This window comes from Halomonas sp. HP20-15 (assembly GCF_033446685.1).
In the GTDB taxonomy this organism is placed as follows: domain Bacteria; phylum Pseudomonadota; class Gammaproteobacteria; order Pseudomonadales; family Halomonadaceae; genus Modicisalibacter.
This window is the reverse complement of sequence record NZ_JAWQLY010000004.1, coordinates 172,865-230,535: the sequence shown is the minus strand read 5'-3', so window position 1 is coordinate 230,535 and position 57,671 is coordinate 172,865. Positions and strand designations below refer to the sequence as shown.

The following is a 57,671-nucleotide window of genomic DNA, read 5'->3' as shown; positions in this document are numbered from 1 at the left end:
CGTCGACCAGCGAACCCGGCAGGAAGGCGCGGATGGAGGCCACGTCGACCGTGAAACCGCCCTTGACCTTGCCGTTGATCACGCCCTTGACGATCTCGTCCTTTTCGAAGGCGGCTTCCAGCTCTTTCCAGGCTTCGGCACGCTTGGCCTTCTCGCGGGACAGACGCGTCTCACCGAACCCGTCTTCGACGGCTTCGAGTGCAACCTTGACTTCGTCGCCAACACCGATGGTCAGTTCGCCGTTATCGTCACGGAACTGAGCCACGGGAATCTGGCCTTCGGATTTCAGGCCGGCGTTGACGGTAATCCAGTCACCTTCGATGTCCACCACGGTGGCCATGACGATGGCACCGGGTTCCATGTTGATGTCCTGGAGGGACTGTTCGAACAGTTCAGCAAAGCTTTCGCTCATGAGCATCCTACGTGATCAACGGTAATGGCGGTTGTCGCCTTCTCCACACCACCAGCGAGTGCGGGCCTACTTTACAAATCCCCGGGGATGTTGGCGCTGGTTCGACCTGATCCGGCTCTCAGTCGCATGTCGTCAGGTTGCCGGAGCACGTCATTACATCTTGCCGGGGGCGCCGGAAGCGTCGTCGCATCGGGGACTTCACTTCAGATCGAGGCGATCAGACTTCGATCCTCAAGCAGCCTCTGAATGTGATCTACCACATCCGGTATCGACAGCTCGGTGGTATCCAGCTCAACGGCATCGTCGGCCGGCTTGAGCGGAGCCACGGCACGCTGCATGTCGCGTGCGTCGCGAGACTGAATGTCTTTCAAAAGACTCGGTAGACTAGCATCCACGCCCGCTTCCTGCAACTGGAGGTGGCGCCGGCGGGCGCGCTCCTCGGCGGATGCGGTGAGGAATATCTTCAGCGGCGCGGTGGGAAATACCACCGTGCCCATGTCGCGTCCGTCGGCGACCAGACCGGGCGGCTTCTGGAAATCGCGCTGGCGCGCCAGCAGACCCTGGCGCACCGTCGGCAACGCCGCGACCTGGGAAGCGCATTCGCCCATCGTCTCGGTACGGATCGCCGCGCTCACGTCATCGCCCTCGAGCATGACCCGCGTCTCGCCGCCTTCGGCGATGAAGGCGACATCCAGCGATTCGGCCAGCCGCGCCAACGCCGGCTCGTCGTCGAGCGCCACGCCGTGCTTGAGCGCCGCCTGGGCGGTCAGGCGATAAAGCGCCCCGGAATCCAGCAGGTGCCAGCCCAAGCGTTCGGCGATCAGCCGGCTCACCGTGCCCTTGCCGGCCCCGCCGGGACCGTCGATGGCGAGCACCACGGCGGAAGCATTATCGCTCATGCGCCCTCCTCGTCCTGGCGCGCCCCGCCGGCCTGCTCCGCAAGCGACAGCCCGACCTTGCGCGCCAGCTCGACGAAGCCGGGAAACGAGGTCGCCACGTTGGCGCAGTCGTCGATCACGATCGCCTCGCGGGCACGCAGCGCGGCGACGCTGAACGCCATGGCGATACGATGATCGCCGAGGCTGTCGATGCGCCCGCCGCCGTAGCTGGGGCCGTCGTGGCCCTGGCCTTCAAGGCGGCCGACGATGTCGATGCCATCGGCGTAGAGGGTGACGTCGACGCCCAGCTCGGCGAGACCGTCGGCCATCGCCTGCAGCCGGTCGGATTCCTTGACCCGCAACTCCTCGGCGCCGCGCAGCCGCGTCGTACCCTCGGCGCTGGCCGCGGCGACGAACAGCGCCGGAAATTCGTCGATCGCCAGCGGCACTTGGTCGGCCGGGATCTCGATGCCCTTGAGCGGCGTGTAGCGTACGCGAATATCGGCCACCGGCTCGCCGCCCACTTCGTGCTGGTTGCTCAGCGTGAGGTCGGCGCCCATCGCCTTGAGGATATTGATCACGCCGATCCGCGTGGGATTGACGCCGACATGCTCGAGGGTCAGGTCGGCGTCCGGCGTGATCGCCGCCGCGACCAGAAAGAACGTCGCCGAGGAGATGTCCGAAGGCACGTCGATCGGTCCGGCGGTGAGCTTGCCGCCGCCGCTGAGCCAGGCGAGGTTGCCGTCGCGGGACACCGGATAACCGAAGCCGTTGAGCATACGTTCGGTGTGATCGCGGGTCGGCGCCGGCTCGCGCACCCGGGTCTCGCCCTGGGCGTACATGCCGGCCAGCAGCAGGCACGACTTGACCTGCGCGCTGGCCATCGGCATGTCGTAATCGATGCCCTTGAGTCGCTGGCCGCCCTTGATCCTGAGCGGCGGCCGGCCGCCCTCGGCGGTCTCGATCACCGCGCCCATCGCGCGCAGCGGATCGGCCACGCGACCCATCGGCCGCTTGGTCAGCGAGACGTCGCCGGTCAACTCGGTATCGAAGGCCTGCCCCGCCAGCAGCCCGGCGAACAGCCGCATGGCGGTACCGGCATTGCCCACGTAGAGCGGGCCGACCGGCGCCTTGAGGCCGTGCATGCCGACCCCGTGGATGGTCACGCGCCCCTGGTGCGGCCCTTCGATCGCCACGCCCATCTCGCGGAAGGCCTGCAGCGTGGCCAGGCTGTCCTCGCCCTCGAGGAAGCCCTGCACCTGGGTCACGCCCTCGGCCAGCGCACCGAGCATGATCGAACGGTGCGAGACCGACTTGTCGCCGGGCACGCGAATCGTCCCGCGAACGCTGCCGCCGGGCTCCACGCGGTAGCGAATGTTGCGTTGTTCCATCGCCTGATATCTCGTCTGGTTCAAAAGGGTGTCGAAATAGTGCCGAGCATGGCTGGCGCGGTCCAGCGTCGCCAGCATGGCATCGCCGTCGCCGCGCTCGACCGCCGCACGCAGACGCGCCACGCCGGCCTCGAAGTCGTCGAGCGCGGCGAGCACCGCGTCGCGATTGGCGGTGAACACGTCACGCCACATCACCGGGTCGCTGCCGGCGATCCGCGTGAAGTCGCGAAAGCCGCCGGCGGCGTAGCGGAATATCTCGAGGCGCTCGTCCTGGCGCGCCAAGGTGTCGACCAGCGAAAAGGCCAGCAGGTGCGGCAGATGACTGGTGCGTGCCAGCACCTGGTCGTGGCGCTCGACGGCCATTTCCAGCACCTCGGCGCCGCATGCCGCCCACATCGCGCGCACCCGCGCCACCGCCCGGGGGTCATTGTCGGGCTCGGGGGTGAGAATCACCTTGTGATGACGATAAAGCGTCGGATTGGAGGCCGCGACGCCGCTCTTCTCGGAACCGGCGATCGGGTGGCCGAGCACGAAGCGCGCCGGCAACGCACCGAATACCGCTTCGGCGGCGGTGCGAATCGCCAGCTTGGTGCTGCCGACGTCGGTGATCACCTGATCGCTGAGCACCGGGCGCAGCGTCGCCATCACCGCCTGCATGGCCATCACCGGCACCGCCAGCACGATCAGGCTGCTGCCCTCGACCCATGGCGCCAGCTCGGTGCCGCCGTCATCGATCACGCCCATGGCGATGCCGCGGGCGATCTCGCCGGGGTCGCGGTCGCAGGCGGCGATCTCGCCGCGATAGCCACCGGTCTTGAGCGCCGCGGCCAGCGAGCCGCCGATCAATCCCAGACCGACGATCAGGATGCGCGACTCGGCGATTCGCCGTGCGCCGTCGTGGCTTCGCTCCACCACTTAAAGCACCCCCTGCGGGTAGGAGCCCAGTACTTTCATCTCGGCGGCACGCAGGCGCACTTCATCGAGCAGCGCGGCGACCTCGGGTTGATCGACGTGGCCCTTGAAGTCGATGAAGAACACGTAGTTCCACACCCCGGTACGCGACGGCCGGGTCTCGAGGCGGGTCATGTCGATCTGGTGACGGTGGAAAGGCTCGAGCAGATCGTGCAGCGCCCCCGGCTGGTTGCGCATCGCCACCACCAGCGAGGTCTTGTCGGTGCCAGACATCGGCACGTCCTGGTGACCGATGATCAGAAAGCGCGTCGAGTTGTCGGGGCGGTCCTCGATCTTCTCGGCTATACGTTCCAGACCGTAGAGCTTGGCCGCCATGTCGCCGGCGATCGCCGCACTGTGCCATTCGCCCTTGACCAGCCGGGCGGCCTCGGCATTCGACGAGACCGGCACTCGCTCGGCGTGGGGATAATGAGCGTCGAGCCACTTGCGGCACTGGGCGAAGGATTGCGGATGGGAGTAGATGCGCGAGATCTTGTCCTGCCGGGTGGTGCCGGCAATCAGCAGGTGGTGGTGGATGCGCAGCACCACCTCGCCGCAGATGTGCATCGACGAGTCCATGAACGAATCCAGGGTGTGGTTGACCACCCCCTCGGTGGAGTTCTCGACCGGCACCACGCCGTAGTTGACGGCGCCGGCTTCGACTTCGCGGAAGACCTCGTCGATCGCCGCCATCGGCAGGCTGCGGGCGCTTTCGCCGAAATGCTTGAGCGCCGCCTGCTGGGTAAAGGTGCCTTCGGGCCCCAGATAGGCGACCTTGACCGGTTGCTCGAGCGCCAGGCAGGCGGACATGATCTCGCGGAACAGCCGCGCCATCTCCTCGGCGTCCAGCGGGCCGGGGTTGAGCGCCATGATACGCCTCAGCACCTGGGCTTCGCGCTCGGGGCGATAGAACACCGCCTGCGGGTCGCCGGCGGTCTTGACCTGGGCGACACGCTGAGCGCACTGGGCGCGCTCGCTGATCAGCTGCAGGATCTGGGTATCGATTTCGTCGATGCGCTCGCGCAGTTCATCGAGATTGATAGAGGTGTCGCTCATCAGTAGTCCTCGGTCAAGACAGCACTGGAAGCCAACGTTTTGCTTGCAGTTTGACTTCCAGCTTACAGCTTCAAACTTACAGCTAGGATTCAGCCGTGACGGCGTTCGAAGTCGCCCATGAACGCCACCAGCGCATCGACGGCCTGCTCGGTGACGGCATTGTAGAGGCTGGCGCGCATGCCGCCGACGCTACGGTGTCCCTTGAGGTTGAGCAGCCCCGCCGCCTCGGCTTCGTCGAGGAAAGTGTTGTTGAGCGCCTCGTCGGCGAGCACGAACGGCACGTTCATCAGCGAACGATTGACCGGCGCGATCGGATTGCTATAGAAGTCGCTGGCATCGATGGCACCATACAGGGTCGCCGCCTTGCGCCGGTTGATCGTCGCCATCGCCTCGATGCCGCCGACATCGTCCCTGAGCCACTCGAAGACCAGCCCGGCCAGGTACCAGGCGTAGGTCGGCGGCGTATTGATCATCGACGCGTTGTCGGCGTAGACCTTCCAGTCCAGCAGGGAGGGCGTGCGCGGCAGCGCCTGCCCGAGCAGATCGTCACGCACGATCACCAGGGTCAGGCCGGCCGGGCCGATATTCTTCTGCGCGCCAGCGTAGATCACCCCGTAGCGGCTGACGTCCAGCGGCGTTGAAAGAATCGACGAGGACATGTCGCAGACCAGCGGCACCGCCACGTCGGGCGTGTAGTCGTAGGCCAGACCGCCGATGGTCTCGTTATGGCAGTAATGCAGATAGGCCGCATCCGCGCTCAGCGCGATCGCATCATTACGCGGGACATCGACATAGCCGCTTGCCCGGCTGGTGGCGGCGAGATGCGAACCGGCCAGGTGGTCGGCCTCTTTGATCGCCTTGCCCGACCAGATGCCGGTGTCGAGATAGTTGGGCGTCCCGCCGCCACCCAGCAGGTTGAGCGGGACACAGGCGAACTGCATCGTCGCTCCGCCCTGCATGAACAACACCCGGTAGTTGTCGGGTATCTGCAGCAACGTGCGCAGGTTGGCCTCGGCGGCTCCGGCGATGGCCTCGAACTCGGGGCTGCGGTGGCTCATCTCCATGACCGACAGGCCGTGGCCCCGGTAGTCGAGCATCTCTTCGCGGGCGCGCTCGAGTACCGGGGTCGGCAACGCGGCCGGCCCGGCGCAGAAGTTGTAGCGGCGTGTCATCGGCGTCGTCTCTCGCAATTCTCTTTTAAAATTCAGCTATTGAAATACGGCTATTGAAGCACGGGTTTGTCAAAGTACGGATGCGGGTGACCGACGTACCGGCCATTGGCAAGCGACCGCCAATAAACGGCGGTCGCAGGATGGGCTCGGCTCGCTTTACTGCGAGTCTAGCGGCCCCGGCCCGTCGCCATCGTCAGCACCCTCGCTGCCCGTAGCAGTCTCACCGTCGACGACATCGCCCGACGAAGTGTCGCCCAGCGAGGCGTCGTCCGCCGCTTCGACCTGCTCTTCGGTGGGCTCGTCGACGCGCACGGTCTTGACCAGCGACTCGCCCTCGCCCAAACGGATCAGCATCACCCCCTGGGTGTTGCGCGAGGTCGCCGAGACCTCCTCGACGCGGGTCCGCACCAGCGTGCCGCGGTCGGTGATCAGCATCATCTCGTCGCAGGCGTGAACCTGGATCGCCGACACCAGATCGCCGTTGCGCGCGCTGGTCTGCATGGCGATCACCCCCTGGCCGCCGCGCCCACGCAGCGGGAAGGCCTCCAGCCGCGTGCGCTTGCCGTAGCCGCGCTGCGAGGCGGTCAGAATGTAGATCTGGTCGTCGGCGATGTCGACGCTGCCGGTCTCCGCTTCCATGGCTTCGACCTTGGTGGCTTCGTCGATATCGCCGTCGTCATCGCTCGCGTCGCTGTCGTCGATCTGCGTCGAGCGCGGGATGATCAGGCTGATAACCTCGGCATCGCCCTGCAGGCGCATGCCGCGCACGCCGCGCGCGGTGCGGCCCATGGCGCGGACGTTGCCCTCCTCGAAGCGGATCGCCTTGCCGTTGGACGACAGCAGCATGACGTGGTCCTCGCCATTGGTCACCGCGGCGCCGACCAGGCGGTCGCCTTCATCGAGATCGATGGCGATCAGCCCCACGCTGCGCGGCCGCGAGAACTGATCGAGCGTGGTGCGCTTGACGGTGCCGTTGGCAGTGGCGAAGAAGATGTAGCTGTCCTCGCGATATTCACGCACCGGCAACATGGCGTTGATCGACTCGTCGCCGTCCAGCGGCAGCAGGTTGACCAGCGGCTTGCCCCGCGAGCCGCGGCTGGCCGCGGGAATCTCGTAGACCTTGAGCCAGTAGACCTTGCCCTTGTTGGAGAACAGCAGCACGGTGTCGTGGGTCGAGGCCACCAGCAGGTGCTCGATGACATCCTCGTCCTTCATGCTGGTCGCCGACTTGCCGCGTCCGCCGCGGCGCTGGGCCTGGTAGTCGGTGATCGGCTGGGTCTTGGCGTAGCCCGAGCGCGAGATGGTGACCACCATGTCCTCTTCGTTGATCAGATCGGCGATGGTCAGGTCGAGGCGGCTGGTCTGGATGACCGTCTTGCGCGCGTCGCCGTACTGATCGCGCACCGCGATCAGTTCCTCGCGGATCACCTCGAGCAGGCGATCGGCGGAGGCCAGGATTTCGCTGAGCTCGGCGATCTTCTCGAGAATGCCCAGGTACTCGTTGAGCAGCTTCTCGGTCTCGAGCCCGGTCAACCGGTGCAGGCGCAGCTCGAGGATCGCCTGGGCCTGAGCCGGCGACAAGCGGTACTCGCGCTGATCCTCGGAAAGCCCCAGGCCTTCCTCGAGGCCCTCGGGCTTGCAGGACACCGCCCCGGCACGCTCGAGCATGTTGCTTACCTGACCCGGCTGCCAGGCCTTGTCGAGCAGCTTCTCCTTGGCTTCGGCGGCGCTCGGTGAGGCCTTGATCAGCTCGATCACCTCGTCGATGTTGGAGATCGCCACCGCCAGGCCTTCGAGGATGTGACCACGCTCGCGGGCCTTCTTGAGTTCATACAGCGTGCGCCGGGTAACCACCTCGCGACGGTGGCGGACGAAGGCCTCGAGCATCTGCTTGAGGTTGAGCGTCTTGGGCTGGCCGTCGTCCAGCGCCACCATGTTGATGCCGAACACGGTTTCGAGCTGAGTGTGGGCGAACAGGTTGTTGACCACGACCTCGCCGGACTCGCCGCGCTTGACCTCGACCACCACGCGCAGGCCATCCTTGTCGGATTCGTCGCGCAGCTCGGCGATGCCCTCGATGCGCTTGTCCTTGACCAGTTCGGCGATCTTTTCGATCAAGCGCGCCTTGTTGACCTGATACGGCAGCTCGGTGATGACGATATGATCGCGGCCGCTCTTCTCGTGATGCTCCACGGTGTACTGGGCGCGCACATAGATGCGCCCGCGGCCGGTGCGGTAGGCGTCGAGGATGCCGGCCTTGCCGTTGATGATCCCCGCGGTGGGGAAATCGGGGCCCGGGATGTATTCCATCAGATCGTCGATGGACAGCGTGTAGTCGTCGATCAGCGCCAGGCAGCCGTTGATCACCTCGACCATGTTGTGCGGCGGGATATTGGTCGCCATGCCCACCGCGATGCCCGAGCCGCCGTTGACCAGCAGGTTGGGCACGCGGGTCGGCAGTACGTCCGGGATGCGCTCGGTGCCGTCGTAGTTGTCGACCCAGTCGACGGTGTCCTTCTCGAGATCGGCCAGCAACTCATGGGAGAGCCGCGCCATGCGCACTTCGGTGTAACGCATCGCCGCCGCGCTGTCGCCGTCGATCGAGCCGAAGTTGCCCTGGCCGTCGACCAGCACGTAACGCATCGAGAAGTCCTGGGCCATGCGCACGATGGTGTCGTAGACCGCGCTATCGCCGTGCGGGTGATACTTACCGATCACGTCGCCGACCACGCGGGCGGACTTCTTGTAGGGCTTGTTCCAGTCGTTGCCCAGCTCGTGCATGGCATAGAGCACACGGCGGTGAACGGGCTTGAGCCCGTCACGCACGTCCGGCAGCGCGCGGCCGATGATCACGCTCATCGCGTAATCGAGGTACGACTGCTTGAGCTCGTCCTCGATATTGACTGGCAGAATCTCTCTGGCGATGTCACCCATGTGTCGTCAAATCCTTTGCACTGCGACTGATAAGCGCTGGCATAACAGCAAGCGATTAACCTTCGCTCCCGTCCGGCTGGCACCGATGAGGCGACGAGGCGAAGGCTGTGCGCCCCGCGGGGCGACACGATCGGGCGATTATACCATTGCGCGGCCCATTAAGGCAGCGCCGGGGATGTCGGCGCGTTGACGCCGTGGGTCACGCGGCTCGGTCTAGACAGCCGTATTCGGCTCGCCTAGCACATAGGGGAGCAGGGTATCGCGCACCTCGCCGTCGATCGGCAGGCTCTTGCCGGTTTTGGTGTCCAGCAGCACGAAGGTGAAGTCGGCATCGGCGATGCGCTTGCCGTCGCCGACCCGGTTGATCTTCTGATGGATGACGGCGCTGCGATGACTGAGGCTGGACAGCGAGGTCAGCACTTCCAGCTCGTCATGGATGACCGCGGCACGCCGGTAGTTGATGTTGAGGTTGACGGCGACCGCGGCCAGCCCCTGATTGAACAGCGCAGCGAGATCGAACTGTTGTTCGAAATAGGCCCAGCGCCCCTCCTCGAGAAACTCCAGGTAACGGGCGTTGTTGACGTGGGCATAGCCGTCGAGATGGAAACCGCGCACGCGCAGCGTGGAACGGGCGATTCGTGGGTCCATGGCGAGCAATCCTTGGCATGAGGAAAAACTGCATAAATGTCTGCGCGGGCAAATCGCTGCGTTGTGCGGTGCTGGAGCGCCAGCCCGGTCGGAATCCTCACATATAACCCATATGCTCCGGTTCCTGTGCTCCGTACGCCTTGCGCTTCACTCCGCTCGCTATTTATTCAGCGCTTCCTGAGATGAGAGAAAATGATGAGCTTAGGGCTGTCTCGATTCTAACCATGCCCCCACAGGCTATCAAACGAGGGTTTTAAACTGTTCTTGGCCAACCGAAGTCGCTCACCCTATGGCACCGAGCGGGACGATTGGCCATAATGTGCCCCCTTTGCAACGGAACGACGCCATGTGGTTCAAGCACTTGCACCTGTATCGCGTGCATGACGCCCCGCAGCTGACAAGCGACGAGATGACGACTGCGCTCGACGCCCAGGCCTTTCGGCCGCTGGGTGGCAGCGAGGCCCGGCGGTTGGGCTGGAGCGCCCCGGCGGGACGCGCCGGCGAGCAGCTGCAGCACGAGCTTCACGGTCACCGCCTGCTCTCGGCGCTGCGTCAGGAGCGCCTGCTACCGGCCTCGGTGGTCCGCGAGGAAGTCGATTCCCGCGCCACCGAGCAGGAAACCCACGAGGGCCGTCCGCTGCGCCGCCAGGAAAAGCAGGCGCTCAAGGAGCAGGTCTATGAAGAATTCCTGCCGCGCGCCTTCGTGCGCACCCAGCGCTTCGACCTGTGGTGGGATACAAAGCGCCAGCTGATCGGCGTCAATGCATCGAGCCGCCAACGCGCCGAAGACGTCCTCGACCTGCTGCGCCAGTCGCTCGGTAGCCTCAAGGTCACGCCGCTGGCAACCAAGGTGACGCCGACCCGTGCGATGACCGAGTGGCTGACCCAACCCGACAATCGTCCCGCCGCGCTCGAACTCGGCGATCAGGTCGAACTGAAGGCCACCAGCGGTGACGAAAGCGTGCTGCGCGGCCGTCAGGTCGATCTCGACGGCGAGGAGATCCAGACCGTCCTCGCCACCGGGCGCCAGGCCACGCGACTCGCCCTGTCGATCGACGAAGCGGTTTCGCTGGTGCTTCACGACGACCTGGCGATCAAGTCGCTGCGCTTCGCCGACGCCGTGCTCGACGAAGCCGCCCAGACCGAGGACGACGACGACCCGACGCTGCGCCTGGAAGCCGATTTCGCGCTGATGACCCAGGTGCTCGCCAACTCCATCGAACAACTCATCGACTGGCTGGGTGGCGAAGCCAACCCCGCCGCGCCGACGCCATGACACAACAGCCTTCAGCGGACAATTTCGACAGCATCCGCCCCTATTACGACGCGGAAGTGCCCGCGGTGCTCGATCGCCTCGCCCACGACCGTGAGTTCCTCGACGCCATCACCCGCTATCGCCTGCCGCGGCTGTCGCGCCACGCACCGTGGCTGGCCCGCGCCCTGGCCGGCTTCAAGTTGCAGCGGCAGATGCGCGGTGTGACAAGCGTGCGCGACTTCCAGAATCACATCGCCTATTACATGCGCCGAATGCTCGCCAACAGCACCGACGCCTTCGAGGTCGAGGGCTTGGACAAGCTCGACCCCGGGCGCGGCTACCTGTTCATCGGCAATCACCGCGACATCGCCCTCGACCCGGCCTTCGTCAACTACGCGCTGTACCAGGCGGGGCGCGACACGGTGCGTATCGCCATCGGCGACAACCTGCTGCAGAAACCGTTCGTCACCGACCTGATGCGGCTCAACAAGAGCTTCATCGTGCCGCGCAGCGCTAAGGGCAAGCGCGCCATGCTGGCCGCCTACCAGGCGCTTTCCGGCTACATCCGCCATTCGATCACCCAGGATAATCATCCGGTGTGGATGGCCCAGCGCGAAGGCCGCGCCAAGGACGGCATCGACCGCGCCGATCCGGCGATCATCAAGATGCTGACCATGGCTCACCGCCAGCACGACAAGAGCGCCAGCCTCGGCGAGGCGATCCGCGAGCTGCGCATGGTGCCGGTGTCGATCAGCTACGAATACGACCCCTGCGACACGCAGAAGGCCCGCGAACTGCACGCCGTGCATACCCAGGGCCGCTACGACAAGGTCGAGTTCGAGGACATCCGTTCGATCGTTGCCGGTATCACCGGCGCCAAGGGGCGCATCCGGCTGAGCTTCGGCGAGCCGCTCGTCGCCGATTTCGAGACGCCCGAGCAGGTCGCCGCCGAGATCGACCGCCAGGTGCTCGGCAACTACCACACCTTTCCCAGCCATCAACTGGCGCTCGAGGCCACCGGCCAGGCCCCCGACCTGCTCGATTTCAGCGAAGTCACCGACGCCGACCGGGCGCGCTTTGCCGCGCGCCTGGCGGCCGTGCCCGAGGAGTTGCGAGACTGGTGGCTGGCGCAGTACGCCAACCCGATCCTCAACCGCGCCGGGCGAATCACGGAAGAATAGCTTCGAGCTACGAGCTACGAGCTACGAGCTACGAGCTTCGAGCTTCGAGCTTCGAGCTTCGAGCTACGAGCTACGAGCTACGAGCTTCGAGCTACGAGCTACGAGCTACGAGCTACGAGCTACGAGCTACGAGCTACGGCAGATCTTAGCGCGTGGCTCGCCGCCCGCGCCCCGTAGCTCATTTCTTCCAGAACATCGGCGTCAATAGCACCAACACGGTCAAAATCTCCAGCCGGCCCATCAGCATGCCCACGCAGAGCAGCCACTTGGCGGCATCGGGCAGGCTCGAGAAATTGCCGGCGGGGCCGATCACGTCACCCAACCCCGGGCCGACATTGGCTACCGCGGTGGCTGCGCCGGACAGCGCGGTGACCAGGTCGAGTCCCAATACCGCAAGCCCCAGGGCCAGCCCCGCCACGGTCAGAAAGAAGAAGAACGAGAACGCCACCACGCCACGCACGATCTCGTCGTTGAGCAGGCTGGCATTGTAGCGCTGGGCGAAGACCCCGTTGCTGTGAATCAGGAAGCGCAGCTGGTTGCGCAGCATCAACAGCGCGATCTGGAAGCGGAATATCTTCATGCCGCCACTGGTCGAGCCGCTGCAGCCACCGACGAAGGTGAGGTAGAAGAACGCCACGATCGCCAGCCCACCCCAGAGCGTGTAATCGTCCGAGGCGTAACCGGTGGTGGTGACCACCGAGATCACGTTGAAGGACACCTGGGTCAGCGCCTCGAAGGCCGGGGTGCCGCTCATTACGCGATAGGTCGTCAACATGACGATCGCCAGCATCAGCAACATCAGCATGCCGCGCACCTGCTGATCGTTCCACAATGCCGAGGGTGCGCCGCGCATGCTGCGGATATAGAGCACGAAAGGCAGCGCGCCACTGAGCATGAACAACGACCCCAGCCACAGGAGCAGCGGCCGGTCGGCATAGGCACTGAACGAAGCGTCGGAGTTGGCGAAGCCACCGGTCGACAGCGAGGTCATGCCGAGCACTACCGCGTCCAGCGGCAGCATGCCCGCCAGCCAGTAGCTCACCACCGCCAGCCCGGTCAGGCCCACGTATATCGTCATGGTCGCCTTGGCGATGCCGCCGGTGCGCGGCATCACCTTGTCCGACCAATCCGAGGACTCGGTATGGAACAGCCGCATGCCACCGACCTTGAGGAACGGCAGGATGGCGATCGCCATGACGATGATGCCGATACCACCCAGCCACTGCATCATGCCGCGCCATAGCTTGAGCCCGTCGGACAGCCGCTCGATGCCCACCAGCACCGTCGAGCCGGTGGTGGTAATTGCCGATACCGACTCGAAGACCGCATCGGTGAACGACAGTTGCGGCGCGCCGAGCACCAATGGCAGGCTGGCGAAGCCGCTGACCGTCACCCAGCTCAACGTGGTCAGCACGAACATCTGACGGGGCTTGAGTTCGACTTCGGTACGCCAGGTCATCAACAGCGCCACCACCACCGTGCCCACCACGATCGCCAGCGACAGCGCAAAGGCCCTTGCGTCGGCGTCACGCTCGGCGATCAGCACCAGCCAGGGCATCACCATGAAGGCGGCCAACACCAGCCAGAGCATGGCCAGCACCTTGAGAACCGGTGCCCAACGCGATGACACCAGGCGCGGCACTGCAATCGAAGTCATTGAAATCGTTCCCTTGCATCCTCGACTACGGGCCGCAACTATAACGCATTAATTTCTCATATTCGCGGACTCGCTAAATGCCAACCGCCACGACCCAGCAACAAGATACACGCCTTGCCCACCGCGTGACCGTAGTCGGCAGCGTCCTGAACACCATACTGGGTGTCGCCAAGATCGTCGTCGGCCTGGCAGCCGGCTCGGCGGCGCTGGTCGCCGACGGTATCCACTCCTTCTCGGATCTGGTCACCGACGTCTTCGTGATCGTCGCCACCCATTTCGGCCGTCAGGAACCCGACCACGATCATCCCTATGGCCACGGCCGCATCGAAACGCTGGGTACGCTGCTGCTGGGCAGCGTGCTGCTGTTCGTCGCTGGCGGCATCGCCTGGGATAGCCTCAGCCGGCTGCTGGAGGGCGCGTCGACGCCGCCCGCCGGGGCCGTGGCGATCGGCTTGACGGTGGCCGCCCTACTCGCCAAGGAGTGGCTCTTCCGCTACACGCTGACCACGGCCCGACGCGTCAACTCGCGGTTGCTCGAGGCCAACGCCTGGCACCACCGCAGCGATGCGCTCTCCACCATCGCGGTGCTCGTCGGGCTGATCGGCAGCCAGCTGGGTGCGGGCTGGATGGATGCCGTCGCCGCCGTCGTCGTCGGCGTGCTGGTCGGCAAGATCGGCGTCACGCTGCTGTGGGACGCCGGCAAGGAGCTCATCGACACCGCCCTGCCCGAGGCCGACCAGCAGCGCATGCACGACATCGCCCTGACCGTGCCCGGCGTGCACGACATACACCAGTTGCGTACCCGCACCCTCGCCGAGCAGGTGCTGCTCGACCTGCACCTGGTGGTCGGGCCACGCCTGACCGTTTCGGAGGCCCACGAGATCGGCAACGAGGTGTGCCGCGAGCTCTACCGCGCCTATCCGCAGCTGACCGACATCACCTTCCACATCGACCCGCAGGACGATTCCCACGACGAGGTGCCCGACCGTGCGCTGACCCTGCCGCTGCGTGGTGACGTCGAACAAGAACTGGCCCGGGTCTGGGGCGAACTGCCCTGCTGGCAACAGCGCATCGCGCTGGACCTGCACTATCTCGACGATCGCATCGACGTCTCGCTGTACACCGCCGAGGACGAAGCGCGCCCGGACCTCGACCGTCAGGCCGGTCGGCTGCGCGAGGCCGCCGATACGCTCCCCTGGCTGGGGCGGTTGCGACTCTGGCAGGGGCCGGGACGCGGCTGAGCGAGGAAGGGAAAAGATGGCGGAGGAAAGAAAAGCAAACCATCGGAAAGAGGCTCCCTCCCACGCCTAGCCCTCACCTGACTTCAATGTGACTCCTCATAGCGCAGCTCGATCTGGGCCTTGTCGACCTGCTGCTGATAACGCATCAATCGCCGATCGGCCAGCTTGCTGCGCGCCGCCTCGGGCAGCTTGGCAATATCCAGCGTGCCGCTTTCGATCAGCGCCTCGATCAGGTCCTCGAGCACGCGAATCAACTGCTGGTCGGATTCCTGCCATTGCATCCGGGTACCGCTCTCTTCAGCCAGAAACGCACGCCACTCCTTGGCGTCGGCTGCCAGGTACTCGGTGCAGTCCGGCGTCAGGTGCCGGCTGACCAGTTCGATTTCACCCTTGGCATTACGCTTGACGAACATAGCCTTCCTCTTGATATTCGATCCCCTTCCCACGCGACGCAGCCCGACATGAACGCGGATCGTCACGCAACCGCCCCGGTCGAGGCTCCCTCGTAGGCGAACTGAGGCTTGTGACCCAAGGAAAGTGTAAGTCAGTATGCCTAGTCGAGTAACAAAAAATTACACCCGGCGTGGACTGACGTTTAGCCGCACGGCATGACATCAATGCTTCGGTCAGCGAACTGCAAGTCGCTAGCGCCGAACCGAAGCGGCCCCAACAAGAGGCTACGCGATCGGCCTGATCACGAGCCCGCTGACGCGCGCGGCGCGGCCATGCTATCGTTCGCGGCATGATGTTCCAGTCAGTCATCGATTCGTGGAGAGGCAGACCATGGCCAGCTCGGAAATGCAGAAAGCGCGCGTGATCAACGAACTGCGCGCCTTTATCAAGAAACTACTGCAGGACCCCCAGATACTCGAACAATCGCTCAGCGTCGCCCGCAAGCATCTCGGGCAAGGCAACGACCGGGAAGTAATGACGCGTATCGCCAACGAGATCAGCGATACCACTAGCGTGCATATTTCCGACGACCCGGCGGAGTTTTCCGAGGCTGATCGCTTGTATCTGGAATTATTGAAGGAAGTAGTAAGTGAGGAGCAGGCTTTGTATTGAGCAATACATACTTAAACAACAGCCAGACTCAGCAAAGCTTAATCGCCGAGCCTGGCTAATTATTAATTAAGAACCGCCGTCACGACAATCTGAAGGGACATAAGGATAGTTAGCTGCAGTAGGGGTAGTGCATGCCCATTCAACTCCACCATTATCAGCAGTCGGTGTAAATGTGACAGCAACATTGCCTCGTGAATCTGTATTTACAGTAGCTGTTAATGCCCCTGTATCCGCATCACAAGCTAAAGTCGTTTTACCAACATCGCCTTGGACACCTGCACACTCATCTGAACCACTCATAATATTCTCAGAGACTGTAGTTTTAGCTGCGCCAAGTACACCCAGCCCCTCAGATACCTCTGCTCGTGCCGTGTAATCTTGGTAACGAGGAATAGCAACCGCCGCCAAGATACCCACAATCGCTACCACGATCATCAGCTCGATCAGGGTAAAACCGCCCTGACGTCGCGCCGCCTGAAACTTTGCCTGGTTCATTTACTGCTCCCCTTCGAAGCCTTTGCTACTCAATTTAAGTTCCCCGAATACCGCCATGCCTGTATACCAGCCACATCATCGGGAAGCTATCACATGGGTCATGCGTTTGCATGAGCCGATAGTTTCAACGCTAGTTATCGGCGGAAAGCCCACTCGCTTGAGCGCCATCGACCCCTGCATTCGCCCATGTCCCCAGCATACGTGGCGCTCGACAAGGCCATGCTTCGAATAGCGCAGGCATTCATGGGTTATTGCGCGTCAAACGCCGGTTTGAGGTAAGGTAGAAATACTAGGCGCCCCCTATCGGCGCCCGTTTTCTCCATGCTTGTTCATGCCGAGCGCAGCTCAACGAGGCCAACGATCCAGCCATGACCTCCTACCAGCCCTCTCATACTGCCGGCCCAGGCGCCGGAGACCATTCACCGCTGGCGCGAGCGTCCCAGAATGCCGCCGGCGATGGGCTGCGCGGCCTGTCGCGACGGCTGCTCGCCGAGGGCCTAGTCGACGCGGCGGCGCTCCAACAGGCCGAGCAGGAGGCCAGTCGCCAGGAAACCTCGCTCTTAAAGCACGTCATCGACACTGGCCTGGTGCCGGCACGCGAGGCGACCCAGGCGGCGGCCCACGAATACGGCCTGCCGATCGTCGACCTCGACGCGCTGCGCAAGGAGATCCTGCCCCCGCACCGCGACATGCCCGATCAGGTGTTGCGCCGCCACTGCATCCTGCCATTGATCCGCGTCGGCCACCGGCTGACCGTGGCGGTGCCCTACCCCTCGTCGTTGGCGATGCTCGACGAATTGCAGTTCGCCACCGGGCTGTCGGTCGAGGGCGTGCTGGCGCCGATCGACCAGCTCGAACCGGCAGTCGAGAGCTACCTGGCCCAGGCCGACGCCGACAATATGCTCGAGGCGCTGGACGAGGAGGAAGGTCTAGACGGGTTGGAGTACGGCAACGTCGAGGGCGTGGAAGAGGACGATGGCCCCAACATCAGCGCCTCGAGCGACGACGCGCCGGTGGTCAAGTACGTCAACAAGATCCTGCTCGACGCCATTCGCCGCGGCGCCTCGGACATTCACTTCGAGCCCTACGAGACCAGCTACCGGATTCGCCTGCGTATCGACGGCATCCTGCTCGAGGTCGCCCGTCCGCCCTTCAACATGCGCACGCGCATCGCCGCGCGACTCAAGGTGATGGCGCGGCTGGACATTTCCGAGCGCCGCCTACCGCAGGACGGCGCGATCAAGCTCAAGCTCTCCAAGAGCCGCTCGATCGACTTCCGCGTCAACTCGCTGCCCACCGTCTACGGCGAGAAGATCGTGCTGCGTATCCTCGATTCGGCATCGGCCAAGCTGGGTATCGACGCGCTGGGCTTCACCCCGACCCAGAAGGCGATCTACGAGACGGCCCTCGGCCAGCCGCAGGGCATGATCCTGGTCACCGGGCCCACCGGCAGCGGCAAGACGGTGACGCTGTATACCGGGCTCAATATCCTCAATACCGACGAGCGCAACATCTCCACCGCCGAAGACCCGGTGGAGATCAAGATGCCGGGCATCAACCAGGTCAACGTGCTGCCCAAGATCGGCCTGGATTTCGCCTCGGCGCTGCGCGCCTTCCTGCGCCAGGACCCCGACGTGGTGATGGTCGGCGAGATTCGCGACCTGGAAACCGCCGAGATCGCCGTCAAGGCCTCGCAGACCGGTCACCTGGTGCTGTCGACGCTGCACACCAACTCGGCGGCGGAAACCCTGACCCGTCTGCGCAACATGGGCATCGCGCCGTTCAACATCGCAAGCTCCGTGTCGCTGATCATCGCCCAGCGGCTGGCCCGCAAGCTGTGCAGCCATTGCAAGAAGCCCGCCGACATCCCGCGCGAGGCGTTGCACGAGGAAGGCTTCAGCGACGAGGAGCTCGCCGGTGCGACGATCTACCAGCCGGTGGGCTGCAACCAGTGCACGCTGGGTTATCAGGGCCGGCTGGGCATCTACGAGGTGGTGCCGATTCGCTCAAAGATCGGCCGGCTGATCATGCAGGAAGCCAACGCCATGGATATCGACGATGCCGCTCGCCAGGAGGGCTACCCCGACCTGCGACGCAGCGGCCTGCAGAAGGTCCTCGAAGGCCTGACCAGCCTCGAGGAGATCAATCGCGTCACCAAGGATTAAAAGCCCCGCAGAGGGCGCCTATCTATAAAGACCGCGCCAACGCGGTCGATAGCATAATCGATCGCACGGGCGCCCACGACGGCGCAGGGAACCGACAATGGCTACTACCTCAAGCACCTCCGCCAAGCGCCCGCAGTCCCGCAAGGCACGCGACGGACGTGAAAAGACCCAGCTCTACCGCTGGCGCTGGAAAGGCAAGAACAGCCGCGGCCAGGTCGTCGACGGCGAGATCGTCGCGGCCCTGCGCGGCGAGGTCGAGCGCGAACTCGCCAAGCAGGGCGTGGTCGTCAGCAGTATTCGCAAGAAGAGCAGCCTGTTCGGCGGTTCGGGGCGCATCAAGGCCCGCGACGTGATGCTGTTCTCGCGACAGATGGCGACCATGATCCGCGCGGGGGTGCCGGTGCTGCAGGCCTTCAACGTGGTCACCGAGAGTCTCAAGAACCCGGCGATGCGCAACCTGGTGCAAAAGCTCGCCGACGAGGTGGCCGCCGGTTCCAGTTTCTCCGATGCGCTGCGCCAGCATCCGCGTCATTTCGACCGGCTGTTCACCAACATGGTCGATGCCGGCGAGCAGTCCGGTGCGCTGGATCGAATGCTCGAGCGCGTGGCGACCTACAAGGAGAAAGTCGAATCGCTCAAGTCGCGGGTGCGAAAGGCACTCTACTATCCGGTCGCGGTACTCGCGGTCGGCGTCGGCGTCACCGCGCTGCTGCTGGTCAAGGTCGTGCCCCAGTTCGAGAGCCTGTTCGCCGGCTTCGGCGCCGAACTGCCGGCGATGACGCGCATGACCATCACGCTTTCGGAATTCGCCCAGGCCTACTGGCTGCCCGGCCTGGCGATCGTCGTCGCGGCGATCGTCGGCCTCGTCCAGGGCACCAGGCGCTCGCCGGCGTTCGCCTACCGAGTGCACAAGCTCGCGCTCAAGCTGCCGGTGATCGGCGACATTCTCGACAAGTCGGCGGTGGCGCGCTATTCGCGCACCCTGGCGACGACCTTCTCGGCCGGCGTGCCGCTGGTCGAATCGCTGGAGACCGCCTCCGGGGCGACCGGCAACTACGTCTACGAGCGCGCCATCCTGCGCATTCGCGACGACGTCTCCAACGGCCAGCAGCTGCACTTCGCGATGCGTACCGGCAACCTGTTCCCGACCTTGGCGGTGCAGATGGTCAGCATCGGCGAGGAAGCCGGCTCGATGGACACCATGCTCAACAAGGTCGCCGACTTCTACGAGGAAGAAGTCGACAACAAGGTCGATGCCCTGACCTCGCTGCTCGAGCCGTTCATCATCGTGGTGCTGGGGGTGCTGGTCGGTGGCCTGGTCGTTTCGATGTATTTGCCGATCTTCGAGCTGGGCAACGCCATATAAGGGGAAATCGCTGCGCTCGGCCATGCTTTGTTAAAAGCCAGCTTAGAATGCTCATTTAGCGCTGCTAAACTCCGCATCTGCGCTGGCTTTTGCCGCGCCTGGCCATCGCTCGCTGATTCCCGCAGCTATTGTGTAACCCTGCGTGAATAATTCTGCAGCCGCCATTTCATCAGCGCCAAGGGCGCGACACGCCCCACCCAAGGAGCTTTTTTTGCCTCTCGCGTTTCCCCCCTTATTATTATGGCCGCTGGTCGCGGTGCTGGGCCTGTGCCTGGGCTCGTTCGTCAACGTGGTGATCGCCCGGCTGCCACCGATGCTGATGCGCCAGTGGCACGAGGAGGCCCGCGCGGCACTGCAGATGGATGCCGATCCGGAAGTCGCCGAGCTGCCGCGGGTCAATCTGGTCACGCCGGGCTCGCACTGCCCCAACTGCGCCGCGAGTATCGCCTGGCATGACAACGTTCCACTATTCGGCTATCTCAAGCGTCGCGGACGCTGCGCCCACTGCAGCCAGCCGATCAGCGCGCGCTATCCACTGATCGAACTCGCCGGCGGCGTGCTGGCGGTGGCGGTGGTCGCCCTGCACGGCGCCACGCTGGCCAGCCTGGCGCTGACCGGCGCCTGCCTGACCCTGCTCGCGCTGGCGGTGATCGATCTACGCACTCAGCTATTGCCGGACGTGCTGACCCTGCCGCTACTCTGGGCCGGGCTGCTCTACCAGTTGGGCTTCCAGCCTTGGCAACTGCCCAGCGCGGTGATCGGTGCCGTCGCCGGCTACCTGGTGCTGTGGGTCTTCTATTGGCTGTTCAAGCTGATTACCGGCAAGGAAGGCATGGGCTACGGCGACTTCAAGCTGCTCGCCGCGCTGGGTGCCTGGCTGGGCTGGCCGATGCTGCCGTTGCTGCTGATCCTGTCAGCCGGGGTCGGCGCGGTGATCGGCGCGATCGTGCAATTGACGATTCCCCGGCTGCGCGGCATGCCGCTGCCCTTCGGGCCTTTCCTGGCCATGGCCGGCTGGATCGCACTGCTCTATGGCGAGCCCCTGATGGCGACCTATCGGTCGCTGTTGCTAGGCTAAGCGCATTCCGTCATTACACTAGAAGGACTGACCGTGAATCGCCCCCTGACCATCGGCGTGACCGGCGGCATCGCCGCCGGCAAGAGTGCCGTCGCCCGGGCCTTCGCCGCGCACGGCGTGCCCTGGGTCGATGCCGACGACGTGGCCCGCGAGATCGTCGAGCCCGGCGAGCCGGCACTGGCCGAGATCGCCGCGCATTTCGGCGATCAGGTACTCGACGCCGACGGCCGGCTCGATCGGCGCCGGCTGCGCGCCATCGTCTTCACCGAGCCCGGCGAGCGCGCCTGGCTGGAATCGGTGACCCACCCACGGGTCCGCGAGCGCCTGCTGACGCACCTCGAGCGCATGCGTGAAAGCGGCGCGTCCTACCACCTACTGGTCTCGCCGCTTCTGTTCGAGTCGGGCCAGTATCGACTGGTCGATCGCAGCCTGGTGATCGACGTGCCCGAGGCGCTGCAACTGGCTCGCACCACCGCGCGCGACGGCGTCGACGAAGCCCAGGCCCGCGCCATCCTCGCCGCCCAGATGCCCCGCGACGAGCGTCTGGCCAAGGCCGACGACGTGATCGACAATGGCGGCGATCTCGATGCGCTCGTCGCCCAAGTCGCGCGGCTCGATGCCCGTTATCGCGAACTCGCCGCCACATCCACCCGCCCAACCGGTGACTCATCATGACCCAGGATTCACGCAACGATGCCCCGCACGACGCCGCGCCATCCAATCGCCCGCTGCAAGTCGCCTGTCCGCAATGCCGTAAAAGCGTCGAATGGACCGGCGACAATCCCTACCGGCCGTTCTGCTCCAAGCGCTGTCGGTTGCTCGATCTCGGCGCCTGGGCCGACGAATCGCATCGCATCGCCGGCGAACCGGCGATGGACGAGGCCGACCTGGATGCGCTGATCGACAAGCTGGAGCGCGGCGGGCAGCAGTGACAATCGTCTGCCCATGAATGAAAGGAGCGCCCCATGGGGCGCTCCTTTCATTTCAGACCGGCCTGACGATCAGATCACGAACAGCTCCATGAACTGATCGACGGCTGTGCTCTCGAGTCGCGCCTGATCCTTGCACAGTTCGAAGATCCGCGCGCTGCGCGCGGCCGGGAAGCGCGTCGCCAGATTGGCCTTGAACTTGGCCTCGAGCAGCGGGATGCCCTCCTCGCGGCGCCGGCGATGGCCGACCGGATACTCTATGGCGATCTGCTCGGTCTTGCTGCCGTCGGTGAAGAATACCTGGATGGCGTTGGCGATCGAGCGCTTGTCGGCCTCCAGGTACTCGCGGCTGTAGCGCTCGTCCTCCTTGATCACCATCTTGGCGCGCAGTTCGTCGATGATCGGGTTGTCGGCATGGAAGCCGTCCTCGTAGTGCTCGGCGACCAGGTTGCCGAACGCCAGCGGCACCGCGGTCATGTACTGCAGGCAGTGATCGCGGTCGGCCGGGTTGGCCAGCTCGCCGACCTTGGAGATGATGCGGATCGCCGACTCATGGGTGGTGATGACGATGCGCTCGATCTCGCCGAGGCGATCCTTGACCTGCGGGTGCAACCGTACCGCCGCCTCGCAGGCGGTCTGCGAGTGGAATTCGGCGGGGAAGGAGATCTTGAACAGCACGTTTTCCATCACGTAGCTGCCGTACTCCTGCGACACGCTGAAGCGCCGCTGCCCCTCGGGCTTGACCTGCTGATCCTTGTTGGTCTTGGAGAACAGCACATCGTAGAAGCCCCACTGCGGCGCGCTGAGCACGCCCGGGATGCCCATCTCGCCGCGCATGGCGATATCGGCCAGGCGCACCGCCCGCGAAGTGGCATCCCCCGCCGCCCACGACTTGCGCGAGCCGGCATTGGGCGCGTGGCGATAGGTACGCAGCGACTGGCCGTCGACGAAGGCGTGCGACAGCGCCGCTAGCAGCTGCTCGCGGTCGGCGCCCATCAGCTTGGCGACCACCGCGGTCGAGGCGACCTTGACCAGTACCACATGATCGAGCCCGACGCGGTTGAAGGAGTTTTCCAGCGCCAGCACGCCCTGGATCTCGTGGGCCATGATCATCGCTTCGAGCACGTCGCGCATGGTCAGCGGCGCCTCGCCTCGCGCCACGCGCTGCTGCGAGAGGTGATCGGCGACGGCGAGGATCGCCCCCAGATTGTCCGACGGATGGCCCCACTCGGCGGCCAGCCAGGTGTCGTTGTAGTCCAGCCAGCGGATGATCGCGCCGATGTCCCAGGCCGCCTTGACCGGGTCGAGGCGCAGCTGGGTACCCGGCACTCGCGCGCCATGCGGCACCACGGTGCCTTCCACCAGCGGCCCCAGGTGCTTGGTGCACTCGGGAAAGCGCAGTGCCAAAAGGCCGCAGCCCAGCGTGTCCATCAAACAATTGCGGGCGGTATCCAGCGCTTCCTGGCTGTCGATGCGGTAGCCGAGCACGTAGTCGGCGATCCGCTGTAGCTCGGGATCGTAATCGGGGCGTTGATTCTGTTCGACGTTGGCACTCATGGCATTTCCTTGGATTCGTTATTCATCACCGGGCTCGAAGCTCGAAGCTCGAAGCTCGAAGCTCGAAGCTCGAAGCTCGAAGCCAATACTATTGACGCTGCTCGATCGGCAGCCATTCCTGCTTCTCCGGCCCGGTTCTCTTTATGCGCGCCCGAAGCCGCGCGCCACCGCGCCGTAGGCTCACTTGCGTTGTTCGATCGGCAGCCATTCCTGCTTCTCCGGCCCGGTGTAATCCGCGCTGGGGCGGATGATGCGGTTGTTCTCGCGCTGCTCGAAGACGTGGGCGCACCAACCGGTCAACCGCGAACAGACGAAGATCGGAGTGAACAGCTTGGTGGGAATGCCCATGAAGTGATAGGCGCTGGCGTGGAAGAAGTCGGCGTTGCAGAACAGCTTCTTCTCGCGCCACATGACTTCCTCGACACGCTCCGACACCGGGTAGAGGCGATGGTCGCCGACATCCTCGGCGAGTTTCTTGGACCAATGCTTGATGATCGCGTTGCGCGGATCGGAGTCGCGATAGATCGCATGGCCGAAGCCCATGATCTTGTCCTTGCGCTCGAGCATGGCGAGGATCTCGCGCTCGGCCTCGTCGGGGCTCTGCCAATTCTCGATCATCGCCATCGCCGCCTCGTTGGCGCCGCCGTGCAACGGACCGCGCAGCGAACCGATCGCCCCGGTCACGCAGCTGTGGATGTCCGAGAGTGTCGAGGCGCAGACCCGGGCGGTGAACGTCGAGGCATTGAACTCGTGCTCGGCATAGAGGATCAGCGAGACGTTCATGACCCGCGCGTGCAGTTCGGAAGCCGGCTTGCCGTGCAGCAGGTGCAGAAAATGGCCGCCGATCGACTCGTCGTCGGTCTCGGTATCGATGCGCACGCCGTCGTGGGAGTAGCGATACCAGTAGTTGATGATCGAGGGGAACGCCGCGAGCATACGATCGGACTGGTCCTGCTGCTCGTCGAAGCGCTCCTCGGTCTCGAGATTGCCGAGCATCGACGCGCCGGTGCGCATCACGTCCATCGGGTGGGCGTCGGCGGGAATCTGCTCGAGCACCGCCTTGAGCGCATTGGGCAGGCCGCGCAGGGTCTTGAGCTTGGCGACGTAGGCGTCGAGCTCGGCCTGGGTCGGCAGCTTGCCCTTGAGCAGCAGGTAGGCGACTTCCTCGAAGCGCGCATGCTCGGCCAGGTCGTGAATGTCGTAACCGCGGTAGGTCAGGCCCGAGCCTTCCTTGCCGACGGTGCATAGCGCAGTACTGCCGGCGCTTTGGCCGCGCAGGCCGGCGGTGTTGGAGGTCTTCTCTGCCATGACGTGTCTCCTTGTTTTAAATCGTCTGCGCTGGCTCGGCTATTTCCGACCGAACCTGTACCCGCGCTCATTTTTCCTGATCAAACAGCGCATCGAGCTTGTTCTCGAAGGCGTGGTAGTCGAGAAAATCGTAGAGTTCGTCGCGGGTCTGCATCAGGTCCACCACGTCGTGCTGATGGCCCTGCTCGTGAATGCTGCGATAGACCTTGAGCGCGGCGGCGTTCATGGCGCGAAACGCCGACAGCGGATAGAGCACCATCCGGCAGCCGACCTCGCCCAGCTCGGCCTGGGTAAAAAGCGGCGTGGCGCCGAATTCGGTGATGTTGGCGAGGATCGGCGCGTCGACGCCTTCGCAGAAGGCGCGGTAATCGTCGAGGCTGTGCACCGCCTCGGCGAAGATCGCATCGGCGCCGGCCTCGACGCAGGCATTGGCACGGGCGACGGCCGCTTCCAGGCCCTCCTTCTGAAAGGCGTCGGTGCGCGCGATCAGGTAGAAATCGGGATCGAGCCGGGCATCCGCCGCGGACTTGATGCGATCGACCATCTCCTGCTGCGAGACGATCGCCTTGTTGGGCCGATGACCGCAGCGCTTCTGCGCCACCTGGTCCTCGATATGTACCGCCGCCACCCCGGCGCGGCCCATCTCCTTGATGGTGCGGGCGATGTTGAAGGCCCCGCCCCAGCCGGTATCGATGTCGACCAGCAGCGGCACATCGGTGGCGCCGGTGATGCGATGAGCGTCCTCGACCACGTCGTTCATGGTGGTCATGCCCAGGTCGGGCAGGCCGAACGACGCGTTGGCGACGCCGCCGCCGGAGAGATAGATCGCCGGGTGCCCGACCTTGTCGGCCATCAGCGCGGTATAGGCATTGATGGTGCCGACGATGGGCAGCGGCCGATGGGCCTCGAGCGCGGCGCGAAAGCGCGCCCCGGGAGTCGTTCGGGTCATGACGATTTCCTCTGGATGGGGGTCACGGTCGTATCGGCTTCCTCTTCTAGGACCGCGGCATAGCGTTGCGCGACATTCTCGCGGGAGGCGCTGACGTGGCGGCGCATCAGCAGCTCGGCGAGCTCCTCGTCGCCGGCCTCGATGGCGTCGACGATGCGATGGTGCTCGACGAAGGCCCGCTGCGGACGGGCGCCGCTGGCGCTGAACTGGGTGCGATACAGGCGCACCAGGTAGTACAGGTCGTCGCACAACAGCGTCATCAACATGCGGTTGTGACTGCCGAGCACGATGCGGTAGTGAAAATCGAGATCGCCTTCGCGCTGATAGTAGGCTTCGCCGCGTGACAGGTCGGTCTGGCGCTCGTGAACCGCCAGGACCTCGCGCAACCCGGCGATCTCCTCGGCGCTCATGTGGCGGGCGGCCAGCCGCGCGGCCATGCTCTCCATCGCCTCGCGCACGTCGAACAGCTCGAGCAGTTCCTTCATCGATAGCTTGACCACCCGCGCGCCGACGTGCGGCACCCGCTCGATCAGGCGATGGGTCTCAAGGCGGCGCATCGCTTCGCGCAGCGGCCCGCGAGAGATGCCGTAGGCCGCGGCGAGCCCCGGCTCGGTGATCTTGGTGCCGGGTGCCAGTTCGCCGCGCACGATGGCGTCCTGCAACTGGTTGAATACCCGCTCGGCGAGCGTGCGGACTTCGGGTACGTCGCTGTCCTGCATGGTTTTGCTTACCATTGTCGACAATCGAGAGAAGTAAGCACTCTAGCCAGCGGCCGATAGCCCGTCAATCCCGTGTCGAAATAAACCGCTACACCTTTCGACGTACATCGCAGGTGGCGTCATGTGACATGTTGTCGACAATGAGCTCGGCCGGGCGCCAAGTGTTCGAGCAACAGCTCGCCGATGCGCCGCGGTTTCTGAAACGGCAGTGAATGGTCGGTGCCCGGCACCTCGACGAAGCGCCAGTCGTCGCGGGCGCTGTCGAGCGCGGCATGGTAGTCCTTCATGGGCTCGAGGCTCTTGCCGCCGACCAGGCTGATCACATTGCGCTGGTCAGCGAGCAGCGCCTCGCGATCCAATCGATGAACGGCGCGGGTCACGCAATCCAGGGCATTGGCGAACCCCAGCGGTCGCCGTGCCAGGCGCCGATGAGAGAGTCGCTCGGCACGCGGATTGCGCGTCCGGTTGGGCGCGATCAGATCGAGGAAGGCGGCGACGCCGGCGCCGGGATCGCCGAGGCCGCGCAAGCGTTCCGCGGCCTCGGCGTAGTGCTCGCGCACCTGGACCATCGCGGCGTGATCGGCACGTTCCAGGAGCGCCGGCTCGAGCAGGCCCAGGCCGCCGATGCGCTCGCCCAGGCGCTGCTTGAGACGCATCGCCACCAGTCCGCCGAACGAGTAGCCGACTACCGCCAGGCGCTCGATACGCTGCTCGTCGAGCAGCGCCAGCACGTCGTCGACCACCGCATCGAGCTCGAAGGACCGTTCGCCGTGATCGGGATCGTGAGTCTTGCCCATGCCGCGCAAGTCGGGAATCAGCAGGGTCTGCCAGGCATTCAGATAACCGACCATCGCCCCCCAGGTGAGTTCGCCGGCCACTCCGGCCCCATGCAGCAACAGCAGCGTGCCGCACCCGCGGCCATCGGCCCGCTCGAGACGGCGCCAGGCACAAAGCTGGTCGGGACGGCGCAGCACGCCCTGGTGCAGTGCGAAGTCGGCATGCATTACATGGTCCTCACGTACGAGTGCTAAAAAGCGTCATTATCGCCACGTCACGGAACCTCGACAAACGCACGACAACGTGGCGGGCTGATAGAATGTGTCGTTCGTTCACCGCGATTACCCGGCATGACCTCTAGACTCGATATCGTCCCGCTGCCCTATCTGGGCGATCCCACGCTACGTTTTGCCGCGCTGAGTCAGCGGCCGGGCGCCGTATTGCTGGATAGCGGCCATCCCGATGCACCCGGCGGGCGCTACGACATCCTCGCCAGCGACCCATTGGCGATGCTGGAGATCGCTGCCGATGGCGACATCCGCTGCGATCCGCCGATGGCCCTGCCCAAGGCGCCGTTCGCCGCCCAGCAGGCGTTGCTCGACAGCCTCGATATCGAGGCGCCGGCCAGCGAGCTGCCGTTTCTCGGCGGCCTGATCGGCTACTGGGGGTACGATCTCAATCGCCAGCTCGAACCGTTGCCCGGCCGCGCCCGGGCGGTCAACGCCCTGCCCGCCTGCCGCCTGGGGCTGTACGACTGGGCGCTGATCGAGGATCACCACACCCGGCAGGCCTGGCTGGTCGCCACGCCCGAACGCCGCGCCCAGGCGCTTGCCTGGCTGGCGGCCCCGCCCGGCGAGGTCGATGACTTTCAGTTGCGCGAAGCGTTTGTCGCCGAGCTCGATCGCGCCGCCTATGGTGAGCGCTTCCGCCGGGTCCAGCACTATATCCATGCCGGCGACTGCTATCAGATCAATCTCGCCCAGCGTTTCAGCGCAGCCTATTCCGGCAGTGCCTGGCAGGCCTACCTGCGTCTGCGTCGTGCCACGCCCACCCCCTTCGCCGGCTACCTGGCATGGGAAGACAAGGCCGTGCTGTCGCTGTCGCCGGAGCGTTTTCTGGCAGTCGAGGCCGATCGGGTCGAGACCCGGCCGATCAAGGGTACCCGCGCGCGTGGCGCCACACCCGCCGAGGATCGCGTCCTCGCCAGCGAACTGCAGGCCAGTGCCAAGGATCGCGCCGAGAACGTGATGATCGTCGACCTCCTGCGCAACGACCTGGGCCGGGTATGCCGACCGGGTAGCGTGCGGGTACCGCAGCTCTGCGGCCTGGAGAGCTATGCCAACGTGCACCATCTGGTCAGCGTGATAAGCGGCGAGCTGACCGCGGGCCACACGCCGCTCGACCTGTTGGCCGCCGCCTTCCCCGGCGGCTCGATCACCGGCGCCCCCAAGGTCCGCGCGATGCAGATCATCGACGAACTCGAGCCCAGCCGGCGCAGCCTTTACTGCGGCAGCCTCGGCTATGTCGACCTGCGCGGCCGCATGGATACCTCGATCGCCATACGCAGCGTGGTCGCCGATGCCGGCCGGCTGCACATCTGGGGCGGCGGCGGGCTGGTCGCCGACTCCGATGAGGAGGAGGAATACCAGGAGACCCTGGCCAAGATCGGACGGCTGATGGAAGCGCTCGCCGCCCCCAATATCGCGGCACTCGACGCCGGTGCACCCAACACCTAAGAAGCTAGCTCATCGGGTTCTAACTGAAAGCCATAACCTTCGGTTCGGCTATATAAGGTTCGAACCAAACGGTATTGGGGAGGCGGCTCGCCGCTCTGCTACCGTAGAAGCATTTCGGGGGGCTACCCCGTTCGATTCCAGGAGACGGCATGGACCTGAATATCGACGCGATCAACGAGCAGCTAGGCAACGACCCGGAAGGCCTGACACGCTGGGCGCTGAGTCTCGACAAGCGCGCCATCTGCACGACCAACTTCCGGCCCTTCGAGGCGGTGATCCTGCACATGGCGACCCAGGTGCAGCCGGATATTCCCGTGGTATGGATGGATTCCGGCTACAACACCGAGGCGACCTACCGCTTCGCGGACGAAGTCGCCAAGCGGCTGTCGCTGAACCTGACGATCTATCATCCGCACCGCTCGCGGGCCCATCGCGAAGCCGTCGACGGGCCGCTGCCGGATATCAGTGATCCACGTCACGCCGCCTTCACCGAGGAGGTCAAGCTCGAGCCGTTCGCGCGCGCCCTTCGCGAGATGGACCCGCAGGTCTGGCTCACCGCGCTGCGCGCCGAGGACACCGCCGAGCGCTCGCAGATGCAGCCGGTCTCGGTCAACGCCGCCGGGCTGATCAAAGTTGCGCCGGTGCTGTACTGGACCGCCAAGGACATGTACCAGTACCTGCAACGCCATGACCTGCCCAACAACTTCGACTACTTCGACCCCACCAAGGTCGAGGACAAGCGCGAATGCGGGCTGCATCTGCAGCACTGAGTGAACCAGCTTCCTTCCATTGAAAAACCCGCCGCGGCGGGTTTTTCAATGGCCGCGTGTCGGCCCTGGTCGGCTGACAATCAGCGCATCGGCAGTTCCACGTCGGTGAAAAGCTCCTGCTCGTGACGCGGCCCGGCAGCCAGGGCGGCATCGATCAGATCGCGGTCGAGATGCGGCGCGAAGCGCTGGATGAAGTCGTACATGTAGCTGCGCATGAAGGTGCCGCGACGAATGCCGATCTTGGTGGTGGAACTGGCGAACAGGTGGCTGGCATCGAGCGGTACCAGGTCGTCGTCGGCCTCGGGATCGATCGCCATGTGCGCGACGATGCCTACGCCCATCCCTAAGCGCACGTAGGTCTTGATCACGTCAGCGTCGGCGGCGGTGAGCACCACGTTGGGCGTCAGCCCCTTGGCGCGGAAGGCGTCGTCGAGCTGCGAACGGCCGGTGAAGCCGAATACGTAGGTGACCAGCGGGTACTCGGCGAGCCGCTCGAGGGTCAGTTCACCCAGCTTGGCCAGGGGATGGTCCTCAGGTACCAGGATGCAGCGGTTCCAGCGGTAGCACGGCAACAACACCAGGTCGTTGAACAACTCCAGCGACTCGGTGCAGATCGCGAAGTCGGCGAGCCCTTCGCTGACCATCTGGGCGATCTGCTTGGGCGTGCCCTGCTGCATGTGCAGGGCGACATCCGGGTACTTGCGGGTGAATTCGCTGATCAGCGGAGGCAGCGCGTAGCGCGCCTGGGTATGCGTGGTGGCCAGTGACAGGCTGCCGCGGCGCTCGTCGCTGTGCTCCTGGGCGACCTGCTTGATGTTGTCGACGGTACGCAATACCTCGCCGGCCAGCTCGACGATCGACTCGCCGGCCGGGGTCACCCGGGTCAGGTGCTTGCCGCTGCGGGCGAAGATCTCGACACCCAACTCGTCTTCGAGCAGACGGATCTGCTTGGAGATTCCCGGCTGCGAGGTGAACAGGCTCTGTGCCGTCGCCGAGACGTTGAGGTTGTGTCGGGTGACTTCCCAGATATAGCGTAACTGCTGCAATTTCATGCCGAATCCCTGATTGCTACTGACGGCTGCTACTGACCCGCGGGCGCCTTCTGCGTATCACGTATTAAATTCCGTAAGGAACTAAAACACTTTAAACCGATTACTTTATGGCATATAAAAGGCATCATAGTCGGCACACTAGCCGGCGGCAAGACGGAGCCACGCCCATAGCGTTCGCCTATCGATGCATACGGCAACGTGCATTTGCCAGCCCGAAGGCCGCCAGCTACCATCGGTCGACTACGCTAAGAGAAGCGCGCAAGCAATCTGGAGAGATACATGGCTAACAACGTCGATGTCACCACAGCCAACTTCGAGCAGGAAGTTCTCGGGGCCGACAAGCCCGTCCTGCTGAAGTTCTGGGCGCCCTGGTGCGGCCCGTGCAAGATGATGGCGCCAGTGATCGAGGAAGTCGCCGACGAGAAGGCCGACAACCTCAAGGTAGTCAGTGTCAATGTCGATGATGCGCCGGATATCGCCGCCGATCATGGCGTACGCGGCGTCCCCACCGTCATGCTGTTCAAGTCGGGTGCCAAGGTCGCCTCGCTGGTCGGCGCACAGTCCAAGTCGCAGCTGGTCCAGTTCATCGACCAGAACGCCTGATTCGGACTCACCCCTCTCCATCGCCCCGCTTCACGCGGGGCGATGGTTCCGTTACCACTCCGTTACCGTACTCGCGACGTCCACCCAGCATACGCGCCAGCCAACGCGTTTCAGGATGACTGTTCAGCGCTATCTTCAGGGTCATCGTCAGCGGCACCGACAGCAGCATCCCCACCGGCCCGAGAATCCAGCCCCACACCACCAGCGACAGAAAGGCGACCAGGGTCGATAGTCCCAGCGTCCTGCCCATGACCCGCGGTTCGATGAGGTTGCCGATCACGAAGTTGATTACCAGATAGGCACCGGCCAGGATCCCCGCCTTGGCCAGGCCGCCATCGGGCATCACCAACGTCAGCAGCACGGCGGGAACCGCCGCCAGGGCCGAGCCGATATTGGGAATGTAGTTCAGGCTGAAGGCCAGCGTCCCCCAGAGCAGCGGGAACTTTACCCCCAACAGCAGGCAGGCGCAGAAGATCAGCGCCCCGGTCACCAGACTGATCAGCGTCTTGATCGCCAGGTAGCGCTTCAGGTTGTAGCTGAACTCCTTGAACCGCCGCAGGCTCGGTGCCGGATTTTCCAGCGATTGCGCCACCTTGTTGCGAAAGTCCAGGGTCTCGAAGAGCATGAAGATCACCAGCAGGATGATCAGCACGCTCTGCGTCAGCAAACTGCCCAGGCTGTTGAGGAAGGTCGGCACCAGCTGTGTGGCGCCGGTCGGGTCGAGCCACTCGGACATCCGCTTGGGTCTGATGTACACGCCCAGGCCCGATAGCCAGTTGAGCAGGTTCAGATAGTGCTTGTGCAGCTGATCCTCGAGCTTGGGCAGGGCTTCCATGAAGGTCGCCAAGCTGCTCGCCAGCAGCGAGCCGAGTAGCACCAGGAAGATGCCGATGATAAGCAGAGTCAGCAACACGGCACTGCGCCGCCCCACGCCCATGCGATATAGCCAATGCACCGGCGAGGTGCAGATCACCGCGATGAATAGCGACAGGATCAACGGCACCAGCAGATCGGCGCCGAGCTTCATGCCGGCAATGATGATGACCAGTGCCGCCAGAGCCAGCGTCAGGTTGAGGGGAATGCTGCGCTTATTGTCGTCGACATCGTGATCCATGGGGCCATCCTGGCTTTTTTTCCGGTGCGCACATGATGGCCTGAACCGGGGTCGACGACAAACCGCGCCCGAGTCGTCCCCGCAACACATTGACTCTGACAGCCCGGCACGGGATGACCGACAGCCCGCATCAAGCGTCGCCGTCTAGGCCGCCGCGGTCGGTCGCAGGCCCGTCACCGGCGTCTCCCGAATCGGCCAGTGCAGCGCCATGGTCACCAGGCTCAAGGCCACTCCGGCCCACCACACCACGTCGTAAGTGCCGGTGGTCTCGTACAGCCAACCGCCCAGCCACACCCCGGTGAAGCTGCCGAGTTGGTGGCTGAGAAACACGACACCGTACAGGGTCGCCATGTAGCGGGTACCGAACATGGTCGCAACCAGCCCGGTGGTCGGCGGTACGGTCGCCAGCCATAGAAAGCCCATCACGCAACTGAACGTCAGCACCGTAGTCAGGCTCAGCGGCAGCAGCATGAACAGGGCGATGGCCACGGCGCGCCCCCCATAGATGCCGATCAGCACATGACGCTTGGGCACCCTGCTCGAGACCACACCGGCCAGAAAGGCGCCCGCCACGTTGAACAGCCCGATCAGGCTGAGCGACCAGGCGGCAATCTGAGGATCGAATCCGGCATCCATCAAGAACGGCGGCATGTGGACGGTGATGAACGCCAAGTGGAACCCGCAGACGAAGAAGCCGGCGGTCAGCAGCCAGTATGAGGCATGGCCGCGAGCGAGCTTGAGCGTGTCACGCAGGGCTTGAGGCGAAACGATTTGATCCGCGGAGGCGGCGGGCCGGTCGCTGGCCGCCAGTGGCATGGCTAGCAGCGCCATGGACAGCGACATCAGCGCCATCGCGTTGAGCGCGCCGCTCCACCCCAGCCAGTCGATCAGATTCTGGGCCACCGGGGCGAGCAGGAACTGGCCCATCGAGCCCGCCGCCGTGCCAATGCCCAGCACCAGCTGTTGTCGGGATTCGTCCACCGCACGCGCCATGGCCGGCAGCACGATGCCGAAGGCCGTGCCCGCCACACCGGCACCGACCAGCAACCCCGCGCCGGCATTCAACACCCACACCTGGCTGACACCGGCGGTCAGCCACAGGCCCAGCGCATACAGCGCCGTGCCGGCCAGGATGACGCGCACGCTGCCGAAGCGATCGGCCAGGCTGCCGGCGAGCACGGCGATCACGCCCCAGGCCAGATTCTGGATAGCCAGGGCCAGACCGATGACATCGCGCCCCCAGCCATTGGCTGCATCGAGCGGCTGCACGAATAGTCCGAAGCTGGAACGAAACCCGAACGAGAGCATCAGGATCGTGCAGGCGCTCAGGATCAGCCACCAGGTGGCGGCGGGCAGACGGGTGGGGGGCATGACAGCCATCTCCGTGTCGATAGCGGAATCAGCGCCATGCTCAGCGTTTTCCGATAAACCGGCAAGCGAGGAATTCGCACCCATGCCCGAGAAAAACTCACCGGCTTCCAAACTACAGCCCATCGGGGGCCGCCGCTTTTCGGCTTCGCATGAACCACAAAAAAGCGGGCCTAGGCCCGCCTGCAAGGGTCAGAGCGCCTGACCTAGAGACATCGTTTCACGCCAGCGCTTCAGATTTCGAAACCAAGGCCAAATTCCTCGGCACTCAACGCCATCAGCGAGGCGCCACCGGCACGAATCATCTCGGCATGACCGCGAGTGCGCGGCAGCAAGCGCTGGAAGTAGAAATCCGCCGTCGCCAGCTTGGCACGATAGAACGCCTCGTCACCGCTGCCCGCGGCGAGCGCCTGGCTGGCGGTATCCGCGGCACGCGCCCATAGATAGGCCAGCGCGACATAGCCCGAATAGAGCAGGTAGTCGACACTCGCCGCGCCGACCTCCTCGCGGTCGTGCATGGCCTTCATACCCACCGCCATGGTCAGCTCGCCCCACTCGGCGTTGAGCCTGGACAACGGCTCGACATACGCCTTGAGGGCGCTGTTTTCGGCCTGAGACTGGCAGAACTTGTGAATCTCCTTGGTGAATACCTTGAGCGTCTCGCCCTGGCTCATCAGCACCTTGCGGCCCAACAGGTCGAGCGCCTGGATGCCGGTCGTGCCTTCGTAGAGCCGGGTGATGCGCGCATCGCGGACGAACTGCTCCATGCCCCACTCGGCGATGAAGCCATGGCCGCCGAACACCTGCACGCCCTCGTTGGTCGCCTCGAAGCCCAACTCGGTGAGGAAGGCCTTGACGATCGGCGTGAGCAGGCCGAGCAGCGTCTCGGCACGCTCGCGCTCGGCGGCGTCGGTAGCGTGCTCGGCCAGATCGACCAGTTGACCGGTATACATCACCAGCATCCGGCCGCCCTCGGCGAGCGCCTTCTGGGTCAGCAGCATACGCCGCACGTCGGGGTGGACGATGATCGGGTCGGCCGGCTTGTCGGCGGCCTTGGTCCCCGACAGCGCGCGCATCTGCAGGCGATCCCGGGCGTAGGCCAGGGCGTTCTGGAAGCTCGCCTCCATCAGCCCCAACCCCTGAATGCCCACGCCGATACGCGCCTCGTTCATCATCGTGAACATGCATGCCAGGCCCTTGTGCGGCGGTCCCACCAGATAGCCCTTGGCGGCGTCGAAGTTCATCACGCAGGTGGCGTTGCCATGGATGCCCATCTTGTGTTCCAGCGAGCCGCAGCTCACGCCATTACGCTCGCCGACGTTGCCCTCGGCGTCAGGAAGGAACTTGGGCACCACGAACAGCGAGATACCCCGGGAGCCTTCCGGCGCGTCGGGCAGCTTGGCCAACACCAGATGGACGATGTTCTCGGTCAGGTCGTGCTCGCCCGCGGAGATGAATATCTTGGTGCCGGTGATCCGATAGCCGCCCTCGTCGTCGGGTACCGCGCGGGTCTTGATCAGGCCCAGGTCGGTGCCGCAGTGCGGTTCGGTCAGGCACATGGTGCCGGTCCACACGCCCTCGACCAGCTTGCTCAGGTAGGTGGCCTTCTGCCCGTCGCTGCCGTGATGGCGCAGCGCATCGGCGGCACCGTGCGATAGCCCCGGGTACATGCCCCAGGCCAGGTTGCTCGAACAGATCATCTCCGACAGCGCCAGGTTCAACGAGGCCGGCAACCCCTGGCCGCCGAACTCGGGCTCGGCCGCCAGACCCGGCCAGCCGCCGTCTACGTACTGGGCATAGGCCTGTTTGAAGCCTTGCGGGGTCTTGACCTCGCCGCCCTCCAGCACACACCCCTCTTGGTCGCCACGCTGGTTGAGCGGCAACAGCACTTCGCGCGCAAAGCGTCCGCCCTCCTCGAGGATCGCTGCGATCACGTCCGGCGAGGCTTCCTCGCCACCCGGCAGACCTGCGTAGTGGCCGGGGTAGTCCAGCATCTCATCCATTACGAAGCGCAGATCGCGCAGCGGAGCCTGATAGTCGGGCATGGCGAACACTCCTGAATACACGCCGGAATCGGTCGATCCTGCGGCCTGGGCCGCTCTCAAACATGCGTTTGAAATTATCCCGGCACCGAGTGCAAGTCAAGCGTTCGTTTGATTCCCGAAAGACGCGCCGTCGCCCTCCCGGACGGTGCCCCGAAACTATCCGGGGAAGCCGTCCGGCGGGCGGCATCACTGCATGCGGATGCCGCCGTCGAGGCGAATGGTCTCGCCGTTGAGCATCGCGTTGGTGACGATCTGCTCGGCCAGCGCGGCGAATTCCGTGGCCCGCCCCAGACGTTTGGGAAACGGCACCGCGGCCGACAGCGCGGCGACCGCCTCGTCGGGGATGCCGGCCATCATCGGCGTCTCGAACACGCCCGGGGCAATGGTCATCACCCGGATGCCGTAACGCGACAGCTCGCGGGCCAGCGGTAGTGTCATGCCCGCCACCCCAGCCTTGGAAGCGCTGTAGGCGGCCTGGCCCACCTGGCCGTCGAAGGCGGCGATCGACGCGGTATCGATGATCACTCCGCGCTCGCCATCCTCGCCCTCGGGTTCGTTGCGGGCCATCGCCGCCGCCACCAGACGCAGCACGTTGAAGGTACCCACCAGATTGATATGAACGGTACGCGCGAAGGCATCGAGATCCGTCGGCTTGCCGTCGCGGTCGAGCAGCTTGGCGACGCTGACCACTCCGGCGCAGTGGATTACCCCATGCAACCCGCCCCAGCCCAACGCGCGATCGACGACGGCCTGCATGGCATCGCCGTCGGTGACGTCGCCGCGACACGCCAGGGCCGCGCCGCCCAACCGCTCGGCGAGTGCATCGACGGCCTCGCTCAAATCGCAGAGCACCACGCGGGCGCCGCCGGCCACCAACCGCTCGGCGGTTGCCGCCCCCAGCCCCGAGGCGGCGCCGGTGATCAGAAAGGTACGCTCGGTCAATTGCATTCAGCGAGTCTCCGGTTGTGCGGCGGCCTGGGCGCGTAACTTGAAGCGCTGGATCTTGCCGCTGGGGGTCTTGGGTAGCGCGTCGACGAAATCGATCTCACGCGGGTAGGCGTGCGCGGACAGTCGTTCGCGCACCCGCTGGCGAATCTCCTCGGCCAGCTCGGCACTCGGCTCGTAGCCCTCGCGCAGTACCACGAACGACTTGATCACTTCACCGCGAATCGCATCGGCCATGCCCACCGCTGCCGATTCGGCCACCGCGGGGTGGGTCATCACGCTGTTCTCGACATCGCTGGGACCGACGCGATAACCCGAGGTGGTGATGATGTCGTCGTTGCGTCCGGCGAAACGGAAAGTGCCGCCGGGTTCGCGAATCACCACGTCACCGGTCAGGTAGTAGCCGTTGGCGAAGGGCGTCTTCTCCTGCCAGGTGTAGCCGGGGAAGAAGTGCATCGGCGATGCCTCGATATCCACGCCCAACACGCCAGGCTCGCCGTCGGGCAATTCGTTGTGATCGGCGTCCAGCACGGCGAGACGGTAGCCCGGCAACGGCACGCCCATGCCGCCGGAAGGTTCGCCATGAGCCAGCGCGTGATGATTGCAGCAGGTCATGCCGGTTTCGGTCTGGCCGTAGTGATCCTTCACCGGGCAGCCCAGGGCGCGCCCGACCCAATCGACCACCTGGGGGTTGAGCGGTTCGCCGGCCGAGCTCGCGACGCGCAACGACAGCCCGGCGGCCGCGTCGTCGAACAGCCCCGAAGCCTTGATCAGTCGATAGGCGGTCGGCGCGGCGGCGAAGTTACTGATGGCGTGGCGGCGCAGAAAGGCCAATGCACCCTCGGCAGCGAACGCCGCCTCGCAGAAATGCGTGGTGGCGCCCAGCAACAATGGCCCGGTGATGGCGTAATACAAGCCATAGGCCCAGCCGGGATCGGCCATGTTCCAGAACCGCTCCCCTTCGCGCAGATCGATGGCCAGCTGCATGTACAGCGCGAAGGCCGATAGTGCGGCCAGCGGTACGGCGACGCCCTTGGGCTTGCCCACCGTGCCCGAGGTGAACATCTGCAGAAATGCCGCCTGCGGGTCCAGACGGGGCGGCGCGGATGTCAGCGGCGCATGCGCGAGCGCCTGCCGCCATTCGGTGTCGCCCAGTCGCCCCTTATCCGTGCCGCCGGTATCATCGCCCACGCAGAGCAGTCGCGGACAACACTCGAGACCGGCGAACTTGCTCCTGTTGACGGTGTCGGTGATCACCAGGCGCGCATCGGCACGCGCCAGGCGGTATTCCACTGCATCGGGCCCGAAGGCGGTGAACAACGGCTGGTAGACGGCGCCGATCCGCCAGGTTGCGAGGACGGCGATCAATAGTTCAGGAGTGCGTGGCAGCATGCAGGCGACGCGATCGCCCTGCCCCAAGCCGGCCGCCTGCATCCAGCCGGCGAGCCGCGCGCTGGCGGCGTCGAGATCGGCATAGCTCCAGCGGCTGACATGACCGGCGACGTCCTCGTGGATCAGCGCGATCCGTGCGCCGTGCCCGGCGCGCAGATGCCGGGCGCAACAGCTATCGAAGGCATTCAGCCGGCCGTCATGGTGGTCATCCAGCGAGTCGACGACAGTATCCGGAGAGAAATCGGCGAGATAGCTGGCGTAGGCCGGTGGCGTTGTTGTCATTGTGATTCACCCTATCGTTAACGTAAACGTCACGCCGCGGATAAACCGAGCGAGCGCTTGGTTTACACCCTAGCCAGACCGTGCGGGTCGAACAAGCCACGCCGGCTGAGACCAAGGTCGCAATCATCGGCCGCGGCCGCGAGGACCGCGAAAGGCATCAGGCGCGGCCGATCGGCTCGGGCGCCGGCCCGGTCAGCATGGCGACGAGTTCCCGGGCCAGTGCTTCTGGGGAGCGCGGTCCCGCCGGGTCGTACCAGCGCACCGTCCAGTTGAGCGCACCGAGCACGAAACGCCGCACCAGCAAACGATCGCCATGGATCAGCCCGGCGTCCAGCGATTCGTCGACCACCTTCTGCCATAACGACTCGTAGGCGTCGCGCAGGTGGATCAGATGGTCACGCGAGGCATCGTCCAGGCGTCGCCATTCGTAGAGCGCCACGACATGCGCGTTGCGTTCGGTCAACAGCGTCTCGAGGTGCGCCTTCGCCAGCGCATCGAGACGCACCTCGGGCGAGCAGCCGGCTTCGGCCAGCGCGCCACGCGCCAGCGTCAGGGCGTGCTGCATGCCGGTCTCGATCACCGCGCAGAGAATCGCCTGCTTGTCGCTGAAGTGATGGAACAGGCTTCCCGACTTGATTCCCATCGCCTGCGCCAGCATGCGCACCGTGGTGCGGTCGAAGCCCTCTTCGACGAACAGACGAGCGGCAATCCTGACCAACTCCTTGCGACGGGGTGAGGCGTTCACTAAAGTCATCGAATTAACACGAGCGCTTGCTTGGTTTTTACCGAGCAAAGCATAGGGCCACCCTGCGGTCAACGCAGGCCAGGCCGGCCCACAGAACACGAACGTGGAGAACGCCATGTCCACTGCGACCGATATCGTCATCCTAGGTGGAGCGCGCACCCCGATGGGCGGCATGCTCGGCAGTCTGTCGAGCCTGACCGCCCCCGAACTCGGCGCCATCGCCATTCGTGCCGCCATCCAGCGTAGCGGCATCGACGCCGATGCCATCGACGAAGGCATCCTCGGCTGCGTGCTGCCCGCCGGAGTCAAGCAGGGGCCGGCCCGCCAAGCGATGCGCCAGGCCGGCATCAGCGATGCGCGCGGCGCGACCACCGTCAACAAGCTGTGCGGCTCGGGCATGAAGGCAACCATGTTCGCCCACGACCTGATCCGCGCCGGCAGCGGCGAGATCCTGCTCGCGGGCGGCATGGAGTCGATGTCCAACGCCCCGCACCTGCTGACCCGCGCGCGCGGCGGCTATCGTCTGGGGCATGGCGAGCTCAAGGATCATATGTTCCTCGATGGTCTCGAGGACGCCGAGAGCGGACGGCTGATGGGCGCCTTCGCCCAGCAGGTCGCCGATAGCCGAAGCTACTCCCGCGAGCGCATGGACGATTTCGCCATCGCCTCGCTGGAGCGCGCCATGGCGGCTCATGAGGCCGGTGAACTCGGCGGCGAAATCGCCCCGGTCACCGTCGCCTCGCGCCACGGCGAGAGCGTCATCGAACACGACGAGCAGCCGTTCGCGGCGCGTCTCGACAAGATCCGCACGTTGCGCCCCGCTTTCAGCCGCGACGGCACCATCACCGCCGCCAATGCCAGCTCGATCTCCGACGGCGCCTCGGCACTGATCCTGGCCAGCCGTGGCGCGGCCGAAGCCGTCGGCGCCACGGTGCAGGCCACGATTCTCGGCCATGCCACGCACTCGCAGCATCCCAGCGAGTTCACCCTCGCTCCGGTGGGTGCGATCGGCAAGTTGCTCGAACGCCTCGACTGGTCGGCCGACGACGTCGATCTCTACGAGATCAACGAGGCCTTCGCGGTGGTCACGCTGATCGCCATCGATGAGTTAGGGCTGGCTCACGACAAGGTCAACGTATTCGGCGGCGCCTGCGCCCAAGGCCATCCGATCGGCTCCACCGGTTCGCGGATCATCGTCACGCTGATCAACGCACTGCGCCGGCGCGGCGGCAAGCGCGGCATCGCCAGCCTGTGCATCGGCGGCGGCGAGGCCACGGCGATCGCCGTCGAACTCACCGACTGACGCGACCAGCGCGCGCTGGCCACCTGCCCTGCCCAACAGAATTTGTCATCATTGCCAGCAGCCGGCCGCAGCGCCGGCTTTCCCCACGCCTCCTACTTCAACAGGCTTACTAGCTGGCGCAGCGCCGTGAACGTGGCGATGCCCAGCGCGGCCATGCCCAACGAGCCGGCGACGTGCAGGGCGATGCCCGCCAGCGTCATGCCCCACCGGCCCGCCTGGATATTGGCGAGCATTTCGATGGAAAACGTCGAGAAGGTGGTCAGCGCCCCCAGAAAGCCGGTGACCGCGAACAGCCGCCACTCCACCGACAGGGACGGCAGCTGATCGAACGAGGCGAAAGCCACGCCGATCAACCAGCTGCCCAGCAGGTTGGCGAGCAGCGTGCCGGGCGGCAGCGCGGGGAACAGTGCGTTCAGCCAGACACTCAGTAGCCAGCGCAGGTTGGCACCCAGCGCGGCGCCTGCGCCAATGGCGAGAACCGATAACCACATAGCCAGTCGTCCTGTTGTCTTGGCGAGTCGTCTGTACGAAGGCAATGCGACACGGACGAGGAGGAAGGACACAGGATGCCTGCTACGCCCCCGGCGTATCGCAGGCATCATCAACCGCTCTATCAGCGGTGGTTTGGCAACGGCCGCGACACTCGAGCGCTGCCGGGAGGCATGCCATCTCCCGCGGGAACAAGATTTAGCACGCCTGCCGGGCAACCTTCAACCGGTCGACGGTCGACGCCGGGTCAACCGTAACGGCCGGTGATGTAGTCCTCGGCCTTCTTGGTATAGGGGTTGGAGAACATCATCTGCGTATCGTTGTACTCGATCACCTCGCCGAGGTGGAAGAACGCCGTGTAATCGGCGACACGCGCAGCCTGCTGCATGTTGTGGGTGACCGTGACGATGGTGAACTGCTGCTTGAGCTTGTCCATCAGGTCCTCGATGGTCGCCGTCGAGATCGGATCGAGCGCCGAGGTAGGCTCATCCATCAGGATCACGTCGGGCTGCACGGCGATCGCCCGGGCGATGCATAGCCGCTGCTGCTGGCCGCCGGACAACGAAGTGCCGGGCTGCTGCAACTTGTCCTTGACCTCGTTCCACAGCCCGGCGTCGGTCAGCGCTCGCTCGACCAGCTCGTCCTGTTCGGCCTTGCGGCTGACCAGGTCGTGCATGCGCGGCGCGTAGGCGACATTCTCGTAGATCGACTTGGGAAACGGGTTGGGCTTCTGGAAGACCATGCCTACCCGGCGACGCAGTGCGACCTCATCCATCCTGGCTTCGTTGACGTCGTGACCGTCCATCTCCACCAGCCCGGTCACGCGCACGCCCTTGATCAGATCGTTCATGCGGTTGAGGCAGCGCAGGAAGGTCGACTTGCCGCAGCCCGACGGGCCGATCAGGGCGGTCACGTTGCGCTGATAGATATCGATATCGATGTTCTTCAGTGCCTGGTTGTTGCCATACCACAGGTTGAGATCGCGTACACGGATGCTCAGTTCGTGATTGGCCTTCTCGTTGCGGCTCACCGGCTCGCCGGGTGCCGGTTGGCGCTGTACGCCACGCGGTTTTTCGCGACTTTCGACAATTTGCTCGTTCAACATGATCTTGTCCTATAGAAAGTGGTGACTTACCAGCGCCGTTCGAATTTCTTGCGCAGCCACACCGCCGTGGCATTGAGCGAGATCAATACCGCCAGCAGCACCAGGATGCCGCCGGCCGTCTTCTCGACGAAGGCGCGGTCGGGCTCCCCGGCCCAGGTGAATATCTGCGCCGGCATCACCGTCGCGGCGTCCGTGAAGGAGCCGCCGACGTCGGGGATGAAGGCCACCATGCCGACGATGATCAATGGCGCGGTCTCGCCCATCGCCTGGGCCATGCCGATGATCGAGCCGGTGAGAATGCCGGGTAGCGACAACGGCAGTACGTGGTCGCGCACCACCTGCCAGCGCGAACAGCCGACGCCGAACGCCGCCTGGCGGATGCCGTCCGGCACGCTGCGCAGTGCCGAGCGCGTGGTGATGATGATCACCGGCAGCGTCATCAGCGCCAGCGTCAGGCCGCCGACCAATGGCGACGAGCGCGGCACGCCGAAGAAGTTGATGTAGATCGCCAGGCCCAGCAAGCCGAACAGGATCGACGGTACCGCAGCGAGATTGTTGATGTTGATCTCGATGAGTTGGGTCAGCCGGTTGTCCGGGGCGAACTCCTCCAGGTAGACCGCCGTCATCACGCCCACCGGAAAGCACACCAGCATGGTCACGATCAGCGTCAGGACGGTGCCCACCGCCGCCGAGGCGATGCCCGCCAGTTCCGCCATCTTGGAGTCGCCGTTGGTAAAGAACGTGGTGTTGAAGCGCAGCTCGGCGCGCCCGGCCTCGACCAGCCGTTCGACCACGCGGGCCTCGCTGGCGCGCAGGGCGTCCTCGGTGCCCTTGAGATACTGATCCACCGAACTGTCGGCAAGCACCCACTCCATGCGCGTGGTGCCCAGCAGCTCTGGGTTTTCGCGCATGCGCCCGGGAATCAGGCGCAGATAACCGCGACTGACCAGCGGCCGCACGTCCTCGCTCACCGCCGCCGGCGGGATCTGACTGGCCTGCTCGCTGTAGTGGACCTCGACCTGGATCTGCGCTTGCTGGAAGGCCGGCAGGCCCTTGATCAGCATGTCGCCGATGAATACCAGCAGAAACGCCGCCGCCAGGATCAGCGCCCCCATCGACATGTACTTGAGGCGCGCCGAGCGGCGGTGGCGCCGCTTGAGCTGGGCGGTGATCTCGTCAAAGGATTGGCTCATGAGCGCAACATTCCTCGTCGTGTCACAGGGTGTTGGTGCGGTACTTGTCGCGGAAGCGACGGATCATCAGTACCGAGACCATGTTGAGGATCAGCGTGACCACGAACAGCACCAGCCCCAGCGCGAACGCCGACAGGGTTTCGGCGCTTTCGAACTCCTGGTCGCCGGTCAGCGCCGCGACGATACGTACCGTCACGGTGGTCATGTCCTCGAGCGGGTTGGCGGTCAGGTTGGGGCGCATGCCGGCGGCCATCACCACGATCATGGTTTCGCCCAGCGCCCTCGACACCGCCAGCAGCGAGGCGGAAATGATCCCCGGCAGCGAGGCCGGCAGCACCACGCTGCGGATGGTCTCGCCCTTGGTCATGCCCAGCGCCAGCGAACCTTCACGCATGCTGTCGGGCACCGCGTTGATCACATCGTCGGAGAGCGACGAGATGAACGGGATGATCATGATGCCCATCACCACCCCCGGCGCCAGCGCGTTGTTGTAGGACGCATCGAGGCCGAAGAAACCGGCCACGTCGACGATGATCGGCGCGATGGTGATCGCCGCGAAGAAGCCATAGACCACGGTGGGGATCCCGGCGAGCACCTCGAGCACCGGCTTGGCCAGGTCGCGCACCCGCGGCGGCGCGAACTCGGCCATGTAGATGGCAGCCAGCAGTCCCACCGGGATCGCCACCAGCATGGCGATCAGCGAGATCAGGAAGGTGCCGGCGAACAGCGGCACCGAGCCGAACTGTGCCCCACCCGTGCCTTCGCCGGCCCGCCCGGCGGAAGCCAGGAAGCTGTCGCCCGGCGCCCAGGTGGTACCGGTAATGAAGTCCCACAGGCTTTGCATCTGGAAGAAGCGGATCGCCTCGGAGACGATCGACAGCAGGATGCCGAACGTGGTGACGATCGACATCAAGGCCGCCGTAGCCAACGCCAGGCGAATCACCTTTTCGATCGCCTGGCGGGCATGGAAGTCGGGGCGCACCTGCATGAGGCCGACGAACAGGCCGATGGCGGCAATCACTATGCTGGCCGCCAGCAGGTACACGACGGGGATCTCGGCGCCCAACAGCAGCATCACGAAGGCACCCAGTGCGCCGGCCAGAATCGCCGGGCCGGCCGTGGCGAGCACCGAGAACCAGGCGTACTGATCGGGCTGGGCGAACATCGCCGTGCCCGAGGCGCGTGTGCGGGTCGCCTTGGTGCGCGCCACGAAGAAGGCAATCAGCCCCAGCGTCAACAGCGCGCCACAGAAAAGCAGATAGATCAGGTTGGTCGACATAACGTTCTCTTGGCAGGAATCGGCCCCATCAGGGGCCACCCTGCATGCATGCGGGCCGGCGGCTTGCGCCACCGGCCCCACCGTTTCATGCAGCGACGCGATTACTTGAGATCGGCCAGTTCGAGCTTCTCATGGCTCTCGACCGCCTGACGCTGTTCGCTACGCATCTCCTCGGGAAGCGGAATCAACCCCAGTCCCTTCAGATAACCCATCGGCCCGATCATCTGCTCGGTCATGAATAGGTTGGCGTATTCGTACATCGCCGGCACGGACTCGGCGTGCTGGTTCTTGACGTAGAAGAACAGCGAGCGGGAGACCGGGTACTCGCCGGAGCTGATCGCTTCCGGGGTCGGCTCGACGCCGTCGATGCTGGCCCCGATCAGCGTGTTGGAGTTCTCCTCGAGGAACGAGTAGCCGAAGATGCCGAAGGCCTTGGTGTCCTCGGCCAGGCGCTGAACGATCAGGTTGTCGTTCTCGCCGGCATCGATGTAGGCGCCATCGGAGCGAATGTCGGTGTAGCCTTCGCCGCCATAGCCTTCCATGTCTTCGGAAGCGGCTTCCATGACCAGCTCTTCGAAAGCGTCACGGGTACCGGACGTGGTGGGCGGGCCGTAGACGGAGATCTCGCGATCCGGTAGCGAAGCGTCGATGTCGCTCCACTTCTGATAGGGGTTGTCGACCAGCTTGCCGTCCTGCGGCACCTTGGCGGCCAGCGCCAGGAAGATCTGCTCGCGGGTCAGGTCGATCGGCTCGTTGCTGCTGGATTCGGCGAAGGCGATGCCGTCGTAGCCGATCGTCGCTTCGGTAATGTCGGTCACGCCGTTCTGCTGGCAACGCTCGAATTCGGAAGTCTTCATGCGCCGTGAAGCATTGGTGATGTCGGGGGTGTCCTCGCCGACACCTTCGCAGAAAAGCTTCAGGCCACCGCCTGAACCGGTGGACTCGATGACCGGCGTGGAGTAGTCGGTGGTGGCACCGAACTCTTCCACCACATAGCTGGCAAACGGGTAGACCGTGCTCGAGCCGACGATGCGCAGCTGCTCTCGCGCCTGGGCAACGCCCGCAACGCCCATCACGGCAGCGGCGATCGCGGTAGTCTTCAAGACACGGCTCTTGAGGATGCGGTTCATTGCGGGTAACTCCTGTCGATGAGAGTGTTCAACCTTCGCCCGACACAAGATGCCTAACGAAGATGACAGCTTCATGACATGGTCAGCCGACCGGCCTCGAGCGCGGCTAGGCCTCCCCAGCCGACAGTGCTTGAGCGCGCAGTGCCCGCCCCGAGAGTACCCGCACTCCCAGGTTACCGGCGATCGAGGCGCCGACCATGGTCAGCACCATCGGCCAGGCGCTGGGGATCTCGAAGGCCCCGACCAGCACGCCGGCCAGCGCCCCGCAGGAAAACTGGATGCTGCCCTGCATCGCCGTGGCCGTAGCGCTCATCCTGGGGAAATGGTCGAGCATCGACGACATCGCATTGGGCCCGATCAACCCCTGCATGCCGACGAACACCATCAGCAGCGGTGCGACCGTATAGAGCGAATCCAGCCCGGTGGCGAACGCCAGCAGCAGCAGCAGACCCGAGGCAAATTGGATGCCCAGTCCCCACAGCAGGTTGCGCTGAGGCGACGAACGCTTGAGCAGACGGATGTTGATTCGGTTGGATCCCGCCATGATCAGGATATTGGCACCGAAGATGAACGGATAGACCGCCGGCGACAGCCCGAAATACTCCATGTACAGGAACGGCGAACCGGTGATGAAGGCGAACATGCCGGCAAACGACATCGACACGGCGCAGATGTAACCCATCGCCTCGCGATGGCGCAGCACCGTCAGGTAATTGGCCAGTACTTGCGTGAAGCTCGGCGCATCGGGATCGCGGCCGTGGGTTTCAGGCAGATAGCGCCCCAGCAGCCACAGCACGAATGCCGCATAGAGCGCCAGAAAGGCGAAGATCAGCCACCAGTCGGCGAGATACAGCAGCAGGCTGCCCAATGCCGGCGCCACCAGCGGCGCCAGCATCAGGATCATCACCATGGTCGAGAGCACCTTGGCCGCCTCGCGTCCACTGAAGCAGTCGCGCACGATCGCCGCCGAATTGACCACCGAAGCCCCGCCGCCCAGTGCCTGCACGAAGCGCAGCGCCCACAGCGCCTCGAGGCTCTCCACCTGGGTGATCGCCAGGCTCGACAGCAGAAAGACCACGATGCCGCCGAGCAGCACCGGCCGCCGACCCAACCGGTCGGACAACGGGCCGAAGATCAACTGGCCGACCGCGAATCCGAACAGAAACAGACTGACCGACAGCTCGGTCAGGTGCACGCTGGCGCCGACCGCTTCGGCCAGCGCCGGAATGGCCGGCAGATAGGCATCGATGGCGAGTGGCGCAAGAGCCGTGTTGGCCGCCACCAATAGCGCAACGCGGCGCGCATTGAGCTGCAACATAACGCTCCTTGTAATGGACACTGCCCCAAGGGGCGATAAGCTGGGACCAAGGGGCGCTAAGCCGAAAGCAGTCCCAATAGGCCGCTAATGGTAGCAGGTATTGATCTAACCGTCGGACGCCTCGGCGGATGATGCGTCATCGCCAGCCGAGGCGCCGGGAATCAGGAGGGAGAGCGGGAGGCGAGAGGGGTCAGGAGTCGCTGCGCTGCTGCTGGGCCTCGAGCAGATCGACCAGCGGCTGGAACTCCTCGCGATTGTGCTCGTTCATGCGCATCAGGATGCGATGAGCCTCGATGATGCGCTCATGCAGCCCCTCCTCGTCGGCCTGCACCGCCGGCAACTCGGCCAGCCCGCCCGGCTCGGCGATCGGCGCCTGCATCAACGTGAAGTAGCGCGAAAAACCCATTACATCGAGCATCCGGCGCACATCGGGATGATCGACGACGATGGTCGGTGGATGATCGAGACGCCCCTTGACCGCCAGCGCAACCTTGGCCAGGAAACCCAGTGCCGTGGAGTCGACGTTGGTCGCCTCGCGCAGATCGACGATCACCGTCCGCAACCCCGGCATATCCGCCAGCCGCTGGGCTTCGTTGTCCAACGTGGCACACAGGGTCAAGCGAACATCCCCACACAACTTGAGCACGAAAACGCCGGCATCGAACGCCGCCTTCAATCGCCCATCATGCGTTGTCATGATCGAATCCGCTTAGCGTCATAATAGTTAGATCATCCGGTCGTTCTTCGCCACCCGTGGTGGCACCCTCCTCGCCCGCCGTCAAAGCGGCGCGCAAGGTAGCCAGATCGTCGCAGGCGACGATGCGTCGCTTGAGGTCGTCGAGTCGCGCCGTCAACGTCCCGCCCGGCAGGCCTTCCAGCACCCCGTCGGAACACAACCACAGGCGAAAGTTCGCCGGCAGCGACACGCGATAGGCGGGGTATTCGACATTCGGAAACAACCCCACCGGCATGCCCTCGCCGCCCAACACCTCGACCTCGTCCCGGCTCCTGTCGACCAGCAACGGCATCGGCAGTTGCGCGCCCAGCGAATAGTGCAATTCACGCCGATCGTGGTCGATCACCCCCACGAACAGCGTCACGTGCTTGCCGATGCCGGTGTCGAGCAGCTCGCGATTGAGCTGCGCCAGCCAGCGAGGCGCCAACTCCTCCGCTCGCTGCCCGTCCCACTCGCCCAACCAGCGGTTGCACAGATAGCGCAGCAGTACCGTGACGAAGGCCGACGACGCACCATGCCCCGAGACATCGGCGAAGTAGAACACGCTGTAACGCTCATCGAAACGCTGATAATCGAGGAAATCCCCCGACAAATAGAGCGATGGTGCCAGCCAGTAGTCACAGGCCACGCCATTGATCGAAAGCGGTTGCGGCGGCAGCATCTTGCGCTGGATATGCCAGCCGGCCTGCTGGTCGAGACGCAGCAGCGCCAGGTGGGTTTCCAGGTTCTCGTTGAGTTCGGCCAGTCGCGTGCGGTCCTGGGCATGCTCCTCGGCAAGCTGCTGGTGCTCCAGGGCCCTGACCACCAGGCGCCTGAGCACGTCGGCATGGCGCAGCGGCTCGACCAGATAATCGACCAGGCCGGCATCGACCGCCGGCAGCAGGTCATCGTCGATGCGGGTTTCGGTGACCACGATCGTCGGCAGCCGGCGCGCCAGCAGCGGCCAGTCGTCGCTGCCCACCGCGCGCACGTGCGCGACGATCAGTGCGGCCTCCTCGGGCAATTCCTCGAAGCGCTCGGCAACGGCTACCGTGAAGGTACCCAGACCGAGCGCCGCGGCCAGCGCATCGCGCGCCTCACCGGGGCGGTCGAGGAGACCGATCAACGTACGAGACTTGACCATGGAGTCCGGTTCTCACTCTGCGAAGGCATCCGCATCGAAATCGAAATCGTCGTCGGCGAAGGTGTCGCGGCCCTGCTCGCCGTCGTTGATCTTGAAGCGCCGCTGCTGCAGATAGGTATCGCGCAGGAAACTGTAGCGATCGCCCTGGATCAACTGCTCCTGATCGAGAACGCTGGCCCGGTAATTGATCAGCTCGAGCCCGCGCAGGCCGTAACGGGTGGCGTCGTCCTCGACGTAGGTGACCGGATCGGTGTACCAGTCCGCCGGCAGCCCACTGGCATGGCGCAGGGTGCGCCCGCCGAGCAACGGCAAAACCACGAAGGGCCCCTCGTTCACGCCCCATACCGCCAGCGTCTGACCGAAGTCCTCTTCATGCTCGTTCCAGCCCATCCGCGTAGCCGGGTCGAGGACGCCGCCCAGCCCCAGCGTGGTGTTGACCAGAAAGCGCCCCGAGGCGACTCCGGCATTGGCCCACTTCCACTGCAGTGCGCTGTTGACGATCGTACGCAGTTCGCCGAGGTTGCTGAAGAAATTGCCGACGCCTTCCTGTACCGGCTGAGGGGTAACGAAATCGTAGCCCTGCGCGACGGGCTTCAGCGCGTAGCGATCGATGGTCTCGTTGAAAGCGAAGACGCGACGATTGAAGCCTTCCCACGGGTCCGCCGGATTGGCGGCCGACGGCGAATGGCTGGCACAGCCGGCGAGCGTAGCCGCGGCAACGAGTCCCAGGGTCCCCTTACCTAACTTTTCCATCAGCTCACCTTCCGTAACATGATACTGCCGGCACTGTATCCGGCTCCGAAGGAACACACCACCCCCAACGCGCCGGCCGGAAGATCGTCGCGGTGCAGATGAAAAGCGATGATCGAGCCCGCCGAACTGGTGTTGGCGTAGCGGTCGAGGATTATCGGCGACTGGTCGACATCGGGGTCCCGCCCGAGCACGCGCCGCGCGATCAGGTCGTTCATGTGGCGATTGGCCTGGTGCAGCCAGAGTCGCGACAGGTCATCGGCGGCCAGCTCCAGTTCGTCGAGGTGATCGGCGATCAGCTGTGCGACCAATGGACAGACCTCCTTGAAGACCCGACGTCCCTCCTGCACGAACAGTTTGTCGCCCGCCAGCGGGTCGCTGTCGGTGATGCGGTTGAGAAAGCCCGAATTGTTGCGAATCGCGTTGGAGTAACGGGTGGTCAACTTGCTACCCAGGATTGCGAACCGCGAGTCGGCGCGAGCGACGTCATCGGCCTCGACCACCAGCGCGGTGCAGGCGTCACCGAAGATGAAGTGGCTATCGCGGTCGCGAAAGTTGAGATGCGCCGAGCAGATTTCCGGATTGACCACCAGCGCGCGCCTGGCGCCGCCGCTACGCACCGCATTGGCGGCCACGTCGATGGCGAAGGTCGCCGAACTGCAGGCGACGTTCATGTCGAAGGCATGGCCACTGGCGCCGAGCGCGGCCTGCAACTCCACCGCGACCGCCGGATAGGGGCGCTCCAGGTTCGAGCAGGCGACGATCACCAGGTCGATCTCGCGGGCCTCGACCTGGGCCCGCTCGAGGGCCTCGTGGCTCGCCGCCAGGCCCATCTCGCACTGGATCGAGTGGGCGTCGTTGGCCCGCTCGTCGAGACGCGGACGCATGCGCCCGGGATCGAGAATGCCCTCGGCATCGAGCACGTAACGGCTGTAGATACCCGACGCCTTGACGATGAACTCGCTGCTCGAATGCAGCAGCGGCTCGCGGTCGCCACGCTCGATGGCCTCGGCATGGCGGCTGTTCTCGGCATCCACCCAGTGGTTGAAGGCGGTCACCAGCGCCTCGTTGTCGATGGCGTGGGGTGGCGTGTACAGGCCCGTGCCGGTAATCACGGCGTGTGTCATGGGATTCTCCTCACGGCGGCTGAGCCGCTTCTCGTCTGATTGAGCACTCAGGCCTCACGGCGGCCGGTGATCTCGGCCCAGCGGCGCTCGAGGCGCTTGGCGGATACCGGCATGCGCGTGCCCAGTTGCTGGGCGAACAGCGACACGCGCAACTCCTCGATCCACCAGGCGAACTCGACCAGCGCCGGATCCTCCCAGCCATCGCGACGCTCGGCCTGACGACGGTTGGCCAGCCGAGCCTCGAAGTCCTGGACTTGCTGCATCAGCATCTGATCGCGCATGCGTTCGCGCGGGGCCTTCTCGAGACGAATGCGTGCCGCCTCCATATAGCGTGGGTACTCCTGCAGCCATTCACCAGCTTCGCTGACGAAGCCGGGATGGACCAGTCGCTGCATCTGCGCCTTGAGATCGCCGTAGACCAGCGCCAGCGACAGGCTCAAGTTGCCCTTCAGCGCCTGGGTCACCGCCAGATGGCCCTCGAGCGCGCGATGCAGCGTCGTCACCAGGCCCTCGCCATAGGCCACCAGCTCGCCGCGACGCTCGTCGAGGCGCTGGGTCAACGCCTGCCGCGAACGGGGCAGCGGCTCGAAGGCGATTTCGTGGAGGAATACCGCCGCCACCAGGTCATCGGCGAGCTGCGCCTTGCTGCCGACCTTGGCGAACAGCAGCGCACAGCGCTCGAGCCCCGGCAAGCGCTTGAGCGCCTTGACCTGATCGGGCAGGCGCTGCATCGCCAGACGCTTGACGCCGTGACGATGCGCCTCGTGTGCCTTGGCCGGATGATCGAAGAGCTCCACCGCCAGCGCTGCGGCGCTCGCTCTGTCATCGTGCTTGGCTTTGGCGTCGCTCTGCTCGACCAGCGCCGGGTAGGCGGCGACCCGAATGCCCGCCTGGGTCGTGCTGCGCGACTCGGCCAACGGCGTCTCGGGCAGATCATCGACCGCCTGGCGCGTATCGCCGGCCGCGTCCAGCGCCTGGGCGCCGGCATTGGCGGCCGCGGCGAAGCGCCGCTCGAGCGCCGCCGGATCGCGGCCCTGACCCAGCTCCTTGCCTTCATGATCGACCACCCGCAGGTTCATCACCAGGTGCGGTTCGAGCTGCTCACTGCGCCAATCCTCGCGGCTCAGCCGCAGCCCGGTCTTGACGCGCAGGAACTCGCCGAGCGCCTCGCTCAACGGCACGTCGTCGGGGCTCAGCGTCTCGAGCGCGGCATCCACCCAATCGGGGATCGGCACCACCTGGCGGCGCACCGCTTTGGGCAGCGACTTGAGCAGGGCGATGCACTTCTCGCGTAGCAATCCCGGCACCAGCCACTCGAGGCGCTGACGCGGCAGTTGCGAAAGCATCGCTGCGGGTACGGTCAGAGTCACTCCGTCATCCTCGGCACCCGGCGCGAAATGATAGCTCAACGGGTAGCGCACACCCTTGAGAGTCAGCGTGTCCGGGTAGTGCTCCTCGCTGACCTCATCGGCCTGGCGGGCCATCAGGCTGGCCTTGTCGAGCTCGAGTATCCGCGGGTCGTCGCGCTCCGCCTGGCGCCGCCAATGCTCGAAGCCCTTGCCGTTGACGATGTCGCTCGGCAAGCGCTGATCGTAGAAATCGAACAGCGTTTCCTCATCCACCAGAATATCACGCTTTCGCGCCCTGTCCTCCAGATCCTCGACTTCGTCGATCAATGCCCGGTTGTGGGCGAAGAACGCCGCCTGGGTACGGTACTCGCCCTCGACCAGCGCGCGGCGGATGAACAGCTCGCGGGCCTCGACCGGCGCGATGGGCCCGTAGTGCACCTTGCGCCGGGCGACGATCGGCAACCCGAACAGCGTGACCTGCTCGAAGGCCACCACCTGGGCACGCTTCATCTCCCAGTGCGGCTCGCTGTAGCTGCGCTTGACTAGGTGGCTCGCGAGCGGCTCGATCCATTCCGGCTGGATGCGCGCCACGTCGCGGGCGTAGAGCCTCGAGGTCTCGACCAGCTCGCCGGCCATCAGCCACTTGGGCGATTTCTTGGCCAGCCCCGAGCCGGGATGGATGAAGAACTTGCGGTTGCGCGCGCCCAGATACTCGCGGTTTTCGGTGAGCTGGCCGATGTTCGACAAAAGGCCGCTGAGCAGCGCCTGGTGAAAGGCCGTCTGTTGCCGACGCACGGCTTCGCGCGTGGTTGCAGGGTCCGCCTCGCCGGCGCCAGCGGCCTGGCTGCCAGCAAGAGCGATCGGGGCGGCGGCCGGCACTTGGATGTCCATGTCGCGCAGCAGCTGACGCAACTGCCTGAAGGTATCGTGCCACTCGCGCAGCCGCAGGTAGTTGAGGTACTGCTCGCGACACCAGCGCCGCAGCCGGTTGCCCGACAGCGCTTCGCGAGCCGCCTCGAAACCGTTCCACAGGTTGAGCCAGGCGGCGAAGTCGGAGTCCGGATCGTTCCACTGCTGATGCTTCTGGTCGGCGGCCTGGCGCTTGTCGGCGGGACGCTCGCGCGGGTCCTGGATCGACAGCGCGCTGACCACCACCAATACGTCGCGCAGGCAGTCCTGATCGGCGGCGGCCAGCACCATGCGCGCCAGGCGCGGGTCGATGGGCAGCCGCGCCAGCCGTCGGCCGAGCGGCGACAGACGATTGCCCTCGTCGACCGCGCCGAGCTCGAAAAGCAGGCGGAAGCCGTCCTTGACGAAGCGCGAATCCGGCGCGTCGACGAACGGGAAGGCCTCGATGTCGCCGAGCTTCAGCGAGAGCATCGACAGGATCACCGAGGCCAGGTTGGTGCGCTGGATCTCGGGCTCGGTATAGGCCGGCCGGGCGAGATAGTCCTGCTCGCTGTAGAGGCGGATGCACACGCCCTCACTGATGCGCCCGCAGCGGCCCTTGCGCTGGTCGGCGCTGGCCTGGCTGACCGGCTCGATCGGTAGCCGCTGGATCTTGGCGCGATAGCTGTAGCGACTGATGCGCACCAGCCCCGGGTCGACCACGTAGCGGATCCCGGGCACCGTCAGCGAGGTCTCGGCGACGTTGGTGGCGAGCACGATGCGCCGCCCGGTGTGGCTCTGGAACACCCGATTCTGCTCGGCGTTGGAGAGCCGTGCGTAGAGCGGCAGTATCTCGGTTCCGCGCAGATCGGCGCGGCGCAGCGTATCGGCGGTCTCGCGGATCTCGCGCTCGCCGGGCAGGAAGATCAGCACGTCGCGCGGACCGCTGAACCAGCGCTTGTCGCGCTCGATGGCCTCGATCTCCTCCACCGCGTGGAGGATGCCCTCCTGCAGGGTACGGTCCTCCTCGTCGTCGGCGTCGCGCACCAGCGGCCGGTAATGCAGCTCGACCGGGTAGGTGCGCCCCGAGACCTGGACCACCGGCGCGGGGCGCGGTTCGCTGTCCCCATGCTCATTATCGTTACCCGCCGCCGGCTGGGCGAAATGCCGCGAGAAGCGTTCGACGTCGATGGTCGCCGAAGTGATGATCACCTTGAGGTCCGGGCGGCGCTGGGTCAGCCGCTTGAGATAGCCGAGCAAAAAGTCGATGTTGAGGCTGCGCTCGTGGGCCTCGTCGATGATGATCGCCTCGTAGCGCTCGAGGTCGGGATCGTGCTGGGTCTCGGCCAGCAGAATGCCGTCGGTCATCAGCTTGACCAGCGTGGCGTCGTTGGTCTGGTCGGTGAAGCGCACCTGGTAGCCGACCTGGGCGCCGAGCGGCACCTCGAGTTCTTCGGCGAGGCGCGTGGCCACCGAGCGCGCCGCCAGCCGCCGCGGCTGGGTATGGCCGATCAGCCCGCGCCGCCCCAGGCCCAGCTCCAGACACAGCTTGGGTAATTGGGTCGTCTTGCCCGAACCGGTTTCGCCAGCGACCACCACGATCTGATGCTCGCGCAGCGCGGCGAGAATGTCCTCGCGCTTCTCGGCGACCGGCAACGACTCGGGGTAGTTCAGCGTCACCGGCTGCGCCCGGCGCTTCTCGAGCAACGCCTGCGAACTCGCCAGGCGCGCATCGATCTGCTGCAGCGCATGATCGATCGGCTTGCCGGCCTTCGCCCGCTGACGCAGCTTGGCCAGCCGCCGCCCCTGATCGCGGGCGTCGCGCAACAGGCAGGCGTCGAGTTGGGCCTGGCGACCCTCCAGGGCCTTTAAAGCATCGGGGTTCGAAGCGGTAGCGCGCAAATCGTCCTCGCTGAATTCAATAAACGACCGGCCCGCCACGGTCGTGCCGTGGCGGGCCGGTTATTGTATCGCTTTGCTGCACCCGCGAGCCAATCGTCACGGGCGCTCTGTCGAGCGATGCCGTTCAGGCGTCGCGCAACTCGCGGCGCAACACCTTGCCGACATTGGTCTTGGGCAGTTCGTCGCGGAACTCGACGAACTTGGGCACTTTGTAGCCGGCCAGTTCCTTCTTGCACCAGCTACGCAGGGTCTCCGCGTCCAGCGACTCGTTACGGGCGACGACGAACAGCTTGACCGCCTCGCCGCTGTCCTCGTCGGGCACGCCGATCGCCGCCGCCTCGATCACGTCGGGATGACCGGCGACGACGTCCTCGATCTCGTTGGGATAGACGTTGAAACCGGAGACGATGATCATGTCCTTCTTGCGATCGACGATACGGATATAACCGTCTTCCTGGAGGACGGCGATGTCGCCGGTGCGCACCCAGCCCTGGGCATCGAGCGCCTTGGCGGTGTCCTCGGGGCGGTTCCAGTAGCCCTTCATGACCTGCGGCCCCTGAACGCACAGCTCGCCGGCCTCGCCCAGCGCCAGGTCGTTGCCGTCGGCATCGACGACCTTGACCGAGGTACCCGGCACCGGCTTGCCGATGGTACCCAGTTGGATCGCCGACGGCGGATTGAACGAGACGATCGGCGAGGTTTCGGTCATCCCGTAGCCCTCGGCGACCGGGCAGCCGGTGACCTCTTCCCAGCGCTTGGCCGCGGCCTTGGTCAGCGCCATGCCACCCGAGATGGTCAGCTTGAGCGAGGAAAAGTCCAGCGCCCTGAAATCGTCGCGATTGCACAGCGCATTGAACAGCGTGTTGAGCCCGACGAAGCCGGTGAAGTGGATCTTGCTCAACGTCTTGACGAAGCCGTCGATGTCCCGCGGGTTGGTTATCAGCACGCTGTGATTGCCGGTTTCCATCAGGAACAGGCAATTAACCGTGAACGTGTAGATGTGATAGACCGGCAATGGCGCAATCACCGTCTCGCAGCCTTCGCCGAGCACATCGCCGATCACCGCTCGCGCCTGCAGCATGTTGGCGACCAGGTTGCGGTGCGTGAGCATGGTGCCCTTGGCGACGCCGGTCGTACCGCCGGTGTACTGCAACGCGGCGATGTCGTCACAATTGCGCTCGACCGGGCGATACTGTCGCTTGGCGCCGCGCGCCAGTGCATCGCGGAAGCCCAGGGCGCCGGGCAACGAGTAACGCGGGACCAGCTTCTTGACGTAGCGCACGGCAAAGTTGATCAGCGCGCGCTTGGGAAAGCCATGCAGGTCGCCGAGTTCGGTCACCAGCACATGGCGGATTTCGGTCTTGTCGATCACCCGCTCGAGCTTGTCGGCCATGTTGGCGAGAATCACGATCGCCTTGGCGCCGGAATCGGCGAACTGATGATGCATCTCGCGCTCGGTATACAGCGGATTGGTGTTGACCACCACCAGCCCGGCACGCAGCGCGCCGAACACCGCCACCGGGAACTGCAGCACGTTGGGCAACTGGATGGCGATTCGGTCGCCCGGCTCGAGTTCGGTCTCGTGCTGAAGCCAGGCGGCGAAATCCGCCGCCAGGCGGTCGACGTCGTGATAGCGCAATACCTGGCCCATGCAGCTGAACGCCGGCTTGTCGGCGAAACGTTCGACCGAGGCCGCGAAGACATCGGTCACCGTGGCGTAATCCTCCAACCCCTGCAGGGGCGGACCGGATACGAGAGGCGCAGTGGCGTGCTGGCTCATGAGCTGATCTCCGCTGTTGCGTTCGACCGGGGTCGACGGGCTTTCTTATTGTGCTACTCGGCAAGCGACTTGCCGGTGCGTTGTTGCGGCCGGAAGTCCACGGTCGGCCAGTTCGGCTGCTACCATAGCAGACCGCCCTCGACCGTAAAACGATCGATTCAAACTAACGTTCACTTGCTCGTTCGGGACGGTCATTCGCACTGTAGCGGGCCTGAATGTCGCCGTCGCGCCAGACCAAGAGCTCTCCCGGCCGCATGGCGGTCCAATCCTCGTTGGCCGTCAAAGGTTCGGTGGCCATCACCGAGACCACGTCGTCCAGCGTGGTGTGCTCGCGAAAGTCGACGCTCATCTCGGTGTCGCTGAGATGGGCCCGGCCAAAGGGCGCCCGGCGGGTGAGATGCACCAGCTTGGTCGAACAGTAGGCATAGAGATGCACCCCGTCCGAGAGCAGCAGGTTGCACACCCCCAGGCCGCGCAACTGCTCGCACAGCGCATGCAGCGTCGCCCACAGCGGGCCAGGCTTGGCGGGCGGTTCGGGAAAGCGTTGGCGCAGTTCGCCGAGCAGCCAGCAGAAGGCATGTTCGCTGTCGGTGTCGCCCACGGGGCGATAGAAGGACAACCCCAGCGCGTCCCAGCCCTGCAGTTGCCCGTTGTGGGCATAGCACCAGGGGCGCCCCCACATTTCGCGGGTGAAGGGATGGGTATTGGCCAGGCGCACGTTGCCGACATTGGCCTGACGGATATGGCTGATCACCACGTGCGACTTGATCGGATAGTCGCGGATCAGGCGGGCGATCGGCGAATCCGCCGAGGGGCTGGGATCGCGGAAGTCGCGATAACCGCCCTGCTCGTAGAAAGCGATGCCCCAGCCGTCGCGATGCGGCCCGGTACGCCCGCCGCGATGCAGAAAGCCGGCGAAGCTGAAGCAGATATCGGTGGGCACGTTGGCGCTCATGCCCAACA

Annotated in this window: 48 protein-coding genes and 1 riboswitch (2 of these 49 running past the window's edge); of the genes, 13 read left to right on the top strand and 35 right to left on the bottom strand. The window is 65.0% G+C overall.

Features of this window, described 5'->3' with window-relative positions:
- From rpsA to R6258_RS07420, 7 genes are all read right to left on the bottom strand, one after another.
- Positions 1-412 carry the 5' portion of a 30S ribosomal protein S1 gene (gene rpsA / locus R6258_RS07450; RefSeq protein ID WP_318449034.1) on the bottom strand. It extends 1,262 nt beyond the left edge of the window, so the window shows 412 of its 1,674 coding nt (coding positions 1-412); its start codon is at positions 410-412; the stop codon falls past the left edge of the window.
- 203 nt (positions 413-615) lie between these two features.
- Positions 616-1,311, bottom strand: coding sequence for a (d)CMP kinase (gene cmk, locus R6258_RS07445; protein WP_318449033.1), 696 nt, complete (start codon positions 1,309-1,311; stop codon positions 616-618).
- Complete coding sequence (locus tag R6258_RS07440; RefSeq protein WP_318449032.1) at positions 1,308-3,596, bottom strand: bifunctional prephenate dehydrogenase/3-phosphoshikimate 1-carboxyvinyltransferase; 2,289 nt, start codon at positions 3,594-3,596, stop codon at positions 1,308-1,310. The genes cmk and R6258_RS07440 overlap by 4 nt, the downstream gene beginning before the upstream one ends.
- Positions 3,597-4,688, bottom strand: a complete 1,092-nt coding sequence (pheA, locus tag R6258_RS07435; RefSeq protein WP_318449031.1) for a prephenate dehydratase — start codon at positions 4,686-4,688, stop codon at positions 3,597-3,599.
- Between the two features lie 89 nt (positions 4,689-4,777).
- Positions 4,778-5,860, bottom strand: a complete 1,083-nt coding sequence (gene serC / locus R6258_RS07430) for a 3-phosphoserine/phosphohydroxythreonine transaminase (protein ID WP_318449030.1) — start codon at positions 5,858-5,860, stop codon at positions 4,778-4,780.
- A gap of 156 nt (positions 5,861-6,016) precedes the next feature.
- The gene (gene gyrA / locus R6258_RS07425) at positions 6,017-8,794 is read right to left on the bottom strand and encodes a DNA gyrase subunit A (protein WP_318449029.1); all 2,778 of its coding nucleotides are present in this window, start codon (positions 8,792-8,794) and stop codon (positions 6,017-6,019) included.
- Positions 8,795-9,007: 213 nt separating this feature from the next.
- Positions 9,008-9,442 (bottom strand): thioesterase family protein, encoded by a 435-nt coding sequence (locus R6258_RS07420; protein WP_318449028.1) that lies wholly within the window; start codon positions 9,440-9,442, stop codon positions 9,008-9,010.
- Between the two features lie 346 nt (positions 9,443-9,788).
- On the opposite strand from R6258_RS07420, the gene R6258_RS07415 reads away from it, so the two are divergent.
- Both R6258_RS07415 and R6258_RS07410 read left to right on the top strand, forming a co-directional pair.
- Complete coding sequence (locus tag R6258_RS07415) at positions 9,789-10,718, top strand: recombination-associated protein RdgC (RefSeq protein ID WP_318449027.1); 930 nt, start codon at positions 9,789-9,791, stop codon at positions 10,716-10,718.
- On the top strand, positions 10,715-11,878 hold the full coding sequence (locus R6258_RS07410; RefSeq protein ID WP_318449026.1) for a 1-acyl-sn-glycerol-3-phosphate acyltransferase: 1,164 nt from the start codon (positions 10,715-10,717) through the stop codon (positions 11,876-11,878). The genes R6258_RS07415 and R6258_RS07410 overlap by 4 nt, the downstream gene beginning before the upstream one ends.
- 178 nt (positions 11,879-12,056) lie before the next feature.
- Here R6258_RS07410 and R6258_RS07405 read toward each other — a convergent pair whose 3' ends face one another.
- A complete protein-coding gene (locus R6258_RS07405; RefSeq protein WP_318449025.1) occupies positions 12,057-13,535 on the bottom strand; it encodes a TrkH family potassium uptake protein in 1,479 nt (492 codons plus the stop codon).
- A 77-nt stretch (positions 13,536-13,612) separates the two neighbouring features.
- On the opposite strand from R6258_RS07405, the gene R6258_RS07400 reads away from it, so the two are divergent.
- Positions 13,613-14,776, top strand: coding sequence for a cation diffusion facilitator family transporter (locus R6258_RS07400; RefSeq protein ID WP_318449024.1), 1,164 nt, complete (start codon positions 13,613-13,615; stop codon positions 14,774-14,776).
- An 83-nt stretch (positions 14,777-14,859) separates the two neighbouring features.
- Here the strand turns inward: R6258_RS07400 and R6258_RS07395 are convergent, their stop codons facing one another.
- Positions 14,860-15,189, bottom strand: a complete 330-nt coding sequence (locus R6258_RS07395; RefSeq protein WP_318449023.1) for a tryptophan synthase subunit beta like protein — start codon at positions 15,187-15,189, stop codon at positions 14,860-14,862.
- Between the two features lie 370 nt (positions 15,190-15,559).
- Here R6258_RS07395 and R6258_RS07390 point away from each other — a divergent pair, with 370 nt between their 5' ends.
- On the top strand, positions 15,560-15,841 hold the full coding sequence (locus tag R6258_RS07390) for a hypothetical protein (RefSeq protein ID WP_318449022.1): 282 nt from the start codon (positions 15,560-15,562) through the stop codon (positions 15,839-15,841).
- Positions 15,842-15,907: 66 nt separating this feature from the next.
- On the opposite strand, the gene R6258_RS07385 is transcribed toward R6258_RS07390, so the two are convergent.
- Positions 15,908-16,336 (bottom strand): pilin, encoded by a 429-nt coding sequence (locus tag R6258_RS07385; RefSeq protein WP_318449021.1) that lies wholly within the window; start codon positions 16,334-16,336, stop codon positions 15,908-15,910.
- A 368-nt stretch (positions 16,337-16,704) separates the two neighbouring features.
- Between R6258_RS07385 and pilB the strand changes: the two genes are divergently transcribed.
- The 5 genes from pilB (at position 16,705) to yacG (ending at position 21,877) form a co-directional block, all read left to right on the top strand.
- The gene (gene pilB, locus R6258_RS07380; RefSeq protein WP_318449020.1) at positions 16,705-18,501 is read left to right on the top strand and encodes a type IV-A pilus assembly ATPase PilB; all 1,797 of its coding nucleotides are present in this window, start codon (positions 16,705-16,707) and stop codon (positions 18,499-18,501) included.
- 97 nt (positions 18,502-18,598) lie between these two features.
- Positions 18,599-19,867, top strand: coding sequence for a type II secretion system F family protein (locus tag R6258_RS07375; protein WP_318449019.1), 1,269 nt, complete (start codon positions 18,599-18,601; stop codon positions 19,865-19,867).
- 211 nt (positions 19,868-20,078) lie between these two features.
- Positions 20,079-20,945, top strand: coding sequence for an A24 family peptidase (locus R6258_RS07370; RefSeq protein ID WP_318449018.1), 867 nt, complete (start codon positions 20,079-20,081; stop codon positions 20,943-20,945).
- Positions 20,946-20,972: 27 nt separating this feature from the next.
- Positions 20,973-21,620, top strand: a complete 648-nt coding sequence (gene coaE / locus R6258_RS07365; protein WP_412176364.1) for a dephospho-CoA kinase — start codon at positions 20,973-20,975, stop codon at positions 21,618-21,620.
- The gene (gene yacG, locus R6258_RS07360) at positions 21,617-21,877 is read left to right on the top strand and encodes a DNA gyrase inhibitor YacG (protein ID WP_318449016.1); all 261 of its coding nucleotides are present in this window, start codon (positions 21,617-21,619) and stop codon (positions 21,875-21,877) included. Before coaE ends, yacG begins: the two co-directional genes overlap by 4 nt.
- Positions 21,878-21,946: 69 nt before the next feature.
- Here yacG and prpD read toward each other — a convergent pair whose 3' ends face one another.
- The 5 genes from prpD to R6258_RS07335 all read right to left on the bottom strand — a co-directional run bounded on the left by prpD (position 21,947) and on the right by R6258_RS07335 (position 27,411).
- Positions 21,947-23,431, bottom strand: a complete 1,485-nt coding sequence (gene prpD, locus R6258_RS07355) for a 2-methylcitrate dehydratase (protein WP_318449015.1) — start codon at positions 23,429-23,431, stop codon at positions 21,947-21,949.
- Positions 23,432-23,611: 180 nt separating this feature from the next.
- Positions 23,612-24,739, bottom strand: coding sequence for a 2-methylcitrate synthase (gene prpC / locus R6258_RS07350; RefSeq protein WP_318449014.1), 1,128 nt, complete (start codon positions 24,737-24,739; stop codon positions 23,612-23,614).
- 67 nt (positions 24,740-24,806) lie between these two features.
- Complete coding sequence (prpB, locus tag R6258_RS07345) at positions 24,807-25,688, bottom strand: methylisocitrate lyase (RefSeq protein ID WP_318449013.1); 882 nt, start codon at positions 25,686-25,688, stop codon at positions 24,807-24,809.
- A complete protein-coding gene (locus R6258_RS07340; protein WP_318449012.1) occupies positions 25,685-26,422 on the bottom strand; it encodes a GntR family transcriptional regulator in 738 nt (245 codons plus the stop codon). The genes prpB and R6258_RS07340 overlap by 4 nt, the downstream gene beginning before the upstream one ends.
- A gap of 104 nt (positions 26,423-26,526) precedes the next feature.
- A complete protein-coding gene (locus tag R6258_RS07335; protein ID WP_318449011.1) occupies positions 26,527-27,411 on the bottom strand; it encodes an alpha/beta hydrolase in 885 nt (294 codons plus the stop codon).
- A 123-nt stretch (positions 27,412-27,534) separates the two neighbouring features.
- Here R6258_RS07335 and pabB point away from each other — a divergent pair, with 123 nt between their 5' ends.
- Entirely contained in the window at positions 27,535-28,920 is a 1,386-nt protein-coding gene (gene pabB / locus R6258_RS07330; RefSeq protein WP_318449010.1) for an aminodeoxychorismate synthase component I, read from the top strand.
- A 149-nt stretch (positions 28,921-29,069) separates the two neighbouring features.
- A complete protein-coding gene (locus tag R6258_RS07325; RefSeq protein WP_318449009.1) occupies positions 29,070-29,690 on the top strand; it encodes a phosphoadenosine phosphosulfate reductase family protein in 621 nt (206 codons plus the stop codon).
- An 80-nt stretch (positions 29,691-29,770) separates the two neighbouring features.
- Here the strand turns inward: R6258_RS07325 and cysB are convergent, their stop codons facing one another.
- A complete protein-coding gene (gene cysB, locus R6258_RS07320; protein WP_318449008.1) occupies positions 29,771-30,742 on the bottom strand; it encodes an HTH-type transcriptional regulator CysB in 972 nt (323 codons plus the stop codon).
- Positions 30,743-31,021: 279 nt separating this feature from the next.
- Here cysB and trxA point away from each other — a divergent pair, with 279 nt between their 5' ends.
- Entirely contained in the window at positions 31,022-31,345 is a 324-nt protein-coding gene (trxA, locus tag R6258_RS07315; RefSeq protein WP_136065659.1) for a thioredoxin, read from the top strand.
- A gap of 7 nt (positions 31,346-31,352) precedes the next feature.
- Here trxA and R6258_RS07310 read toward each other — a convergent pair whose 3' ends face one another.
- The 6 genes from R6258_RS07310 to R6258_RS07285 all read right to left on the bottom strand — a co-directional run bounded on the left by R6258_RS07310 (position 31,353) and on the right by R6258_RS07285 (position 39,245).
- Positions 31,353-32,459 carry an AI-2E family transporter gene (locus R6258_RS07310; RefSeq protein ID WP_318449007.1) on the bottom strand — a complete coding sequence of 369 codons (1,107 nt, stop codon included), beginning with the start codon at positions 32,457-32,459 and terminating at the stop codon, positions 31,353-31,355.
- A gap of 144 nt (positions 32,460-32,603) precedes the next feature.
- Positions 32,604-33,830 carry an MFS transporter gene (locus tag R6258_RS07305; RefSeq protein WP_318449006.1) on the bottom strand — a complete coding sequence of 409 codons (1,227 nt, stop codon included), beginning with the start codon at positions 33,828-33,830 and terminating at the stop codon, positions 32,604-32,606.
- Between the two features lie 230 nt (positions 33,831-34,060).
- Positions 34,061-35,872, bottom strand: coding sequence for an acyl-CoA dehydrogenase C-terminal domain-containing protein (locus R6258_RS07300; protein ID WP_318449005.1), 1,812 nt, complete (start codon positions 35,870-35,872; stop codon positions 34,061-34,063).
- 186 nt (positions 35,873-36,058) lie between these two features.
- Positions 36,059-36,820: an SDR family NAD(P)-dependent oxidoreductase gene (locus R6258_RS07295; protein ID WP_318449004.1), complete on the bottom strand. Its 762-nt coding sequence runs from the start codon at positions 36,818-36,820 to the stop codon at positions 36,059-36,061.
- Positions 36,821-38,491 carry an AMP-binding protein gene (locus R6258_RS07290; protein WP_318449003.1) on the bottom strand — a complete coding sequence of 557 codons (1,671 nt, stop codon included), beginning with the start codon at positions 38,489-38,491 and terminating at the stop codon, positions 36,821-36,823.
- 157 nt (positions 38,492-38,648) lie between these two features.
- Complete coding sequence (locus tag R6258_RS07285) at positions 38,649-39,245, bottom strand: TetR/AcrR family transcriptional regulator (RefSeq protein ID WP_318449002.1); 597 nt, start codon at positions 39,243-39,245, stop codon at positions 38,649-38,651.
- Positions 39,246-39,351: 106 nt separating this feature from the next.
- Here R6258_RS07285 and R6258_RS07280 point away from each other — a divergent pair, with 106 nt between their 5' ends.
- Entirely contained in the window at positions 39,352-40,539 is a 1,188-nt protein-coding gene (locus R6258_RS07280; protein WP_318449001.1) for an acetyl-CoA C-acyltransferase, read from the top strand.
- Between the two features lie 92 nt (positions 40,540-40,631).
- Here the strand turns inward: R6258_RS07280 and crcB are convergent, their stop codons facing one another.
- The 13 genes from crcB to R6258_RS07215 form a co-directional block, all read right to left on the bottom strand.
- Entirely contained in the window at positions 40,632-41,030 is a 399-nt protein-coding gene (crcB, locus tag R6258_RS07275; RefSeq protein ID WP_318449000.1) for a fluoride efflux transporter CrcB, read from the bottom strand.
- Between the two features lie 94 nt (positions 41,031-41,124).
- A riboswitch (Fluoride riboswitch) is annotated at positions 41,125-41,221 on the bottom strand.
- Between the two features lie 54 nt (positions 41,222-41,275).
- Entirely contained in the window at positions 41,276-42,133 is an 858-nt protein-coding gene (pstB, locus tag R6258_RS07270; protein ID WP_412176361.1) for a phosphate ABC transporter ATP-binding protein PstB, read from the bottom strand.
- 26 nt (positions 42,134-42,159) lie between these two features.
- Positions 42,160-43,326: a phosphate ABC transporter permease PstA gene (pstA, locus tag R6258_RS07265; RefSeq protein WP_318448999.1), complete on the bottom strand. Its 1,167-nt coding sequence runs from the start codon at positions 43,324-43,326 to the stop codon at positions 42,160-42,162.
- A gap of 22 nt (positions 43,327-43,348) precedes the next feature.
- Complete coding sequence (gene pstC / locus R6258_RS07260) at positions 43,349-44,605, bottom strand: phosphate ABC transporter permease subunit PstC (protein ID WP_318448998.1); 1,257 nt, start codon at positions 44,603-44,605, stop codon at positions 43,349-43,351.
- A 101-nt stretch (positions 44,606-44,706) separates the two neighbouring features.
- Positions 44,707-45,735, bottom strand: a complete 1,029-nt coding sequence (locus tag R6258_RS07255) for a PstS family phosphate ABC transporter substrate-binding protein (RefSeq protein WP_318448997.1) — start codon at positions 45,733-45,735, stop codon at positions 44,707-44,709.
- 106 nt (positions 45,736-45,841) lie between these two features.
- Positions 45,842-47,053, bottom strand: coding sequence for a Bcr/CflA family multidrug efflux MFS transporter (locus R6258_RS07250; protein ID WP_318448996.1), 1,212 nt, complete (start codon positions 47,051-47,053; stop codon positions 45,842-45,844).
- 190 nt (positions 47,054-47,243) lie between these two features.
- Positions 47,244-47,750, bottom strand: a complete 507-nt coding sequence (locus R6258_RS07245) for an STAS domain-containing protein (RefSeq protein WP_318448995.1) — start codon at positions 47,748-47,750, stop codon at positions 47,244-47,246.
- Positions 47,737-48,912 (bottom strand): PP2C family protein-serine/threonine phosphatase, encoded by a 1,176-nt coding sequence (locus R6258_RS07240; protein WP_318448994.1) that lies wholly within the window; start codon positions 48,910-48,912, stop codon positions 47,737-47,739. Before R6258_RS07240 ends, R6258_RS07245 begins: the two co-directional genes overlap by 14 nt.
- Positions 48,913-48,924: 12 nt before the next feature.
- Complete coding sequence (locus R6258_RS07235; RefSeq protein ID WP_318448993.1) at positions 48,925-49,665, bottom strand: VacJ family lipoprotein; 741 nt, start codon at positions 49,663-49,665, stop codon at positions 48,925-48,927.
- Entirely contained in the window at positions 49,665-50,789 is a 1,125-nt protein-coding gene (locus R6258_RS07230) for a beta-ketoacyl-ACP synthase III (protein ID WP_318448992.1), read from the bottom strand. The genes R6258_RS07235 and R6258_RS07230 overlap by 1 nt, the downstream gene beginning before the upstream one ends.
- Positions 50,790-50,836: 47 nt before the next feature.
- Positions 50,837-54,928 (bottom strand): ATP-dependent RNA helicase HrpA, encoded by a 4,092-nt coding sequence (hrpA, locus tag R6258_RS07225; protein WP_318448991.1) that lies wholly within the window; start codon positions 54,926-54,928, stop codon positions 50,837-50,839.
- A gap of 124 nt (positions 54,929-55,052) precedes the next feature.
- Positions 55,053-56,708 carry an AMP-binding protein gene (locus tag R6258_RS07220; protein ID WP_318448990.1) on the bottom strand — a complete coding sequence of 552 codons (1,656 nt, stop codon included), beginning with the start codon at positions 56,706-56,708 and terminating at the stop codon, positions 55,053-55,055.
- Positions 56,709-56,871: 163 nt separating this feature from the next.
- Positions 56,872-57,671: the 3' portion of a class II glutamine amidotransferase gene (locus R6258_RS07215; RefSeq protein WP_318448989.1), read on the bottom strand. Its footprint extends 10 nt past the window's final position; 800 of the gene's 810 nt are visible here — the last part of the coding sequence; its start codon lies off the right edge, out of view — the gene reads right to left on this strand; it ends in the stop codon at positions 56,872-56,874.

Excerpts from the sequence above, each read along its gene's own strand:
- cmk (WP_318449033.1), bottom strand. The coding sequence starts at position 1,311 with ATGAGCGATAATGCTTCCGCCGTGGTGCTCGCCATCGACGGTCCCGGC.
- pheA (WP_318449031.1), bottom strand. The coding sequence starts at position 4,688 with ATGAGCGACACCTCTATCAATCTCGATGAACTGCGCGAGCGCATCGAC.
- serC (WP_318449030.1), bottom strand. The coding sequence starts at position 5,860 with ATGACACGCCGCTACAACTTCTGCGCCGGGCCGGCCGCGTTGCCGACC.
- gyrA (WP_318449029.1), bottom strand. The coding sequence starts at position 8,794 with ATGGGTGACATCGCCAGAGAGATTCTGCCAGTCAATATCGAGGACGAG.
- R6258_RS07420 (WP_318449028.1), bottom strand. The coding sequence starts at position 9,442 with ATGGACCCACGAATCGCCCGTTCCACGCTGCGCGTGCGCGGTTTCCAT.
- R6258_RS07415 (WP_318449027.1), top strand. The coding sequence starts at position 9,789 with ATGTGGTTCAAGCACTTGCACCTGTATCGCGTGCATGACGCCCCGCAG.
- R6258_RS07410 (WP_318449026.1), top strand. The coding sequence starts at position 10,715 with ATGACACAACAGCCTTCAGCGGACAATTTCGACAGCATCCGCCCCTAT.
- R6258_RS07405 (WP_318449025.1), bottom strand. The coding sequence starts at position 13,535 with ATGACTTCGATTGCAGTGCCGCGCCTGGTGTCATCGCGTTGGGCACCG.
- R6258_RS07400 (WP_318449024.1), top strand. The coding sequence starts at position 13,613 with ATGCCAACCGCCACGACCCAGCAACAAGATACACGCCTTGCCCACCGC.
- R6258_RS07395 (WP_318449023.1), bottom strand. The coding sequence starts at position 15,189 with ATGTTCGTCAAGCGTAATGCCAAGGGTGAAATCGAACTGGTCAGCCGG.
- R6258_RS07390 (WP_318449022.1), top strand. The coding sequence starts at position 15,560 with ATGGCCAGCTCGGAAATGCAGAAAGCGCGCGTGATCAACGAACTGCGC.
- R6258_RS07385 (WP_318449021.1), bottom strand. The coding sequence starts at position 16,336 with ATGAACCAGGCAAAGTTTCAGGCGGCGCGACGTCAGGGCGGTTTTACC.
- pilB (WP_318449020.1), top strand. The coding sequence starts at position 16,705 with ATGACCTCCTACCAGCCCTCTCATACTGCCGGCCCAGGCGCCGGAGAC.
- R6258_RS07375 (WP_318449019.1), top strand. The coding sequence starts at position 18,599 with ATGGCTACTACCTCAAGCACCTCCGCCAAGCGCCCGCAGTCCCGCAAG.
- yacG (WP_318449016.1), top strand. The coding sequence starts at position 21,617 with ATGACCCAGGATTCACGCAACGATGCCCCGCACGACGCCGCGCCATCC.
- prpD (WP_318449015.1), bottom strand. The coding sequence starts at position 23,431 with ATGAGTGCCAACGTCGAACAGAATCAACGCCCCGATTACGATCCCGAG.
- prpC (WP_318449014.1), bottom strand. The coding sequence starts at position 24,739 with ATGGCAGAGAAGACCTCCAACACCGCCGGCCTGCGCGGCCAAAGCGCC.
- prpB (WP_318449013.1), bottom strand. The coding sequence starts at position 25,688 with ATGACCCGAACGACTCCCGGGGCGCGCTTTCGCGCCGCGCTCGAGGCC.
- R6258_RS07340 (WP_318449012.1), bottom strand. The coding sequence starts at position 26,422 with ATGGTAAGCAAAACCATGCAGGACAGCGACGTACCCGAAGTCCGCACG.
- R6258_RS07335 (WP_318449011.1), bottom strand. The coding sequence starts at position 27,411 with ATGCATGCCGACTTCGCACTGCACCAGGGCGTGCTGCGCCGTCCCGAC.
- pabB (WP_318449010.1), top strand. The coding sequence starts at position 27,535 with ATGACCTCTAGACTCGATATCGTCCCGCTGCCCTATCTGGGCGATCCC.
- R6258_RS07325 (WP_318449009.1), top strand. The coding sequence starts at position 29,070 with ATGGACCTGAATATCGACGCGATCAACGAGCAGCTAGGCAACGACCCG.
- cysB (WP_318449008.1), bottom strand. The coding sequence starts at position 30,742 with ATGAAATTGCAGCAGTTACGCTATATCTGGGAAGTCACCCGACACAAC.
- trxA (WP_136065659.1), top strand. The coding sequence starts at position 31,022 with ATGGCTAACAACGTCGATGTCACCACAGCCAACTTCGAGCAGGAAGTT.
- R6258_RS07310 (WP_318449007.1), bottom strand. The coding sequence starts at position 32,459 with ATGGATCACGATGTCGACGACAATAAGCGCAGCATTCCCCTCAACCTG.
- R6258_RS07305 (WP_318449006.1), bottom strand. The coding sequence starts at position 33,830 with ATGCCCCCCACCCGTCTGCCCGCCGCCACCTGGTGGCTGATCCTGAGC.
- R6258_RS07300 (WP_318449005.1), bottom strand. The coding sequence starts at position 35,872 with ATGCCCGACTATCAGGCTCCGCTGCGCGATCTGCGCTTCGTAATGGAT.
- R6258_RS07295 (WP_318449004.1), bottom strand. The coding sequence starts at position 36,820 with ATGCAATTGACCGAGCGTACCTTTCTGATCACCGGCGCCGCCTCGGGG.
- R6258_RS07290 (WP_318449003.1), bottom strand. The coding sequence starts at position 38,491 with ATGACAACAACGCCACCGGCCTACGCCAGCTATCTCGCCGATTTCTCT.
- R6258_RS07285 (WP_318449002.1), bottom strand. The coding sequence starts at position 39,245 with ATGACTTTAGTGAACGCCTCACCCCGTCGCAAGGAGTTGGTCAGGATT.
- R6258_RS07280 (WP_318449001.1), top strand. The coding sequence starts at position 39,352 with ATGTCCACTGCGACCGATATCGTCATCCTAGGTGGAGCGCGCACCCCG.
- crcB (WP_318449000.1), bottom strand. The coding sequence starts at position 41,030 with ATGTGGTTATCGGTTCTCGCCATTGGCGCAGGCGCCGCGCTGGGTGCC.
- pstB (WP_412176361.1), bottom strand. The coding sequence starts at position 42,133 with ATGTTGAACGAGCAAATTGTCGAAAGTCGCGAAAAACCGCGTGGCGTA.
- pstA (WP_318448999.1), bottom strand. The coding sequence starts at position 43,326 with ATGAGCCAATCCTTTGACGAGATCACCGCCCAGCTCAAGCGGCGCCAC.
- pstC (WP_318448998.1), bottom strand. The coding sequence starts at position 44,605 with ATGTCGACCAACCTGATCTATCTGCTTTTCTGTGGCGCGCTGTTGACG.
- R6258_RS07255 (WP_318448997.1), bottom strand. The coding sequence starts at position 45,735 with ATGAACCGCATCCTCAAGAGCCGTGTCTTGAAGACTACCGCGATCGCC.
- R6258_RS07250 (WP_318448996.1), bottom strand. The coding sequence starts at position 47,053 with ATGTTGCAGCTCAATGCGCGCCGCGTTGCGCTATTGGTGGCGGCCAAC.
- R6258_RS07245 (WP_318448995.1), bottom strand. The coding sequence starts at position 47,750 with ATGACAACGCATGATGGGCGATTGAAGGCGGCGTTCGATGCCGGCGTT.
- R6258_RS07240 (WP_318448994.1), bottom strand. The coding sequence starts at position 48,912 with ATGGTCAAGTCTCGTACGTTGATCGGTCTCCTCGACCGCCCCGGTGAG.
- R6258_RS07235 (WP_318448993.1), bottom strand. The coding sequence starts at position 49,665 with ATGGAAAAGTTAGGTAAGGGGACCCTGGGACTCGTTGCCGCGGCTACG.
- R6258_RS07230 (WP_318448992.1), bottom strand. The coding sequence starts at position 50,789 with ATGACACACGCCGTGATTACCGGCACGGGCCTGTACACGCCACCCCAC.
- R6258_RS07220 (WP_318448990.1), bottom strand. The coding sequence starts at position 56,708 with ATGAGCCAGCACGCCACTGCGCCTCTCGTATCCGGTCCGCCCCTGCAG.